Here is a 57,671-nt window from a genome sequence, read left to right as displayed (position 1 = left end):
GCACTTTGGTTAAAAGATAATATGACTTTGAGAGTGGATGGAGAAATTCTTGGTTCAGAAAACCCACAGGACTACATAAGTAGTAATCATCCTGTTGCAAAAGGCAGTCCTAATAACGCACTTATTAATGCAGTTGGTACTAGTTCAGTTCAAAGTCTTAGAATTATAGGAAATGGTACAATTGATGGAAGCGGATGGAAACAAGATACACCTGTAGATGGACTTCCTGTTTCTCTAAAAAGCTCAATAGCAACAGTTACTCAAAATGGCATTCTTGCAGCTAATCAGTATAATTTAGCCTTAAAAGAGGGACTTAGTAAAACAGCTGCATATTCTACAAGATCAAATTTACTTTCAATAAGTAAAGTAAATAATGTATATTTAGGAGATGGTCTTTCTTTTGAAAATCCTTCTAGACATACCATTGGGACAAGCAGTTGTAACAATATGGTTATAAATGGAGCTTTGGTTAAAACCTATGATTGTAATAATGCTGATGGTATAGATTTTACAGCACAAGGCTTAATTGTAATGAATAGTGTTTTTGATACTGGAGATGATGATGTTAATTTTGCAGCAGGAAGAGGCTTAGAAGGTGAAAAAAAATCTTCTCCTGTAAGTGATGTATGGATATTTAATAATTATTTTGCACATGGACATGGTGCCGTAGTTGCTGGAAGCTATACAGCAGCAGAGATAGAAAACATCTTGGCGGAGGACAATGTTTTAAATGGAACTGGTTCTGGTCTCCGTTGTAAATCAGCAAAGGGAGTAGGTGGTGGAGCACAAAACATTTATTTCCGTGACTCTGCACTAAAAAATATTACAGATGGAGAAGGTGAACCATTTATATTTACTTCTGACTACAGTGATTCAGGTTCAGTAGGTGGTTTCACACCTGCACCAGATTTGCCTATATTTAAACATATTTTTGTTAGTAATTGTAGTGTAAATGGTTCTAAAAATTATGGAATCTTTGTAGATGGTCTAGAAGGTGGAGAACATACGGATATACACTTTACAAATGTAGCTTTTTTAGATACCGAGGGAGCTAGTATAAATTATATGACTAATAGTTCATTTACCAATGTAACGTTTAATAGAAGTTCAGCACATAATGATCCTAAATCTCCTTGGAATATAACTAACTCTACTAATGTAAATGTAGACTCTTTAATAAATAATCAAGTAGTAGCTCCAGATAAAACTTGGACAATACATTTTGATCAAGAGGTAAACTTTGATGATACCACAAAACAAGCTATAGCGGTATTAGACAATAATGGGAATAAAGTTCCAGTTAATTTAAGTTTAGGACAAGACAGTAAATCAATTGTAGTTAGTGCACCACAAAATGGATATGAGGCTGGTGAAAAATATAAACTTATAGTTGGCAGTGGTGTGCATAGTAGTGCAAATAATGAGGATTTAAGTAAACCAGTTGAGCTTGATTTTTCCATAGAAGGGACGAATTAAGGTAAATGCAGCACTAACTATCCAAAATCTCGAAAGAACATAAAAAAGGGACTAACGCATAAAATTATTTTGTACACAAATTTTAAATATTGCGAAGCAACTAAATCAGAGTACAAAGTACAGAGTACAGTGAAGGATGATTTACCTTTCCTCACGTCAGGTAAATCTTAAACTTAACTGTTGTCAGCTTTGCTGACAACAGTAGTGACGCGATTGCGTAAGCAATCAAAAATAAGTTTTAAGATTTTCGGTAGCTTTGCTACAGAAAATCATCCTTCTTTGTACTCTGTACTTTATACTTTGTACTTTGGTTTAATGCTTCCCACAAACCATTTAAGTATGCTGCTCCAAGCGCTCTGTCATATAAACCATAGCCTGGTCTTGCTTTTTCTCCCCATATCATTCTTCCGTGGTCAGGTCTAATATAGCCTTTAAAGCCTATATCATGATATGCTTTCATTATTTCAAACATATCAAAATCTCCATCGCTTGAAAGGTGGGATACTTCATGGAAATGCCTTTCGCCTACAAATTTTATGTTTCTAACATGACCAAAATGTATTCTTCCCATAGCACCAAAATGTCTTATAATTTCAGGAATATTATTTTTTCTTTCGCACCCTAATGCACCGCTGCAGAGGCAAAGTCCATTGTAGGGGCTGTCAACAAGTTTAACTATTCTATCTAAGTTTTCTTTTGAATGAACGATTCTAGGGAGGTCGAAGATACTCCAGGCAGGATCGTCTGGATGAACTGCCATTTTTACATCATATTTTTCACAAGTGGGAATTATTCCTTCAAGGAAATATTTGTAGTTTTCAAATAATTTTTCTTCATCTATATCTTTATATAATTCAACAACTCTTTTTAATTCTTTAAGTCTTTCAGGTTCCCAACCGGGAAGCGTAAAGCCATTAGAATTTTTTGTTGTAGCTTCTACAAGTTTTACTGGATCCATTCCCTTTAATTTGGTGTCGTCATAATCCATAGTATGAGAGCCATCGGGGAGCTTCATTGAAAGGTCTGTTCTTAGCCAATCAAATACAGGCATGAAGTTGTAGCATATAACCTTTACTCCAGCTTTTGATAAATTCTTTATAGTTTCTTTGTAGTTTTCTATATATTTGTCTCTTGTTTGTAAACCAAGTTTTATATCTTCGTGTACATTTACGCTTTCTATAACTTCAAGCTCTAATCCGTGAGCTTCTATGTTTTTTTTGTATTCCATTATTCGATTAAGTGGCCACAATTCTCCAGCTGGAATATCTGATAGAAAACCCACAACTCCTGTGATCCCTGGTATTTGACGTATTTGTTCAAGTGTAACACTATCATCATTTTCACCAAACCATCTAAATGTCATTTTCATAAAAAACACCTCTTTCTTTATTTTAAGTATTTTATTAATGTATTTCTTACTGCCTTTGGTCCTGCAAGCATCTCTTCAAAGTAATTTTCGATTTTTTCACCAAGACCTATTTCATAAAGATCTGAACCAAAAATATTTTTATTTGAAAGTATTGGTTTTAAAGTACCTTTAATATATTTTTGTCCTAATTTTATTTCAGATAAATATTCCTTTAAAGTTCCTAAAAGAGGATCTGAACTAATTTCAAATTTTTTGCCTTCATCATCTACGCAAAGAAGGTATCTGCACCAACCTGCAATAACAAGAGGGATATATTTAAGAGAGGTTACATCTAAATCTGCTCTTTTTACATATTCTTTAATTGTTTCTCCAAATCTTATGCCAACCTTTTGTGATGTATCTGTTGCAATCCTTTGAGGAGTATCGGGAATAAATGGGTTTGGAAGTCTTACTTCTATAACTTCTTTTATGAAATCCATTGGATTAAGTATTTGAGGGTCGGTAACTACAGGCATGCCTTCTTCGTAGCCTATTTTATTTACAAGTGCTGATATGCATTCGTCTTCCATTTCGTCTGCAATAAGAGTGTAGCCAAGTATACATCCGAAAACTGCCATAGATGTATGGAGAGGATTAAGGCATGTACAAACTTTCATTCTTTCAACTCTTTCAACTGTTTCTCTATTTGTGAAATATACTCCAGCATCTTCAAGAGCTGGTCTACCATTTGGAAAATTATCTTCAATAACTAAATATTGAGGACCTTCAGCATTTACAAAAGGAGCGATATAAGTATGTTTGCCTGTTATAATAGGAGATAAGTTTTCAATACCAAGTTTAGTCAATTTTTTTTCTACTATAGCAGAAGGTCTTGGAGTAATTTTATCTATCATACTCCAAGGAAAAGTTACTTTAGTGGCATCGTTTACGTAAGCGACAAATTCTTTTTCAACAAGGTTATTTTCGGACCATTTAGTTGCAATTGTGTTTATTGCATTATATAACTTTTCACCATTGTGAGAGCAATTATCCATACTGACTACTGCAAGAGGAAGTTTTCCAGCTTTAAATCTAGTGTACAAAAGTGAAGTGACTTTTGACATAACGTTACTTGGGTTAGCTGGTCCATTTTTTATGTCCTGTTGAACTTCAGCTGAAAAATCTCCAGATAAGCTTTTTAAATTATAGCCTTTTTCAGTTATAGTAAAACTAATCATTTTAAGTGATGGCTTTGTAAATATTGAATTTAATCTTGTCCAGTTGTCTTTTCTTTCAGTATCTGCTGCAATGCTTTCTGCAATGCTCGCAATTACGGTATTCTTTAATTTACCATCAGGTTTCATAATTACTTGTAAGCTTAAATTATCAAATGGTGAATATATTTTGTCTATGATTTCATAGTCATAAGTTTCAACAGCAACAATTCCAGATTCTTCTTTACCTGAATTTAAAAGTGTTTGCTCCAATGCAGCTATGAAACCTCTAAAAATATTGCCAGAGCCAAAGTGTACCCAAGTTGGATTGTCTTTAGTGTTTTGAATCATTTCTTCATAAGAAAAGTTAGGGAGTTCTATGTTTTTATTTTTCCATGCTTCTTGGTTTTTAATACCTTTGCTACTTAAGTTTAACATAATAAAATTACCTCCATATTTTTGAATTTAATTATTTGAAATATTTAGGATAGGTTTCTTTTATTTTATTTAAATTGTAATTAATCATAGTTAGATGATTTTTCATAATTTCATCAGCAACATCAGTTTTTTTATTTTTTATAGCATCAATAAGTAATATGTGCTGTGAGGTTATATCATCAACTTTTAAATTAGAAGTTAAAGTAAGTACTCGGATACGCTGAAAATCCATTTCTAGCTGACAAATTGTGTTCCAAGTTCTTAATTTATTGCATCCCTCAAAAATTGTTTTGTGAAAGTTTTCATCAGCTTTAAAAGCTTCGATATAATCTTTTTTCTTTATACACATTTGTTGGATTTTTATATTCATTTCAAGGATTAGTAATTTTTCTTCTGGAAAATCTGTTGTACAAGCAAGCTTAATTATGGCTCTTTCCATATGTTCACGCAAAAATCTTGCCTCTTCTACTTTTGAAAGATCAATTAAAGCCACAAAGGTTCCTTTTTGCGGATAAATGTCAAGAAGTTCATCTTTAGAAAGAAGTAAAAATGCCTCTCTAACAGGAGTTCTGCTTACATTATATTTTTCTGAAATGCCTTTTTCTGAAATATTTAAACCAGGTTCAAGATGTAGTTGGATAATATCTTCTTTTAAAAGTTCATATAATTTTTTCCCTGTTAAATTTCTTCCCGTTTCAATATTCATAATTAAATTTTTCTCCTTTATTACCATTGTACCATACTTGTATGGTAGCTGCGAATTTATTATAACATATTTTACAAAAGTATACCAGTTAAGATTAACTTTTCTATACGTATCTGTACTATTGTTTTGCTATGGATAAATATAGTGAATTATATATGGAATATAAATAAATTGTTGTATAATATAAGCATACTATGAATGAGGATGGATCACAAAAACAAGTTATAGATTCAAGTGTTGCTGATAATTAAAACATAGGAGTGAAAAAATGAAGGGAACTATACAAAAAATTAAAGTAAGCTCTTATAATTGTGAAATATATCTTCCAGAAGAATATGAACTTTCAGAAGAAAAGTATCCTGTAGTGTATCTAAATGGTGAAGGTGAAATAGCTGAGTTTATGGATAAAATTGAGCCGCATTTTCATTGCGATTGTAAGAAGTTTATACTTTTGGGAATTGAACCTAAAGATTGGAAGGGTGATTATACACCTTGGTCAGCACCTGCTTTAACAAAGAAAGATAAAGATTTTGGGGGAGAGGCTGATAATTATATAGATAGACTTATTAATGAAATAAAGCCTTTTATAGATGAAAACTATAGAACAAAAACAGAACCTAATAATACTGTGCTTATAGGCTACTCTTTAGCAGGACTTGCAGCATTATATGCCATGTACAAAACTTCAGTTTTTGGAAAAATCGGTAGTATCTCAACGTCAATGTGGTACGATGGTTTTATAGAGTTTTTGGAAAAGAGTAAACCTGTAAGTAATGAGACAAAGGTGTATATGTCTCTTGGAAAATCAGAAGAAAAAAGTCGTAACCAGCGTATGGCAAAGGTTGGTGAATGTACAAGAAGGGCTTTTGATATACTTAAGGGGCAGCTTTCAGATAAAGAAAATTTAATTCTTCAGTGGAATGCTGGAGGTCATTTTAAGGAAATACCTGAGAGATTTGAAAGAGCTATAGTTTGGCTTTTAAAATAAACTTACGTAGTTTAGAAATAGAAATTATGTTATAATAAAATCAACATAAATCCACACAAAGTGTGTAGAAGGTTGGTGATATATTGCTAGCTCAGGAAAGACAAAAAGAAATTATGAATATAATTTATAAAGATAAATCAGTTAAGGTTTCTAAATTAATTGAAAAATTCAGTGTTTCAATAGAAACTATAAGAAGAGATTTGGAATTTCTTGAAAAGGAAGGGCTTTTAAAAAGAGTTTACGGCGGTGCCGTGCTTGAAAATGTAGATGGAAGTGAACTTACTGCAAATGATAGAAGGTCAAAGTTTGTAGAGGAAAAAAAAGAAATTGGGCAAATTGCAGCTAAGTATGTTAAAGAAGGACAGTCCATTTCATTGGATGTAAGTACAACAAATTTGGAATTTGCAAAGGCAGTTAAAAAGGTTGTGAAAAGACTTACGGTGCTTACAAACTCCTTAGAAATAGCTATTGAATTATCAAGCATGGATAATTACACTATAATTCTTGCTGGAGGGGTACTTAGAAATAAGGAACTGTGCATTGTAGGAGATATGTCTGAAGAATTCATAGATAGCTTTCATATAGATACTGCATTTGTAAGTATGAGTGGTATTTCTTTAAATTGTGGGCTTACGGATTATGGTATAGGTGAAGTTCAAGTTAAAAAGAAGATGATGAAAGTTGCTCAAAAAAAGATTGTTTTAGCTGATAGTTCTAAGTTTGATGTAGTGTCTTTACTTAAAGTATGTGAGTTAGATAAAGTAGATGCTATAATTACAGACTCCAATTTAAATAGCAATATACTAGAAAAGTATATAAGTGCTGGTGTAGACGTGATTAGTGGAGAAAAAACTAGCTAAACTTACTAAAGAAAGCTATATTTTAAATAAGTGTGAAAATCAACACTTATTTAAAATATAGCCATAAAAAAATAGCTTTAAAGAATTAAATTAGTTCTTTAAAGCTATTTTTTTATTGCTGCGCAATTACGCCATTGATGGTGCTCAGCGAAGCTGACAACATTAAGTTTAAGATTTACCTGAGAGAAGCGAAAGGTAAATCATCCTTCACTGTAATCTGTACTCTTCTCTACAAATTCTAATTTGATAGCATGAATTTGGTATTAGCAATTTTAATCTTTCAAATTGCGTATTTATAAAAAAAGTGTGGATTTGTGTGGAATTAGTTGCGTTTTTAACAAGATGTTTACCTTCACATAACATAAAGTGCAATTAAATAGTTTAAAATTATAAATGTAAATTAAATACTTAATGAAATGGAGGTGCATTTATGGAAGGTAAAATCAGAACTTCTAAATTTAAATTAAATAAGAAAGAATCTTTAATATGGATAATATTTATACTTCCAGCAGCAATACCACTTGTAGTATTTTGGATTTGGCCTATGTTTTATTCTGGCTATGTAAGTTTTACAAATTGGGATTTTATGAGTCCAACCTATAAAATTGTAGGACTATCAAATTATATAAAGCTGTTTCAGGATAAAGAATTTTATAGAGTACTTTTTAATACTTTTTATTTTACCTTGGGAAGTGTGATACCAACTATTATAGGAGGACTTGTTTTTGCTGTTTTATTAAATAAAAAAATGCGTGGAATTAAATTATATAGAACAATTTTGTTTTCACCATGGATAACACCAACAGTTGCGGTATCTATTGTATGGTCATGGATATTTGAGCCAAAGGTAGGTCTTGCAAATTTTATTTTAAGTAAAGTGCATATAGCGGCTCTTCCGTGGCTAGAAAGTGAAAAATGGGCAATGCCAGCAATATTAATAGTTACAATTTGGAAGGGTGTAGGCTGGGCAATGGTATTTTATCTAGAGGCACTTCAAAAAGTTCCGGAAGAACTTAATGAAGCAGCAGAAATAGATGGTGCAAATAGATTTCAAAATTTTATGAATGTAACTATTCCAATGATTTCACCAACAACATTCTTTTTGGTAATAATGACTAGTATAAATTCACTTCAAGCATACGACCAAATACAGGTATTGACACAAGGTGGACCAGCAGGCAGTACAAGAACCCTATTATATATGTATTATCAAGAGGCCTTTCAAAACTTTGATGTTGGCAAGGCAGCAGCTGTGGCAATGGTAATTGTTTTTATTACAATTGTACTTTCATTAATACAGTTTGTAGCATCAAAACGTTGGGTACACTATGAACAATAGAAAGAAGGAATAAGTTATATGGTAGAAGTGTCTTCCAAAAGTATGGAAAAGGTTGTTGTAACTAAAAAGAAAGATTCATTTGCTGTTATTTTAAAAAAGTTAATTAGGCATGCACTGCTTATAATATTTTGCTTTATCATGGCGTTTCCATTTTTGTGGATGTTTTTTAGTGCAATTAAAACAAAAAATGAAATATGGCAGTTTCCACCAACATTGCTGCCAGCAGTGCCACAGTGGGGAAATTTTGCAGATGCCTTTAAGTCTGCTCCTTTTGGCTTGTATATTTTTAACAGCACCTTTACGTCTTTAATAATAGTACTTATACAGGTTATTAATTCGGCGATGATAGCTTACGCACTTACAAATCTTAAATTTCCAGGTAAGAAAATATTATTTGGAATAATAATGGCAACCTATATGATGCCTGTTGCAGCTACATATCTTCCGAGTTATGTGATTTTATCGAAATTCAATATGATTGATACTTATAAAGGTATTATTATATCAAATTCTGTCAGCGTGTTTGGAATATTTTTAATCAGGCAAGCTTTTATGCAAATTAAGCGGGAAATGGTGGAAGCTGCATTAATTGATGGAGCAAGCCACTTTAGAATACTATGTCAAATTATGATACCGATAGCTAAATCTTCCTTTATAACTCTTGTACTTATGAATTTCATAGGAAATTATAATAATTATTTATGGCCATCACTTATAATAAAGGATCCCAATAAATATTTAGTTACCATGGGATTGAGACAATTCTTTATTGAAGGGGGAGCCTATGGTATAAAATGGCCTCAAATAATGGCAGCTAGTACTTTTACAATAGCTCCACTTTTAATAGTATTTTTCATAACACAAAAATGGTTCATGAGTGGAATTTCTGATACAGGGGTAAAAGGATAATAAAATAATATATTTTAGGAGGAAATTATGTTTAATTTTAAAAGTAAAAAAGTTATAGCTATTTTTTTAGCATCAATGTCATTAGTATCTGTATTATCAGGATGTGCAGGTTCAAGTGGAACCACAAAGAAGAATGGCCCAGTTCAAATAGAATTTTGGTATGGACTAGGTGGAAAACTTGGTCAAAATGTTCAAACTGCAATTAAGAAATTTAATGCTTCTCAAAAAGATGTAGTAGTAAAGGGAATTGCACAAGGAAGCTACGATGAAACCTATACTGCACTTCAAGCGGCAATTTCTGCAAAAAAGGCTCCTGATGTAGTACTTTTACAACCTGACCAAATGACTGCATTAGCAAATAAAAATGTACTTGCTCCTTTGGATAAATATATTTCTGATGATAAAAGCTTTAATTCTAGTGATTTCATATCTGCATTTTATAATGAAGGAAAAATTAAAGGAAAACAATATAGTATACCTATGTATGGTACAACTCAAGTTATGTATTATAGAAAAGACATGTTTCAGAAAGCTGGAGTTTCAGAGGATGTGTTAAATAATTGGGAAGATCTTACTGAAGCATTGCCAAAGCTTACACAAAAAAGTGGCGGTAATACATCTGTATATGGATGGGAACCTATGTATGGAGCGGACAATCTTGTAGACATGGCACTTAGCAAAGGTGGACAAATATTAAGTAAAGATGGTAAAAAGGTTACGATAGACACAAAAGAGTGGGTAGATACTTGGGATATGGTTAGAAAGGGAATTTTTCAAGATAAGAATATGAGAATTCATTCAGGTGGACAAGGCTGGCAGTATTGGTATGATACTATAGATGATGTTATGAAGGATAGAGCAGCAGGCTATATAGGTTCAAGTGGAGACCAAGGAGATTTAGATTTTAACAAAATAGCAGCTCATGTTCAACCAGGTTTTAAAGATCATAAGGCAGCACCAGTTGCATTAGCACAAGTTATGTGTGTGCCGGCAGTTACCTCTGGAGATAAGCAAGAAGCCGCATTTAAATGGATGGAGTTCTTTACTAATTCTAAAAATACTGCAGATTGGTCAATGAAAACAGGATATATAGCTGTAAGAAAATCAGCTAGAGATGATTCTACATTTAAAGAATTTGCAAAGACACATCCACAGATAAATGTTCCACTAAAACAAGCAGAAACAGCCTCAGCACCTTTTATTGATCCTACAGGCGGTAAAATAACAGATGCTTTAAAGAAAGCTGCCGATAAAGTTGAAATAGAAAATGTACCTGCTGATACAGCCTTAAAAGCGGCAGAAACAGAAGCACAGCAAGCTTTAGATGATGTAAGTAAATAAAAATAAACCACTTGAAACTTCAAAATTAATTTGTATCAAAATGACGGTTTCTGGGCATTATGATGCAAATTGATTTGGGTAGTTGAACTGGTTTATCTATAAGGAGATAAAAAATGGGACTTTCATATAGTATTATAGGATATTTAGAAAATGATAATATAGAAAATAGCTTTAATATTGATAAAGAATATAATTGGATGAAATTAAATATAAAACTTAGTAAAGCAGCTTGGGTTCAAATTTTACTTTGGGATTCAAATAATGTATTAAGACTTCAATATCTGTATGGAAAGTCCCCTCAAAATATTGTTATAAGCGATAATGAAAAATTTTGCAGCAGTTCAGTTGTACCAGGGATAATTAATGAGGGGAAATGGAAGCTAAAAGTAATAAGTGCAAATATAGATGAAGAAAATGAGTATAGCATTGATGTGTCTTTGGGTAATGAGGAATTGTTTTTAGAGAGAGATTTTGAGCCTATGGGAAAGTCATGGGTAAAGTACGATAGGAATATGGAACTTATTATTAATGATTATAATGAAGAGGCAAAGTGCAAACTAAAAAAATGGTATAAAGGGGATTTTCACACTCATACAAATGTATCTGATGGAAAATTATCACCTTCAGAACTAATGGAAGTAGCCAAAAAACAAAATTTAGATTTCTTTGTGATAACGGATCATAATATAATTCAGACAGGCTTTCCTGAAAGTGAAGTGCTTGTAATACCTGGTATTGAAATTACATCTTTTAAAGGACATTTTAATGCATTAGGTGCAAAAAAATGGGTGGATTTCACAAGAGAAGGGGCTATGACAACAGAAGGGGGAATGAATGGTCTTTTAAGTGAGTTTAAAGCTAGCGGAGCACTATGTTCTATGAATCATCCTGCGTTAACGCCTTGGGCATGGCTTTACAAAGATACTTTGCTTAGTAATTTCACCACAGTTGAGGTTTTAAATGATCCAACCTTTAAGGGCAATGCTCCTAAGGCTACAGAAGCAGCTCTTAAGCTTTGGAATACTATGTGGAATGATGGCTATAAAATATGGGGCATTGGTGGAAGTGATGCGCATAATCTTCCAACGGAAACATATGAAAATAGCAAAATGCCGTCAATAATCGGAGATCCTGCTACTTTTGTGCTTGCAGATTCTTTAAGGGCAGAAGATATTATGGAAGCTGTTAAAGGTGGAAGGGTTTACGTATCAAGGGGGCTAACTTTAAAAATAGATATAGAGGTGTGTGGCAGCAATTTTTGTCCAGGCAGTGATATGACAAAATTAGTTTCAACCGAAGAAAAGACTATAAAGTATAAATTGACCATAATGGAAGGCGATTCTAATTGTGAGGTATTGTGGATAAAGGATGGTACGGTACAGCATAAAGGCAAGCTAGTGAAAAATATAGTGAGCGAATACGAATTTTCTTGGAAAGGCGAAGAATATTCATGGTTTAGATTTGAGATTAGGGATTGTTATGGAAATTTACTAGCTTTTGCAAATCCAATTTATAAAGGCTTTAAAAATCATAAAATAAATACCTTTGGACAATTGTTAAAGGCTTCAGGAGGAGTAGAATTTGAATAAGATACGCGGCATAATATTTGACAAGGATGGAACTCTTTTGGATTTTAATTCGATATGGCTTCCGGCAGCGGAGTTTTTGGCTGAATATATAGCTACTGCATATGGAAATAGAAAATTAAAAAAACAGTTTCTTGAAAGTATAGGTGTAAAAGAAAATGAGATTGAAACTGATGGTATATTAGCTTCTGGTACTGTAGGGGATATGGCAAGTGCATTTTATGAGGTCCTAAGTATAAATAATGTAGCAGTTTCACTTCCTAAGTTAGAAGAAACTATTTCGCATAGGTTAAGTAAATTTGTTGAAGATAATGAAGTTAGCATAGTTGCAACGGGAAAACTTACAGAATTATTTAGTAAACTTAAAAGTAATAATATAATAATTGGACTTGTAACTTCAGATAATATGGTATCAACAGTACATTGTCTTAAAAATCTTCAAATAATGCAATATTTTGATTTTATACGAACGGGAGATGTAGAAAATTCCGCAAAACCAAATCCAACAGTTTTGCACCAATTTTATAAGCAATATGGACTAGAACCAGAAGAAGTTGCAGTAGTTGGTGATACTTTAGTAGATATGAAGTTTGGTAAAAATGGTAAAGCTGGCGTTACTATAGGAGTATTAAGTGGTGTTGGAACAGAAGCTGAACTTTCAGGAATGGCTGATTTTGTATATGAAAATGTAAATGAAATTTTAAATAATAGTGAATTGTTTATGGGTAATGGTAGCCTTGAGTGACAATTGGTATTGCTAAACATAAATTAAAAGTGTAATATATATTCATACAATTTGCAAGGAGGGAATATATTATGCGTTTATTTAACAAAAAAACAATTGCTAAGGTTGCGGTTATTTTTTCCTTATTTTTCATTGTAGGATGTTCAAGTCAGAACAAAACTTCTAACAAGGATGCAAATAATACTAAAAATCAGAGTGAAAATGTAGATTCAAATAAAAATACTTCAAGCAATACAACCCAAAACAGTGATTCTGAAAGTAATGTAGCGCAAGATACTACTTCACAAGACGAACTTCTTGAAAATATTAAAACACTTGCGGCAGATGGAAAGATTATTAATAGTGATTATGCTGTTAAGACTTCAAATATTTACACTATGGAGGATACTTTAGGAAAAGCAGATAGTTCAAATTGGGTAACAAGTGCAAAGGGAATGTATTCAACATACTCAAAACTTAATGTGGTTTTTGGTTCCAATAAGGGCGGGCGAGTTTTTGAAGTTAGATCCCTTGATAGCAGATTAAATAAAATATCTCTTTCAATGGTAAAGGAAAAGTTTGGAACTCCACAGCATGATGTAACTACTGGTGGGGAAGAAATAATAGGTTATGTTATAAGCAAGGAATTTAAAATTTTATTTGTGTTTCCAGAACCTACAAAAAGCACACCAAATCCATTTATGAGCCATTATTCTGTTTTATATCCAGCAGCTACTGCTAATTCTATGGCAAGTGATCCAGGAAGACAGTGGTAGTTCAGCAAAGATTTTTAAAAGAATGTTGATATGAGCTTATGACGTTAATGGACTCTAAGAATTGCTCGTTTATAATTTGCTACCCATTTAGATGCATCATCCTGATGCCTAAATGGCTTTGACCGTCCTAGTCAAAATTACGCAAATTATAAACGAGCAATCCTAAGAGTCCATAAAAGTCAACACATCATATCAACATTCTTTTAAAAATAGCCGAAATACTAAAGGAAGCTATGTCTTAAATAAGTGTGAAAACAACACTTATTTAAGACATAGCCTAAAAGAATTGTTTTAGGCGTAATTAAAAAATGCAAACCATTATTTAGAGTACAGAGTACAAAGTACAGTTAAGGAGGATTTTCTTTCGCTTTGCTGCAGAAAATCTTAAAACTTATTTTTGGGTGTTCATGTAATAGCACTATATACGGTGCTCAGCGGAGCTGACAATACCTAAGTTTTAAGATTTACCTGACGAGAGGAAGGTAAATCAACCTTAATTGTACTCTGTACTCTGTACTTTTGTTTAAAGTTTGGCATTAAATATTTTAACACCATTTTATCGGTATTTTCATAGTATATTATGGGTAACCAACTTGAAACTTCAAGAGGGTTATCTCTAAAAACAAAAGATGTAAAGTGAGGAATTGTAGTTATACCAATTGAACTATCAAAATAAATTGGTATATCTTTAATAAGGAGATGTTATTTATGGGGATTGTTAAATTTTTAATAATATTTTTTTCAATCCTTATCTTGGCATTAACACTGAGTGCTGATGATTTTTCGGTTGGTGTTGCCTATGGTCTTTTTAAGACGCGTCTACCTTTTAAGTCGCTTATGATAATGGTTTTGGGTTCTGCAACCTCCACTTACGGTATAATGCTTGTAGGAAAGTTCATATTTACTACTATGCCAGATTATGTAACTGCATGGATAAGTGCGATTATACTTGGAGCTGTAGGTTGTAAAATGCTTTATAATGGCTGGAAGCAGAAGGATGATTATTCTAAATTCTTAAAGAATCCACCTTTTTCTTCTGATAGTCAAAGAAAAATAGGGTTCTTTGAAAATTATGTAGTAGGTTTTGGATTAGGGGTCGATGATTTTGCCCAAGCCCTAGGTTTAGCTGTAGCAGGTTTTCCAATTGTTTTAACTGTATGTTTGTTGGAAGTAGCAGAAGTAATTGCTCTTTTAGGTGGTAATTTTTTGGCACTTAAAGGATTTTCAAAAAAAATTAATGGAAAGATATCTATGATACCAGGTATTGTTTTATTAGCAGTTGCTTTGTATCAAGTACTATCATAATACGAATTAGGTAGTATTACACCAATAATTAGCATAGAATAAAAATAATATATCAATGTTTAAGGAAAGCTAGAAATAGCTTTCCTTAATTCATATTTAAATTGAGATGATTATGTTATAATATAGTTTGTAGTTAAATTATAGAATAATTGTTTTTATATGGAGGAGGGTTAGACATGAGGGATTTAGAAGATATACTTAATTATTATAAGAATGAATTAAAATGGAATCCACCTTTTGCTGAGGCTTTATCTAAATATTCTAAGAATGGTTTAAAAGGTTATTTAGTAATGCGTGAGTCAATAGAAAATGGGCATTTGCCTAAAAAAACAAGAGAGTTAATTTTTACAATATTAGATAGTTTAGATGATGAAGTAAGTGGAGCAAAAGCACATGCTGTGGCAGCTATAGAAGCAGGCTTGACTATGGAAGAATTAGTAGAGGCTTTTATGATTGTTACTGTTGTTAAGGGGATTAATGTTTTGTGTAAAGTAGGAGTAGAAGTTATAGAGGAAGCAGAAAAGAAAGCGCAAGAAATTAAAAAATAGATTATCATAGCCCAAAATAAAATATAAAATTAGAATATGGGGTGTTGTTATGAAAAAGAGCAAAATAGTTTGTTTAATTTTGTGTTTGATGTGTGCAATTCTATTTATAGCTTGGAAAAATCAGAATCACTATGTTGATATTTATAATGTAGTAAAGGAGTCATTTACTACGGATAAGGGATATTCAAATAAATTGTCAGGGTATATATCAGAAGATGTGTTTAATCGCATAAATGTGTATAAGGTTTATAATGTGAATGATGAAAACTATAAAAAACCTTTTAAAGTAGATTTTAAGCTTAAGGAAAATTCTCAAAGTAAAACACTTGATACGGTGTATGTGAAAATGACTTATTCTGTAAGCATAAAAGATTCACAAAATAAGGAAGTTGGTGGCTCGTGGAATATACCAATAAAATTTACGGTTAAAAAGGTAAACGGTAAATGGTGTATTATAGATAAGTATGAAGAACCATAGAAAAGCAGTTGAAAGTTAAAATTTACATATGAAAGTTGGTAATTTTATATTATGATAAACTACGAAGGTACAATTTATAGACCACCAAGTGAAGCGTATAGTCTTATAATTCAAGTTACTGTAGGTTGTGCACATAACAAATGCAGTTTTTGCAGTATGTACAAGGATAAAAAATTTAGAATAAAAAATATTGAAGAAGTATATAAGGATTTGTATGAAGCAAGGAAGCTTTATAAATACGTAAATAAGATATTCTTAGCGGATGGTGATGCTTTTGTGCTTCCCTTCGAGCAGCTTAAGAGTATTTTAGAAAAAATAAAAGAATTATTTCCAGAATGTGAAAAGGTATCAGCTTACGCTGCTCCCAAGGATATTTTAAGAAAATCTAAAGAAGAGATTGCCATATTAAAGGAGCTTGGACTTAAAATGTTGTATATGGGAATAGAAAGTGGAAGTGATTCAATATTAAAGTCCATAAATAAGGGAGTTAAGTCTAGTGAGATAATTGAGGCTGGTAAAAAAGTTAAAGCAAGTGGAATTAAGCTATCAGCTACACTCATTTCAGGAATAGGTGGAAAAGGCAAATTGCTAGAAAATGCAGTTGAATCTGCAAAAGTTATAAATGCCATAGAGCCTGATTATTTGGGAACTTTAACATTGATGGTTGAACCTAATACTGAAATGTATGAAGCAGTAAGTTTAGGAAATTTTGAAGTTTTAAGTCCAGATGAAGCTATGCTTGAAATGAGAGAACTTATAAAAAATATAAATGTATCTAACTGTATTTTTAGGAGTAATCATGCTTCAAATTACGTTCCCATAGGCGGTACTTTGCCTGAAGATAAGGATAAAATAATTAGATTAATTGATGATGTGCTTAAAGGAAAGTACAACTATAAACCAGAAGATTTTAGAAGGTTATAAAAAATATGTTATAATAAAATGCATGTTAAATTTTTAAAAGGGAGATAGTCATATGACAATTTTATCTATAATATATGGTTTGTGACATTGACCACGACCTCCACCAAACTTTTTATATTTTAATATATTAAACTTAAAAAGTGATTTTGGGAGGCAATATTAATGAGAAATGAAAAACAGGTTATTTATGAAATTTTAAATTTTGCAGAAAATAATGATATGGTTAGAGCAGTAATTTGGAATGGTTCAAGGGTAAATTCCAATGCACCAAAGGACAAATATCGTGATTATGATGTTATATTTGCTGTAACAGATCCAGAGTATTTTTTAAGAAATCAAGCTTGGATTGAAAAATTGGGAGAACTTATAATAATGCAGCAAAATGATTTTTATGAAGAAAATGTGAAATCTTATATTTTTCTTATGCTTTTTAAAGATGGAGTGAGGATTGATCTTACTTTCTTTCCTGTAGAACATATTAGTCTTAAATATAAAGATAGCTTGAAGGTACTTCTTCTAGATAAGGATAACAAAATACCTAAATTTGATTCTTCAAATGAAAGTTATTATGTAACACGAAAGCCATCTAAAAAGCAATACGATGAAACAATAAATAATTTTTGGTGGTGTGCTACTAATGTTGCTAAGGGAATTTGCCGTAAAGAATTAAGTTATACAAAATATATGTTTGATGCAGTAGTGAGAGAAGAGATTATTACAGTGGTAGCTTGGTATATTGGTGCAAACAATAATTGGAGTGTAAATCCGGGTAAACTTGGCAAATGGTTCGAGAAATATTTGCCTAGTGAGTTATGGTCTCTAATGGAAAAGACATATTCAAGCTGTGATTATGAGGAAACGTGGAGGTCACTTTTGGCAGCTTGCAAGTTAATTAGTATTGTTGGCCCAAAAGTTGCAGAAAACTTAGGATATGATTATCCAGTAGAAGATGATAAAAATGTAACTAAATACTTAAAAAAATTGCAGGAGCTTTCTTAACGTAGGAAAATATGCTGTGTTAATAATTATTTAATATATAATTTTTAAATATTACGAACCATTTTCCAAAGTACAAAGTATAAGGTACAGAGTACAAAGAAGGATGATTTTCCTCCGTTTCACTACGAAAAATCTTACAACTTATTTTTATTGTTTATACAATTGCAACAGTTTCTGTTTTTATTCCAAAATTTCGTAGGCACACTAATATTTTTGATTAATTTATATATTTGAAATGTAGCACTAGAGATTAATAATATAGGTTCAAGAATCTTAATGGGCTTACGCCCAAGCCTCTGGTATGTGTTCTTTCCTTAAACCACTGTAATTGGGAAGTAAGAGCGTTTTGAAACGATTTAAATAACAGCTTATTACTCTTAGATTTATTGCTGCTATTTAATGTTCCAGAATGCTCTTACTTCGCAATAATTTAACAGCCAAATTTCCTTACTAAAAATTACTTTCTTATAAAGAATTTTCTTTTTGATAGAGCAACGAAGGCTGCACCGGTTATAGCCATAAGCGTTCCAAATACAGTAGCTACAAATCCATCAATAGGTGAACCTGTTTTTGGCAATACGTCTGCTTTTGCTGTAGTTGTAGTTGAGGCAGCAGCTGGTGAAGTATTGCTAGTACTTACTTTAGTGGAAGTAGTTGTTCCATTATTTTGAGTTGAACTATTACCTTTAGTTGCGTTCTCGTTTTGACCAGTAGTAGTTCCAGTTGTATTTGAGGCATCCTTAGTATTTACTGCTTTAATATCATCAAAATACATTGTAGAAGTTACTTTAATATCTTTACTACCTTGAGGAACTATAGTATTGCACCATAAGCCAATACTTGTTATTTTTGAAGGATCAAACGTACCTTTATTTTTTCCTACAAATTGACTGAAGGGTAAAGTTAAAAGCTGTGCTTTAGTTGTAGCAGCAAATTCAGGAAGATGTACTTCAAAATCTTCTCCGTTTGAAGTAATTTGAATTACTAATTTTTGACCTTTCCCATCTGGTTTAATCCATAATTGTAGGGCATCATATTTAGACCAATCTACATTTTCTTTTTTAGTAATACCAGCCCAGCCTTCAGAAGATGAAGTGCCAGAAATAGTATAGTTAAAAGCAAGACCATACTTGCCGTTATTATGCTGTGAAGGGTCTGTACTTAAAGCTGGAGAAATACTGCAGTTTGGACCAGCATTAGTTGTCCAATTTGTTTTTAATAAATCATTATTTCCATAATAAGTTTCAAAGTTATCTACGGCTGCTGGATCAACTTTTTCTTCTGGTATATTAATCAAGGCATTAATTGTATCGTAAGTCTGTCCTCCTATATTTAATTCAATAGTACCATAGGTTGGATCAATAGTTTTTAATATACTGTCTGTAAGTTGTGCAATATAAGTATTACCATCACCTTTTTGAGCTTTTATAGTACTCTTTACGTTTCCATTGCTATCTTTTATGACGAAATTTACATCCTTATTATCATTATTTTCAATGCTTGCTGTTAAGGTTGAAGCGTTAAGTAATCTTGAACCTGACGTAGGCGAAGTAATATATCCTGTTGTAGTAGCTTTTGCATTTGTTACTGATATTTTGCTGTAATTGCCTATACCATCAGCAAATACTGAATTTTCTTTATTATAGAAGTCAATAAAATTGTTAATCATTTCTTGACCTTTAGTGTCGCTTACCATGTAAGGCTCAAAGAAACCATCTTTTTCACTAAAGTTTGCCCAAGTCATGAAATAGGACATATTAGTTCCAGATATTGAGTTAAGTATGTCATTAAACCAATCAGGTGTTGAGTTGCCAGAAACCTTCATTCCATTCATAGTAGGGGTATCACGTATACCTACCTCTGATACAGCAGAAAGTTTATTGTGCTTTTTAGCTATGTTATCTATTACACCCATAGTACTTTTAAAGGAGTTAAGCCAAGTATTGTCACCGGCTGTAGGATTGTCATCATACATATCAAAACCAAGAATATCTACATAATTATCACCAGGATAACGATCTAAATAAGAAGCTTCATCTTGGAAAGGTCCATTTGGTGAATATACATATAGAAAGTTGTGAATATTTTTTATATCACGTAAGTATTCTACAGTATATCTATATAAATCTTTATAAGCTGAAGCGTCGCAATAGGCAGCACCCCACCAGAACCAGCTTCCGTTGTTTTCATGGAAAGGCCTGAATAAAACCGAGACACCTTGATCTTGAAGCTTGCTGCCGTAATTTGCAATCATATCGAGATATCCAGTGTAAACTTTATTTAAATCTCCACCAGGTAAAATCCTTTGAACCACATTTCCGCTAGTTACATTTGGAGAGTAGCCAGAATAATCATATTTTCCATTAACTAATCCTTTTTTTGCAACTAAATCAAAGTTAGGCATATGAGCAGATAAAGTTACAAGTGCTCCTTCCTTTGCTGCGTTTATTGAAACGTTTGCAGCGGCGGAAACTAAATCGGTTTGTCCCTGTGGAAGAGAAAGTTCTGCACCGGTAAGTGAAAGACCATCTATACCGCAAACTCCAGCAATAGAGCCTGTCATATCTTTTGTGTCAGAATCAGTTCCGCTATTTTGCAAAAATGCTTTATGATGTGTGTCATTTTGATGACCATATATAACATAATTTGAATCACCAATGCCTTTTAAGTAAGCATAAAGTGAAGCTGTTTTACTTGTAGCATTTGAATCTACTAAATCAACTGTTGAAGGAATATTTAATAAACTAGGATCAACCTTTGTCTGTTTTGCAGGTTGAACAGTTTTATCTACATAAGTATTAACATTAGTAGCTTCTGCACCATCAATTAATTCTACATTATCAATATAAAGTTTACCACTATAATTACATTGATATCCCGCAAGTTTAAAAATTATTTGATGCAAACCTGTGTTAGTGGTAATTTCATCTCCAAAAGGAATTTCTACAGTTTTAACTAAATAACCATTGCTTGGGGTAAAATCACCTATTTTTACTTCTGGTATTGTATTGCTTTGAGTCCAAGTCCAACCAGAACCCATTTTAGTTATACCGGCAACCTTAATTGAACCAGTATAGGTGCTGTTTGCAGGGAGTATTAAATCCATTTTCAATTTTGCTCCGGGATTTATAGGCTTTGTGTATTCATAATTCAAATCCATTTCAACTTTATCATCCCAAGTTGAGCTAGAATTAAACTTAACATCATAGCCTACTGCTGTGCTAACGTTTACATTTTTAACAAGATCATTTGCTGATTTTCCTACAGGCAAATTTGAAGAACTCTCAAAATCATTGTCGTAAATGACAGTTTCTGTGTTGTCTGCTGCTTTAACTAGAAGGTTTAAATTTGGACTTATAGTTGTAAGTACAAATGCGCAGGTTACAGTTAAAGAAAGTAATTTTTTCCTATTCATATTATCCCCCATTTCAATATATAAATATAGTTAGAGTATATATACCATAAAATACATGGTGTGCCATAATTACACTAACAAGCAAATTATAAATTGATATTGATTTTATTGATATAACACTTTTTAGTATTTCTTAACATATTTTCAGAAGTTAAAACTTTACATAAAACCACTGCTAGTATAACTTGTTTAGAATGTTAAGCTATAATATGAAAAATATTCAATTGCTTCAATTTTAAAATTTTGTGGAATACTAATACATTTATACTGAATTGAAAATAATACAATATGAAAGGAGGAATGGTTATGGAAAACGATAGATTAAAAGACAAGTTTCAGGAAATACCAATAGAAAAACATGATACTGCAGCATGGGCAAATATTGAAAAAGAAAAGCCAGTTTCAAAGGTATCTATACCAAGTGAATTTGAAACAAAAAATGCAAAAGACTATGTAGATTCTAATGAAAAATAATTGGGAAGTAAGAGCATTCTGGAACATTAAATAGCAGCAATAAATCTAAGAGGAATATTCTCAAAATCCTAAGAACTTTCAATAACTCACTATCGTTCAGACAAATTGAAAGTTCTAAGCCTTTTGAGAATATTCCTCTAAGATTTATAAGCTGTTATTTAAATCGTTCCAAAACGCTCTTACTTCCCAATTACAGTGGTTTAAGGCAGAGGTTTGGGCGTAAGCCCATTAAGATTCTTGAACCTATATTATTAATTTCCTAGAGTTCCATTTCAAAGACATAAATTAATCAAGAATATTAGTGTGCCTACGAAATTTTGGGATAGTAGATAAGCTTTAAATTTTTACTGGAAAATGTGCTAAAAGATGATAATTGATATATTAGCTGATCAACTTATTTAAACATTGAACAGAAATAAAGATGTAGTGAAATTATCAAAATAACATTGGATAGGTACATAAAAAAAATGATGTGGTATACGAGTGTCGAAGAAATATTTTAAATAAAATTGTATAAAACTTAGTGGGGAATTTTTTGAAAACTTGCCACTTAGTTTTATTAATTTTATTTAAGATTTCAAGATATTTGTATACCACATTATTTTAATGCATCTGCCCTATGTTATTGATTTTGCACTACACTTACTTCGCATTGATTTGTATTTCTGATAGTTTTTTGTATAAATCATACCTTTCCTTAGCATTAATTTCAGAATTCTTAAAGGCTTCATCAGCTGCTTCTGGGAATAATGTCTTTAATGAAGAGTAACGAATTTCTCCATTGATGAAATCAGTATATGAGCTAGAAGGTTCTTTAGAATCAAGTACAAATGGATTTTTGCCTTCTAATTTTAATAGAGGATTATATCTATACAAATGCCAATATCCAGCTTCTACTGCTTTCTTTTCCTCGGCTATACTAGTTCCCATTCCAGTTTTAATACCATGACTTATGCAAGGGGCATAGGCAATTATAAGAGATGGACCTTTATAAGCTTCTGCTTCTGTTATAGCTTTAACAGCGTGATTCATATTTGAACCTAAGGATATTTGAGCTACATAAACATTTCCATAAGTCATAGCCATTAAGCCAAGTTTTTTCTTTCCTGTTTTTTTACCAGCTGAAGCAAATTTTGCAACTGCTCCTGTAGGAGTTGATTTTGAAGATTGACCTCCAGTATTTGAGTAAATTTCTGTATCCATAACAAATATGTTTACATCATCACCCAAAGAAAGAACTTGATCTAATCCGCCAAAGCCTATATCGTATGCCCAACCATCACCACCGATTAACCAGTGAGATTTTTTAACTAAATAATCCTTTTTAGTGAATATTTCATTTAAAATATTGTTTTGAGCATAATTTTCCTTTTGCAATAATTCGAGTATTCGTGCTGAAGCTTTTTTAGAAGCATCTGCATCATCAAATCCATCTAACCATTCTTTAAAGGCTTCTTTAAGCTCTGGTTTAATATCGGCAGCATTTAGTCCTTGAGTCATTAACTCATAAAGTTTTTCTCTCATTTGTTTTACAGCTAAAAACATTCCATAGCCATATTCAGCATTATCTTCAAAGAGTGAATTACCCCAAGCAGGACCTTTGCCACAGTTGTTTGTAGTATATGCTATTGCAGGTGCACTTCCTCCCCAAATTGATGAACAGCCTGTAGCATTAGCTATCATCATCCTATCACCATAAAGTTGCGTTAATAATTTTATATAAGGAGTTTCACCACAGCCAGGGCAAGCACCGTTGAATTCTAGTAAAGGTCTTGCAAATTGGCTGCCCTTTACGGTATGAAGACTCATAAGTCCTTCTTTAGGTATTATTTTTAATGCATATTCAAAGTTTTCTGCTTGCTCCTCAATTTCCTCTTGAGCGGGTTTCATTATTAAAGCTTTGCCAGGAGCAGGACATATATCAGCACAGTTTCCACATCCAGTGCAGTCAAGTGGACTTATTTGAATACGATAGTGGTAACTAGTAAGTTCTTTACCTACAGGTGTTTTAGTCATAAACTTTTCTGGAGCCTTTTCTTTTTCTTTTTCATTTAATAGACAAGCTCTTATTACACCGTGAGGACAAACAAAAGAACATTGGTTACATTGAATACATTTATCAATTTGCCATTCAGGAATATTAACTGCAATTCCACGTTTTTCATAAGCAGTTACACCAAGAGGGAATCTTCCATCTTCCATACCATTAAATGCGCTAACAGGAAGTTCGTCACCTTCATGTCTTGCCATAGGTCTCTCAATTCTTTTAATAAAATCAGGAAGTTCTTTAACTTGAGTATATTCATCTTTGGCGTTTTTCCAAGCTTCTGGAATTGTAACCTTATGAGCCGAATTTACACCAGCATCTATGGCAGCTTTGTTTGCATTTACTATCTTTTCACCTTTTTTACCATAGGTGTATTCTACTGAGTCTTTTAGATATTGGACAGCTTTATCTACGGGTATTATATTTGCTAGTTTAAAGAAGGCAGATTGCATTATCATATTTATTCTAGAGCCGAGACCTAGCTGCTGCGCTATTGAAATTGCATCTACTGTATAAAATTCAATGTTGTTTTCAGCTATATATTTTTTCATTGCTGCAGGAAGTTTTTCTTCCAATTCTTGATCGCTCCAAGGACAGTTTAGTACAAAAGTTCCATTTTTCTTTAATCCTTTTAAAACATTTATATTGTAAATAAAGGTTTTGTTGTGGCAAGCAATGTAGTCTGCTTCAGTAATTAGGTAAGGAGATTTTATTAATTTATCGCCAAATCTTAAATGTGATACTGTACTTCCACCTGATTTCTTGCTGTCATAGGAGAAATAAGCCTGACAGTACATATTTGTATTATCACCTATTATTTTAACAGCACTTTTATTGGCACCAACTGTACCGTCAGAGCCTAAGCCATAAAATTTACATCTCTTTGTTCCTGCTGGTGAAGTGTCGACTATAGCTTCTTCAGGTAAAGAGGTATTTGTAACATCATCAACAATTCCGATGGTGAATCTATTTTTCGGATTATCATTTTTAAGATTTTTGAATACTGCGAGGATTTGTGATGGTGTTGTATCTTTTGAACCTAAACCGTATCTACCACCAACTATAATAGGTTTGTTTGAATTATTATAAAATACATTGACTACATCCAAGTAAAGCGGCTCTCCTACAGAACCTGGTTCCTTTGTTCTATCTAATACGGCAATTTTTTTAACAGTAGTAGGAAGGTATTTAAAGAAATAGTCAGGAGAAAATGGTCTATATAAATGTACTTTTAGAACTCCTACCTTTTCACCTTTTTGCCTTAAATAATCTACAGTTTCTTCAATAGTATCGCAAACAGAGCCCATAGCAACTATTATTTCCTCTGCATTAGAATCTCCAATATAATCAAATGGATGATATACTCTTCCAGTGATTTTTTCTATTTCTCTCATGTAATTTTCTACAATGTTTGGAATGGCATCATAGAATTTATTTGAACCTTCTTTTTGTTGGAAGTATATATCTGGGTTTTGAGCAGTACCTCTAACAGAAGGGTGTTCAGGATTAAGAGCTCTATCCCTAAATTTTCGTATTGCTTCATAATCAACTAATTTTGCTACATCAGCATAATCAATAACTTCAATTTTTTGATATTCATGAGATGTTCTAAAACCATCGAAAAAATGCAAAAATGGCAATTGAGCTTTAATAGCGGATAAATGAGCCACATTTGCTAAATCCATAACTTCTTGAACACTTGAAGAAGCTAAAAGTGCAAAACCAGTCTGCCTTGTAGCCATAACATCTTGATGATCACCAAAGATTGATAGTGCATGAGTTGCAATAGCACGGGCAGTTACATGAAGTACACCTGGGAGCATTTCACCTGCTATTTTATACATATTAGGTATCATAAGAAGTAAACCTTGAGATGCAGTATATGTAGTTGTAAGTGCACCTGCAACAAGAGAACCGTGAACAGTTCCAGCGGCACCAGCTTCAGATTGCATTTCAACAATTTTAACTGGCTGACCAAATATATTTTTTTTACCATGAGAAGACCAGCTATCCACAAGCTCAGCCATTGGAGTAGATGGTGTTATAGGATAAATTGCTGCCACATCTGTAAACGCATATGAAGCGTATGCAGCAGCTTCATTTCCATCCATTGTTTTTAATTTTTTTGCCATACTTTATAATTCCTCCTTAAATTTAGCTCAAACCTAGTTTTTGTCTTTTACTCATAATATGAGCTTCAATATTATTTGCAACTTCTACTGGATCATCCCCTAAAGCTATTTTTCCACCAGTTACATCTTCAGCTTTATTGGTTAAAAGATCAACAAGCTGCGGTGCACCTGTCATAAAAGGGGTAGGGGAAAGATGAGTATAGGTTCCATAAGCAAGAGCAAATATACCATCAATTGTGGCTTTTTGCTCCATCCATTCTGGTGCAGTAACAGCTATAGGAAGATCAGGAACATCTACTTTTAAGTGTTCAGCAAGAGCTGTGACAAGCATAGAAATTCTTCCTGTATCAGTACAGGTTCCAAAGCTGAGTACTGGTGGAATTTTAAGGGCGTTACATATTTCTTTTAGACCTTCACCAGCCATAGTATTTGCGGCATCAATTGTACAAAGACCAGCAACTTCAAGAGCATGGTTTCCACATCCTCCAGCAACAACTAAAATGTCTTTTTTTATAAGTTCTTTTGTTAGATTTATTGTTACCCAGTCTTGAGGACCATTTCTTAAAGTTGAGCAATTGGCAAGTGCTACAACACCTTTAATTTTACCTTGTGATATTACATCCACTAGGGGATCAAGTTTATTTCCAAGTGCTCCAAGGACTGCTTCTGTGGAAAAACCAGCTACCGCCTTTTGAATTTTCTTTGGAACTACAGCTTCAATATTTCGTTCTTTTCGTTTCTTAAAGTTTTCAATGCCAAGATCAATAAGTTTATCTGCTGTAAAATCAACGTCACTTGGATTATATGGAAATTTGTATTTAATCCCAGGCAAATCAATTATTGTGCTTACAGAAACTAAAGTAACTTGATATTTTTCTGCATACATATCAATAGCTGGAGGCGAACAGTTCTCTTCCATAGCAAAGACATCTACTGTTCCAGTTGCAAGCAATGGTTCTATGGATAGCCAATTACCCATGTGACCCACAAAAACATCGTCAATTGGAAATCTTTGTAGAAGTTCTTGACCTGTTTCTATTGAACCTACAATTCGGATACCCTTAGCCCCTGCCTTTTTTGCCTTATCTTGAATTTCAGCTTTCTTTGCCTTTAATATTGTTGCAACTCCTACCCAAGGTTGGTGTCCATTAAATACTATATTTACATAGTTTGGATCCATGATTCCAAGGTCCATATTAACTTCATGTGGTGTTGGAGTTCCAAAAAGTATATCTTGAACCATTTCAAGACCTATTTGAGTGTTGTATATTGTAGCAATTCCAAGCCTTAGGGCTTTCATTGCCAAGGATACATGGCTTCCATCTACATTTGTAAGGCAGCTTGCAACACAGTTTTGTTCTTCATGTACAGTTCCAGCAGGATATATATTTAATTTTTTCCAAGCTTCTTTTCTTTTTGTTGGGGCAAAAGCTTCTACCATTACATTGTCTTTCTCATTATCAATTTTCTGTTGATCTTCAAGAAACATGGCAAGTTCAACTGCCATATCGTTAATTTCCTGATTGGTGTCTATGCCAACTTTCTCGCACATCCATTTAAGTTTATTTGAATCTGTAATTGTAAATGGGGTTTTACCTTCAGCTGTTGCTTTTAGTGTTCTGAAGGCTTCGTAAGCATGATGGCTATAGGTACCAGCACCCATTATGTTTTTAAGAAGGAAGTTTCTCATTGCCATAGCATCTGGACCTATTCCACAAACTCCTTTTTCCTGACCTGTTTTTTCGCTTATTCTACAAGGCCCGTTTGAGCAAAGCTGGCAGCTTAAACCTTCAAGGCAAAATTTACATCTTATTTTGTCTTGAGAAACATATCTATCAAAGGCGTTTGACATTCCGTCAGCTCTTATTCTTTTTAGCATTTCTTCTACAGAATCGTGATAGCTTACCCTCCCTTTAAATTTTTCTAATGTACTTTCACTCATAAGAAAACTCACTCCTTAATTTTGTTAATTATTATTCATATATAGATATACCGGCTCAACTATTAAAATTCATGTGCACCAAAATGCCCAGAAGACGGCATTTTGTTACACATGAATTTTAAGTTTCACAATGGTATATCTTTAATAAGTTTTCCAATTAATTATTTAATTATGTATAATATATAGTAGGAACTCGATAAATTAACGAAGGAGGAGAAGGTTATGAAGATTATTGGGCTTAGGACTATAAAAACGGCTTTTGGAGCTGCACTTGCTATTTTTATTGCAGAATTTCTTGGCTTGAAGTATGCGTCGGCAGCCGGAATTATAACAATACTTAGCATTCAAAATACTAAGAAGACATCTTTAGTTATAGCTTTTCAACGTATGGCTTCAACTGTGTTAGCCCTTTTTATAAGTTGCGTTTTGTTTGAAATTTTAGGGTATAATCCAATTGTATTTGGACTGTATCTCATTGTGTTTATACCTCTTGCAGTTAGATTCAGGCTTACGGAAGGTATTGTTGTTAGTTCGGTACTTGTTACACATATTTTAGTAGAAAAATCTGTTTCTGTGTTTTGGATAAAAAACGAACTGTTGCTTATGATAGTGGGAGCTGGAATAGCTATTATTTTAAACAGCTATATGCCTAAAATTAATAAAAAAATAAAAGAAAACCAAAAATTAATAGAAGAAGATATGAGAAAAATTTTATTTAATATGGCAAGTAACCTTAGAAATAAATCTACTGATATTAAAGAAAATGAATTTTTTTTAAGCTTAGAGGCTTCAATAAAAAAGGGCAGTGATATGGCATATAGAAATTTAAATAATTACATAATTAATGAAGATAAATACTATGTTATGTATATGGAAATGAGAACCATACAGTTTCAAATTTTGAAATATATGAGAAATCACTTTACGAGGTTTTATATGACTTATGAGCAAACAGAGATGGTAGCTAAGCTTACAGATAAAATAGCCTTACAATTAGAAGAAGAGAATCCAGTTGATACTTTGACAAGTGAACTAAAAAGATTATATGATGAATTGAAAAAACAAAAGCTTCCAGAAACAAGAGAGGAATTTGAAAATAGGGCAATGCTTTTTCAGTTTTTAAATGATTTGGAATACTTTTTAGAGGTTAAAAGAAAATTTATTCTTAATAGAAAAGAAAATAATATGTATTAGAATAATTTGTATTATAGATAGACAAATTGAAAACATTAGCATAAGGATACATTTGGTATTTATAATTTCAATGTTTCAGGTTGTCTATCTATAGTATATCTATATAGATAAACCAGCTCAACTATTAAAATTCATGTGCACCATAATGCCCAGAAGACGGCATTTTGGTACAAATGAATTTTAAGTTTCACAATGGTTTATCTTTAATTAAATGTTAAATTTTTAACTCCAACTTTATTTATAAGTAAATTATTTATAATCTGAAGCGTAGCAGCATCAACATTACCAGTTTGAGTAAGAGAATTTTGAGCTTGAATTAATGTTACTACACCTCGGGTTTGTGTGCCGTAATACCCAGTGGCACTTGATATACTATAACCCAAAGAAATCAAAGCGTTTTGCAAATTAACTACATCTTGACTAGTTGTACCATATTTAAGTGGTAGGGTAGCTATAGTTAAAGGTGTTTTATTAATGGTTATAGAAAAATCTTTTTCATTGTCAAAGGTATTTAAAGTTAAACTATCTTTTGCAAATACTTTAATATTATAATTACCATAAGTACTAGGTGTAAAAGAGTAGTTTGCAGAAGGAGAATAATTGTTTGAGGTAATTAAAGTTCCATTTTTATATATTTCAAATTTATAACTAATTCCAGAAGTACTTCCACCAGTAATATTTGAAGTTAAATTAATTTGTTTTCCTTCATACATATAACCATTTGCAGTTACGCTTGATATAGTAACTGGATTGAATACGTTTAATAAAGTATTTGCTGTAATACTGTAAGAATTAGTTTCTAAGCTATCTTTTTCGTATACATAAATCTGATAAGTGCCTGAATTTTTTGGAATATATGAAAAAGTATTGCTTAAATTATATAAGCTATCAGTTATTAAATTGCCATTAGTATATACCATAAATCTGTACTGAGGGTTATCTGAACCACCAGTAATTCCAGCATTAAAGTTTACTGTATCTCCTAATATAATAGAGGTTTTATCGCTAGCGAAATTTGTTAAAGTTGGTGTAGAATAAACTTTAAAAGCTATTGTTTCAGTATCATCATAACTGTTAGTAGAGGCGGCGTCTTTAATATATGCTTTAATCGAATAATCTCCATATGAAGCTGGAGAATATGAAAAGTTATTAACACTAGAAAAATCTCGTGTACTAACAATGACACCATCTTTTGAAATTTCATACTTATATAAATAGCTACCAGAACCATCTTTACCTTGGGCTGAAATATTAACACCTTGTCCTTGAAGTAATTCTGTTTTATCTACTGTAAAATTTGATAAAGAAGGAACATTATAAATATTAAAAGCTAAAGTTTGTTTTGAATCATAGTTAGCCTTTGAGAGAGCATCTTTTACATAAAGTGTAGCGCTATAATTTCCAACGGCTGATGGCACGAAATTAAATGTACTATTTGTATTATAATCTGCCGCGCCAATCACTGTTCCATCCTTAGAAATTTCATATTTATATAGGAAGCCAAGTCCAGTTCCTCCAGAAACAGAGTTTGCAAAATTTATTGTCTGCTGACCTATTAGTGCATTAATTGTATTTGCATTAAAATTATTAATACTAACTGCTGGTATAGCTTGTACATTTAACGCTGAAGTAATAGTATCATCATAATCTTTATCGGAATATATATCTTTAATTTTTACATATAATTGATAGTTTCCGGCACTAGAAGGAATAAAATTGAACTTGTTATTTGAAGTATAGTCTGTTTCGCTTACTAATTGGCCATTGCAAATAACTCCAAACTTATATAAATAGTTCCCTGAACCATCGCTGCCAGAAGCAGTATAGTTAACAGCTTGTCCTAAAAATATTTGGTTATTAGTAGAATCATTTGAATATGAGGCTAACTTTGCATAATGTAATAAGTTGTTAATAGTTGTGCTATCATAATAAAAAGTTAATATTTTATCATAAGTTTGTCCAAGAGAAGCTCTTTGAGAAGCCCCAAGTTGGCTCATTCCAACACCATGACCATAACCTTTCCCACTAAAAGTATAAATGCCATTCGTGCTGTTGTAAGTTACATTCCACATAGAACTTTGTAAATTTAAGAAGGTCCTGCATTTATCACCTGTTATAAATTTAGTTTTAGTAGTTCCAAGTAGATCTTTGTAAATTATAGCAACGCTTGATACTCTGCCACTTACATATCTTGTTATAGAGTTTAAATCTAATTTCACAAAGGTATCTGTTGAAGCTAGATATCCTTTAGCTTTTAGTGTAGCTTCTATATTTGCATTTGTAAGAACTTTATTTCCTAGTGACCAAGAGGAATTATCAACAATTTGTCCATTATATATATCTGATTTAGATATTAGGTAAGGGACAGCATATCCCCAAACATTTTTAACATCTTCTGTATATCCACCATGAGAGGCAGAAAATACAGAATCTATTAGTGCATCGTTATAAGTAACTACTTGTCCTTTAGTTGAATCAACTGCTTGCATTACATGAATATCAGCTGGTACATATCCGTGATAAGCTTGATAATTAATTGTGTCATCAAAGTCATAGCCCAAAGTTGCTTTAGCAGCTAAATTTTTAAGAGCATAAGTTCTAGAAGCAACAGCTTGAGCCTTTAAAGCTTCAATAGGAAAATAATCGGACATTTCAAGGCCAACCACGCCTTTTAAATAATTTTCCATTGAGGTAGAATCTATAGGAAGTATTTTACCTGTATTAATTTGAAAAATAAAACTTCCAGTATAGCTATTTGTTTGTGTACCACTAGAGATAGATACTAAATTTGAAGCAGCCTTAGGAGTTAAAGTGATAATTTGATAGGGGCTGCCATTAACTAGTATAGTATTATTAGATACCGATAGATTTAGTATAGTACCAGAAGAAAGCAAAGTGCCATTTAACAAATAGTCGCCATTAAGTTTAAGTGTCATAACTTGATTAGCCATTGAAACCAAACCTATTTTTAGGTTGCTAAAGTAAGCTGTGTTTTCATAAGCTTTAACACTGCTAGGATAAAAAAGTGTTAAATAAGAAAAGGTACATGCTCCTGCTGCAATAATGGAAATAAGGCTTAATTTTTTTGTGTGCATTTTTTTCACCCCTTATTGATATAATTTGTATGTTGCTACAATTATCGACACTTTTCAACGATAATTTCCAAGTAAATAATGGTATAGTAGGAATTAAGGGGAAGTTAAAAAATGATTGGAGTGATTTTGAATGACTGTGTTCAAGCCACTTACAAAATGATAAAGGAGTATGAAGAAAATGAGGATAGGAAGTGTACTCTTAGAAGTTCCATTTGGAAATATAGAGATGGGAAGTGGAAAATGATTTTTCATCAAGGCACTTTAGTTCCTAGGGAAAATTTGGATAAAGGGAAGCAATAATATTGCAGGACATTATTGCTTCCCTAAACCGTGGGTTTAAAGAAAAAATTCCGTAGGCACTAAAATTTTTTTCTTAATGTTTTTACTTCCAAATAATTTTAAATTCATCCGTTTCATGTCCGAAAATTATCTTTAAGAAAGGATAGTTTTCAAAAAAAGTTTTCAGCTTTAAAAAACTTTTTCGACCTTCTTCTATATTTGATGAATATTTTCCTGGTTCAACACCGAGTTCAAATCCCTTTTTTGAAATGCAAGCATCTCCGGTAATTATGACTTTAGCATCTTTCCCATTAACTATATAGGAAGTATGGCCTTTTGTGTGCCCTGAAGTGGAAACGGCCCAAAATGAACCATCACCAAAAATATCTATACAGTTTCCTAGTATAGGCATGTTTTGACCAACTGAGAAATCTAATTTCTTTAAGTTAAATTTATTCTTTAAGAAGGTTGAATAAATTAATGGAAAAAAGTTTGTTTCATGTTCACCATCACCACACATATAGGGTATTTCATCTGGTAATGAAGGCGAACCTGATGCGTGCTCATGAATATGCGTTAGAAAAACACCATTTAAACTTATAGATTTTTCTTCTAGCTGTTTTTCAATTCCTTGTGAACTTTTTTCTTGAATGTAATGGTTCTTAAAATAAGCTTTTTTCAAGATACCTTTAAAATTTCCGCCAATTTTATTTGTAAAGGAACTATCAAATCCAGTATCTATTAAGTAATTACCATATTTCTCATGCTGTAATATATGTGCTAATACTGGAAGATTAACAATGCCATCTTTTAATTGAAAAGCCTTTGCATTATTAAGATTTATTATTCCTGATATTTTACTGACAATTGTTCCGGTATTTAAAGTTTCTATTTTTATAGATTTAGGGTTTGCAAACACAGCTTCCCAATTATCAAATTTTGAATATACCATATTATGCACCGACTTCATCACTAAATGAATTATCATTTTTCTTCTTGGAAATATTTTTTATTCCACTTGGTAATGCAATTAATGCCGGTAAAAATAAAGGTAATAGTATAATTGAAAGAGCTATTAAGCCTATTACTACAGCTATAGCAAGTTCTGTTAGAAGCTTAACATTTGCTGGTACCAATGTGATAAAAGTACCTCCAAGTATTAAGGCAGCAGACATAACTACGCCTCCTATATTTTTGCAAGCTAAAACTATTGCTTCTGTTTGAGGTATATTCTTATATTCTTTAAATCTCATCATCAAGAATATACTATAGTCAACGCCTAAGGCAACAATCATTACAAAAGAGAAAAATGGTACATTCCAGGATACGCCTTCATATTTAAATATATTAAATACTACAAAATTTAAAACACAAGATGATATATAATAAGCTGCCATTAATGATGCGGATATATAAAGTGAAATTAGTGGTGATTTTATAACTAATAAAAGTACTATAAATACGCAGACTAAAACAATAACTGACATTTTATTTAAATCATCTGTAGCCACTTTATTTAAATCATAATCATAAGCACTTGTTCCTGATATTCCAAATTTGGCATTTTTAAGAGAAGTGCCTTTAATTGCACTAGGTATCATATCGTTAATTTCTTTTACTGTATTCATAGCTTTCGTTGAATATGGATCATCATCTAAAACAACTGTCATTTTAGTTATCTTTCTATCTTTGCTCATATACATATCCATAGCTTCTTTGATAGAAGAATTGCTGAAGAATTCTTTTGGTGCAAAAAATTCGTTAGAGTTATTTAATTGATACATGTAATTGTTTGTTTTAGAAAGTCCACTTGAAATTTCGGATAGACCATTACCACTTTTGCTTAGCGCATCTTTTAATTGAGGAACACTTGAACCAAGTTTATTTAGCATAGTGTTAAGTTGTACCTGACCGTTTTTAACCTCTGTTAAACCAGAGTTAAGTTTAGCCATGTTTTCAATTACTGTGCTTTGACCAGCAGCACCTTTTTTTAATCCATCAGATAAAGCTGAAGATGCAGTTTCAAGTTGTGAAAGTCCGTTTAATGTTTGGTTTTGTGCGGCATATACTTGGGTTAAAGTTGAATTTGCATTTCCAAGGCCAGCTGTAAGTTTATCATAATTTCCTTTAAAAGTATTAAGACCATCACTTAATGCGGAAAGTCCTTTTAATATACTATCATAATATGTTTCAACACCCTTAAATCTAAGATCATTTGAAAATTTGTAATCATTTGATAATGCAACAACATAACCATTCATATTTGTTACAGCAGCTTGAAGTTGACCTATGTTAGCTGTTATAGTTTCATAAGCATTTCCAAGGCTTTCATAGTTGCTTTGAATTGATGATAATCCATCTGATATTTGTTTAGTGTAACCTGTTATGCTAGTCATTCCATTTTTAGCAGCAGTTATGCCAGAATGTATTTTATCAGCACCATCTGCCGCAGAGGAAATACCGTTATTTATTTGTTGAAGTCCATCAGTAACTGCATTCAGTCCGTTTTGAACTTGACCAGTGCCATTAACTAAAGCGTCTGTTTTTGACAAATCATTCAAATTAATAGAATTTAGATTGCTGTTTATTTGTCCAAGACCATTGTCAATTGTGTTAAGACCGTTTTGCGATTTTGAAAGTCCATCAGTCACAAGTTTGGTTTGATTTCCTATATAAAGTGAGTCAATAGGATCAGATAGTGGCTGAGTAATACTTGAGACACTTTTAACTCCTTTTATAGTTTTTAACTTATCTGTCAAATTATCAATAGCTGTGAGAGAATCATTATTGTCCATGGCTTTATTATTTTCAAAGACAACAGTAGTAGTAAGTGCTTCACCTTTTCCAAAGTTGTCGGTAATTAGGTTAAAGCCTTTTACTGAATCTACAGAATTACTAAGTTCGTTTACTGTATCATAAGAAGCTTTTTGAGTATTAAAATAAATTATTGGTATTAATATAAGTATTATTATGCTTGAAACCATAATCGGTCTTTTTACAGAAAATGAAGATGCCTTTTTCCAAAATTTGTTTTCACCGTGGCTAGTAATTTTCTTTGTTGGCCAAAAGAGTTTTGCACCAAGAGTTCTCATTACAAAAGGCGTAAAGGTTAGTATTTCAAGTAAAAGAACAATAACTCCAATGGCTATGCAATTACCTGAACGGTATAAACCAAATTTTGCAAGAGTTAAACTTAAAAATGCTATAAAAACAGTAGCAATACTGTAAGCTACAGTTTTTCCAGCTGTCCCATAAGTATTTACAATTGCATCATCTATAGAAGTGGTATGAGACATTTCTTCTTTGAACCTGTTAAATAAAAGCAAATTGTAGTCTGTACCAATTCCAAAAAGTATAAGAACTAGTACCAATTGAGTAAGAGAAGAAATAGGATAATCAAATTTATAAACTAATTGTCCAACAATTGCATATGAAACCAAGTAAGTCATACCTACTGAAAATAGTGATACAATGGGTGTCACTACAGACCTAAACATGATTATGAGTACTATTAAAATAAAAAATACTGTTAAAAGTGCACTTTTATCTACACCAGCTGAAACAGTTCTCGTATAATCATCGCTTATAAAATCTTCTCCTGTAAGATAGTGTTTTACATTTACATTTTTTAGCTTGTTGTCAATCATATCTTTAATATCTTTTACTTCTCTACCTTTTTTATCGAGCTTAAAAGTAACCATTAAAGTTTTTTGGTTTTCAGATATAAGTTTAGATTTTATAGAGGGGGTATCAAAAGAATCAAGTAAGTTACTAATTCCAAGGTAGTTTTTACTATTTTTTATTTTAGTTATTCCATCTTTTATGCTATCCATTTCGTTAGAAGTAAGTTTATTTTTGCTATTAAATACTATTATATCTGTATTTCCTGAAGTTTTCTCCAGCTTTTTTAAAATGTTGTCAGATTTAACAGAAGGATTATCGCTGCTTAAATATTGTTGCCCTTTAGCTCTAAGTACCTTGTTTAAATCTGGTGAATAAATTATTGATAGTACTAGTGCAACCATCCATATGGCAAATATAGCCCATCTCATTTTTAGTATTTTTCTCATTTTATTGCCTCCTTTAAAATTTTATTATAGGGTTTAGTGAACGTGAGTTCATTATTTATGTAAAATAAATACAGATATACCGGTTCTAATAGCGAAATTGCAAATTTTAACATATCCTATAAAATTAAAATTTGTAATTCCTACATGTTAAGTTGTACTTGTGAACGACTGTTCATTATTACTTTAAAAAAATATAATATGTTTATTATTGAAAAAAACAGAAGATAAACATATTATAATTTTTTAAATCTTTTATCTATATCAGTAATATAAAAATATACAAGTTTATCAATAAGAATTTTAATTTTATTTCCGTCATATTCTTGATTTAATATAAATGCGATGCCTTCAATTAAATCATGTGAGATAGTGTGTACTACAATTTTAGTATCATCATCTTCTCTTAAATTGCTGTCAATAGATTTTATATATATATCGTAAACTAAGGACGTTAATTCATTTTTAAAGTTTTCAAATTTTGATCCTTTGCTTTTATTAAATATAATTACTAGTTCAGAACTTGATTCCTCTACAAATTCCAGTATTTTATTTAGCAAATTCATTATGTAAGCTGGAACTTCAGTGCAATTTTCACCTGTGCAGGTATTTACTTGTACCTGTATTTTAACAAGATATAAAAGCAATTTATCATATACCGGCTCTATTAAAGTATTAAAAAGAGACTCTTTATTTTCGAAATATCTATATGTACTTCCTAAGGCAATTCCTGATTTAGATGCAATAATTCTCATCGAGGCATCTAAATATCCCTTATCTTTAAACTCTATTAAAGCAGAAGAAAGTATCTTTTTTCTTATGTCATCTTTTAAGTACTGCATTTATGAACCTCCGTTCATTTTTAATTAATTATATATCATTTCTATAAAAATGTAAATAGTTTTTATATACAATTTCAATGTTTCAGGTTGGGGGTGTGGCACTAATTGTATTTAATATGTAATTCAAAATTATTGCGAAGCAACTTAATCAATTCACAATTCACAGTTCACAATGCACAATGAAGGATGATTTGCCTTCCTCTCGTCAGGTAAATCTTAAATTTAAATATTATAAGCTTCGCTTAGCACCATAAATGGTGCTATTGCGTAAGCAATAAAAAAATAAGTTTTAAGATTTTCTGTAGCTTTGCTACAGAAAATCCACCTTCATTGTGAATTGTGCATCGTGAATTGTGAATTGATTTAATTCGCAATATTTAAGATTTGTGCATAAAATAATTTTGTGCAACAGTCCCAAGTTCAACTATTTATAAATTTATTAAGTATATCTATATTTTTAGTGTATACTATAAAGTAAGAGGTGATTAATATGGCACGTAAAAACATTAGCAGAGGAAAGAATAGGCAGTTAACTGATTTTAGTTATTTACTTGATAAATCTGAAGAAAATAAGGAATGCCAAGAGGGCAATGTTGATAAAGGAGAAAACAATGATATAGAGAAGGATGAATAGTCCTTACCTTATTAGATAAAAAGTTAAAAAATAATGAGAAATATCTTATCAATACTTCTCATTATTTTTTATTATTTTCCTAAAAGTTTACCAAATTCCTTTGCTTTTGCTAATTCTTCATTATCTGGAGCTTCATTAACTGCAAGCTCTCCAACGACGTTAAAACCATAATCTGTAATCAAATCCTTGAATTTTTCCATGAACTCTCCATTATCCCATCCATAAGAACCAAAAAGAACAACTGGTTTATTATTATTAAGAGTAAGTTTAAATTCTTTTAGAAAAGGTGCCATTTCTTCTTGATCAATGTTATTATTATTTTTTGATGGACTTCCAAAAGCTACTGCATCAGCAGAAAGGACATCTTCCTTTGTAGCTTCTGAAACCATTTTTATAGTTACATCTGCACCAGCTTCCTTTGCTCCTTCAAATATTTCATTTGCTAAAACTTCAACATTACCGCCTCTGCTTGCATAAATTATAGAAACTTTTTTCATAGTTAAAACCTCCAATATATAATTATTTATTATCTCCAATATATAAAATTCTTTGCATTGAGTTTAAAGTTATATTTTGTACTTTTTAGAAATGTCTATATATATAAAATACAACGAAATTAAATAATAGTCAATGTTATTTAATAAATATTATTAAATACAGATGAATAACTTGAAAATTAAAAATTACAAATTCTAAGTTTATGCTGACAAATTACAATTTATCGAGGAGAAGCCAAAGTACAAAGTACAGAGTACAAAGTACAATGAAGGACGATTTTTCTCCGTTAACACTACGAAAAAATCTGAAAACTTATTTTTTTATTGCTGCGCAATTGCGCCATAGATGGCGCTCAGCGAAGCTGACACCATTTAAGTTTAAGATTTGCCTGAGTAAAACGAAAGGTAAATCATCCTTCTTTGTACTCTGTACTTTGTACTTTGTACTCTGCTCGACAAATTGTAATTTAGATTTATTATTTTTGGTTCTATGTTTTTAAATTACTAATATGCAATTGTGGTAATACATGATATAATTAACTAAATTTAGACAAGGAAAATATAGACAAGCTGTATTTAAATATTAAGCTAAAATAGGGGGAAATATGAAGGTAAATAAAAAAATTATAATAGGTTTTGCAGTAATTTTATTAGTTATTTGGATAGGAAATATTATTTATTACAAAAGGCATATACTTAAAGCACCCTTGTTTGTAAAAAATTACTGCGAATTGGGGAAGGATGGAGGTAACTTTGAGTTAGACTATATAGAAGATATAAAATCTAATGATAAAATTGAGAAAATAGACTTTCCAGAAATAAAAAAGTATAATGCAGCTTTTTCAGAATTATGTGGTAATACATATGAAAGATTTTATGCCTTAAAAACCATTGAAATTACCTTCACTAATGATGAGGTAAATGAATATAAAAATAAAATTATTACGAAAGCTATTGTTAAATTTTCTAGTGGTAAAACCATGAAGGTCAATTTGGGAAAAATATATTTTGGCGATGATGTGCAGGTTCCAAATGGATTAAAATTGTGGAATTCCTCTGGAGATTGTTATTCATTTACTGTAAACAAGGATACTAGCATTACTGGTATAAAATCTAGATTTAAAAGCTATGTAAAGGATGCATTAAAAATAAGTATAAATGGCAAAAAAATTTCTGATAAAAATTTCCCGATAGAATTAAAAAATGGTGATGATTTTTATATGACTTATGAAATTAATTTTAGTAAAAATGACATAAGAAGATACAATTCGTACAATATTGATTTTGATGTTATAACAGAGGATAAAAATGGACATAAGGGGAGTATACCATGCTTTGTAAATTCAAATTTTTCATTTACGGATGATATAGATATTAATAGTATGAAAAGAAACAGTGAGGTGAAGTAAATGGATTATCCTGGCTATAAAAAACTATTTTGGGCAATGATAATTATTAGCTTTCACATAAACATAGGATATATAAAGATATTACCAGAGGCTATTGGCTATATGCTTATTTATTTTGGCTTAAAAAATTTATCAGAACAAAATGAAAACTACGAGAAAGGGAAAATACCTGCGATTATACTTACAATACTCACCTTGAAGGATGCGTGGAATAATCCTAATGATAATATTTTAGCTGGTGGAGCTTATAATATAGGATTAACAAATACTGTGATTTCATCAGTAGTTATGATAATTAAAATTTATCTAATCTATATTATAATTAGTTCAATGGTTGAGGTTTATGATAAGCAAGGCGAAGATACATTTGTAGATAATATAAAAGCTGCATGGAGGTTTTTTCTTGGAGTATATTTAGTTTATTTATTCTGCATGCCATTTTTAATGAATTTAAATGAAGATTTTAAAATTACAATCATTATTAGTATGGGAATTATGCAGATTGTGGCGAATCTCATCGTTGCTTTTGTATTTAGAAAAGTTAAAGAATTTTGAAGTTTTAGGTTTTAGGTATAGCTTAGGGGGAAGTTATGAAACTAAATAGAAAATTAATAGTAGGATTTATTAAGAAGATACAATGCATATTATTTTGATTTTTATGTTTTAACAGAAGATTTAAGTGGCAATAAGGGAAGCATTTCATGTGGTGTTAATACAAATCCACAAGCTACAGAAGATTTTGATATTAATGCTATTGAAAAGTAAGACGTGGTAAGGGCTCCTTCAAATGGAGCGTAGCATACGTAACTTAAAATTATTGCGAAGCAACTAAACAAGAGTACAGAGTACAGATGACAGAGTACAGTTAAGTTTGATTTACCTTCCTTGCGTCAGGTAAATCTTAAACTTAAATGTTGCTCAGCTTAGCTGACAACAGTAATGATGCGATTGCGTAAGCAATCAAGAAATAAGTTTTAAGATTTTTCAAAGCGTAGCGGAGAAGAATCATCCTTCACTGTATTCTGTACTCCGTCATCTGTACTCTGATTTAAAGTTTTACATTTTTTTTACATTAATTTTCTTCGAATTTTGGTTACGCAGAGCATGAAAATTCCAAAGGCTGAGGCTATTATTAAAAGTGTTTTTGCAATAAAAAAAGTGTTTGGAATTAGATTATTCATTGTTCCCAAAATAAAATATAAGAAAATGCTTAAAAGTAGGTCTATAAAAATATTACCAACATTAAATTTCACTTCACAAAATTTTCTTATATCATGCATATTTAAAACGTAAGCAGTTATAGCTGTTATTATAAGTGTTATTCCGTAGCCATATATATTTATAAAGCTTACACCTGTGAGAACGTAAAGCAGTATAAGTTCCTCAATAGAAATTATTACAGAGTTTATTAAAATTTTAGTTTGCTTTCCTATACCGCTTAATATTGCAAAGGTTGCCCCAGATACATAGGAAAGGGGCATTGAAATGGCAGAAACCATTATATAGCTTCCAAGGTCATCTCTATTATAAAATAGCTTGCCTAAGTTTTCAGGGATGCTTAAGCATATTATTAAGGTGGCTAGTCCAAGAAAAAAAGACAATTTTAAAACTTCACTTATTCTTTTTTCTACAGCATAGTAATTTTTTTGTTCTACATTTTGTGAAATCTCTGGAACAAGTACTGTTGCCATTGACATTATGATTATCATTGGAAAAAAGGTTATTGATAATGCCATGCCAGAAAACTTACCTATCATTGAAAGTGCATCTTTATATACAAAGCCAGCTGCTACAAGTCTTCTAGGAAGTATAAGAGTTGATGCAGCAGAAAGAATAGAAGAAACAAATCCATTTATGCAAAGAGGCACAGAAACTATTAGCACATCAAAAAGAAGTTGTCCTCTTCCCTCGGCCTCTGAAGAACGAAAATTAGATTTCCTTATAGAGATTACATATGCTGCATAAAGCATAAGTAAACTTATTAACTCACCTAGAGCCAATGCTGCATAAACAGCGGTTACAGTTTTAGTAATTGTTTTAAGTGCTAATACATCAATTATTGCTAGAACAACCATGACTCTAATTGCCTTTTCAAAAATGTCTATGTATGCAGGTATTTTAGCTTGTGATACTCCATAAAAATATCCTTTATATACAGATGAAAGTGCTACAAAGAGTATAGCAGGGCAAAGAACTTCAAGTGAATATATTGTCCTAGCATCTTTTATTATATTTGACGTAAAGAAGTTTAGATTGAAAAAGAAAATTACACATACAAATAATGACCAAACAAATGTAAAAAGCAGCGAAGTTTTAACTAAAATTTTTATGTTTCTGTAATCTTTACTTCCAACTAGTATAGCAGCTTTTCTTGATATGGCAACACTTAATCCGCCACATACAAGGCAGCAAAACAAATCATAAATAGGCATTATAAGTTGATAAAGTCCAACACCCTCAGCACCAAGTTTTTGAGAGAGTATTATAGAAAAAATAAATCTTAAAATTCCTGTGGCAAAATTTGATATTGTCAAAATAACTGTATCCTTATAAAATTTATCGAATTTCATATACCATCCTCAATAAAATTAGTATTAATAAATAACTATGATAAGAAGCGTTGATTTATTATTCCTGTAAATATATAATTTTTATTAAAAGGTATTTAGAGGTGAGTTTGAAATGCAGAAATTAAAATGTTTACTATGTGGAATGAATTTAAATGAAAATAATTATGAGGTCAATAAATATGCGTTAATAAGCAGTAACATGAAAAATGATATAATATATTGCCCATTTTGTGGGGCTAGCAGCATATACTTTTCAGAAACTGAAGAAGTTTATACAGTGAATCCAAAAGAACTTAGTGAAAATGTGCTTACTATATTAGATCATGCTGTAAAGTTGGAAGTTTTCAATGGAGATTTTTATTCAGAAGCTTCAAAGCTTGCTAAGAATTTTGAAGTTAAGAATATGTTTAGAGATTTAAGTAAAATAGAATATGTTCATGCTAAAATACATAAAAGGCTAGGTGGATTTAAGGACTTTCCTACTCTTACAAAAATTAATTATGGAAGCTATAATAGTGATGAAAAACTTTTAAAATTGGCATCACAAAGGGAAGAACATGCAGTAGCGTATTATAGCAAATACATGAAAGCAGTAAATAATGAGGTGCTTTCAAAGATATTCAAGGCACTAAGTGAGGTTGAAAAAACCCATATAAAATTAACTTTAAGCTCTATATAATGAATATCCCCTTATCTTGTTAATATAATTAAGATAAGAGGATTTTTGTTTTAGGAGGAAAAATTGAAAAAGGTAATTAAAATTGTATTTACGGTTCTATGTGTTATATTATTATCATACATTATAGTTAAAAAAATATATACAACTTACGAGGTTAAATGTGCGGATAAAGCTGTAAGTTATTCTATAAAATATAAAGGTCTTGATAAAGCGGTAAGCTTTGATAAGGATGAAAATGGTGATTTTTATATTGCATTTAAGAATAGGATACAAGTTATCCAGGCAAATGGGAAAAGTTTTAATGTTATAAAGGACAATAATGCAGATATTATGTCAATTGCATATAATAAAGGCAAACTATATTTTTCTTCTAAGCATAGCATATATGTTTATGACATAAAGGATAAAACTTTAAAACAACTTATAAAAGATATACCTAATTTTGGTGATTATAAAAATGTACTTGTGAAAATTAATGGTGATTATTTGTATGCTTCAATAGGTTCCGTGACTAATAGTGGTGTTGTTGGAAATGATAATAAATGGCTAAGTGAAAATCCATATGGTTTTGATATAACGCCTAATACTATAACGTTAAAGGGAATTAATTTTGGCGATGATAAAACAGGAGCTTTTGTTCCATATAAGACGTCTAATATAAATGGACAAATAATTCCAAATCATTTTCCGGGAAATAGTTCAATAATAATAGTAAATACGAATACGAAAGCAGCAGAAACTTTTGCTTGGGGAATAAGAAATGTTACAGGAATGGATTTTTCTAGTGATAATAAAATAGTAGCAGCAGTAGGTGGAATGGAAAATAGAGGAGTAAGACCAGTTAAGGGGGATGATGATTACATATATACCATAGAGAAGGGAAAATGGTATGGATGGCCTGATTATAGTGGAGGTGATCCAGTTGATTCTCCTAAATTTAAAAATAAAAGTAAAAAAATACTAGATAAGGTACCAAATATAAATCCGCCAGCACCAATGTATGAATATAATTCGCTTGGAAGCCTTGGAACACTTTCAGTGGATAAATTTGGAGCCTTAGCAAATAAAAATTCTATTTTTATTTATGATAATAAAGCTAATAATATTATTAATATAAATGGCAATAGTATAAATAAATATATTGAATTGCCAGCTAATAAGACATATGTTCAAGAAATTAAAATTTATAATGATGGAATGTATGTACTTGATTCAAAGGAGGGGTGTCTTTTATGCTTTTATAAACATGGGAAAAATTCTTTGCTTGCTCAAGATAAAAACGTGCTTTATTATATAGTAGCTGCAATTGGAGCATCTGTATTTGTAATACTTATATATGGGTTAAAAATAAACAGTGGGAGGAATAAAAATGAGTAAAACTTTAGAAAAAACTTATGGAGGTGCTGTAAGAGGTATATATTTCTTAGCCAATCCAATTAAAAAAATTATTATAAAAACTACGTGTGTTGTTCATAAATATATAAATTCAATTGCAATTGAAATATTAAAAAAGAATGAATTTGATGAACAATATAAATTCTTTAGTAAAAATATTGATGCAATAAATGAAGGAACTGTGTGGGCAGACCAAAATTTTAAATCCTCTAATCACTTTTTTCACCATGAAACAGGAAGAGGGCTGTATGGTTTTTCTGACGCGCTTAGTGAGTGTAAGAAATACTATAAGATGTCTTTAGGGTTTTTAAGAGCAGGAGATAAAAAAAAGTCTTTATTTTATTTTGGAGCAGCATGCCATGTTATGCAAGACTCCACCGTACCACAGCATGTACACAAAAAGCTCTTAGACAATCATAGAGGATTTGAAGTTTGGATTATTGCAAAACTTAAATTAGGTTATAAATTTGAAAAGGGAAGCAAAATTATTCGTGAAGAAAATTTAGAAAAATATGTTAAGGGTAATGCAAAATTTACAAATATTGTATATAATAAGTATAGGAGGATTGAAGATGAAAATATAAAAAATACTAGAATATCAAATAGCATAATACCAAGAGCTGAAATGACTACCGCCGGGTTTATGCTTGATTATTATGAAAAATATATACAGATTCAGGGAATATTTCGAAGTTGATTGAAAATTGCAAAAATTTTTGAAATATTTAAAGGAATTATCTAATTAGTGAAGAATATATATATGTGGTATATTAAAATCACGAGTAAAGGATGGGGTATTATGGAAAATGTGTTTATTAATTTTGAAAAAGAAATTTTCAAGGGGAATGTATTAGATGTTGGACTTAAAAATTACGGTATAGTTTATGATTTATGTAAAAATAATGATGAGGCAATGGATGTAGAATACGTTGAGGGAAAAGAAGAAAAGAAATTTATAGCTAAGAACAGCTATGATAGCTGTGTTGCATTTTTTGCATTAAAGGATTTAATACTGGACAGTGATAAAAAAAATTTTTTTAAAGATATGTTTGAATTTATGAAGAATAATGCAATTATATATTTATGGGATATAGATAAGTCAGTGTTTAGAACTTTTAGGGGTAGATTTAAGGTTGCACTTCCAGATAGCAAAGTTAAGGAAATAGAGGTAAAAGATTTTAATATACTGTCAGATAATTCTTGCAATAAAATTTGCAATATGATGAAACCATATTTTAAACTAATTGATGTTAAATGTTCAAACAACGTGTATTACATTAAAGCCCAAAAGAAGGGAAGTCAAGAAAATGGAGAAAGTGCTGCTTACTGCGGTTAACTCACAGTACATTCACAGTAATTTAGCGGTAAGATATTTAAAAGCTTACACGAAGGATATTGATTTTGATATAAGAATAAAGGAATTTTCGATTAATGATAGACTTGAGAAAGTCTTTGATGCAATAATGAATGAAAAACCTAATTTAGTTGCCTTTTCATGCTACATATGGAATATTGAATATGTAGAAAAACTTAGTAATTTAATTAAAAGGGTGGATCCTAATATACAAATACTTTATGGAGGACCAGAAGTAACATATGATAGTAGAAAGTTTCTTCTTGAAAGCGTAGGCGATTTTGTTATAGAGGGTGAAGGCGAAGAAACCTTTCGTGAATTTTTACTTTGGAAATTAAAGTATGGTTTTCAAAACAAGGATTGCAAAATAGAAGGTCTTTATAGCAGAAGTCATAAGGAAATTATATATGGTGGCAAAAGAGAACTTATGAATATGAATTCACTAGTTTTTCCATATGCGGAAAGTGATGATCTTTCAAATAAGATAGTTTATTATGAATTTTCACGAGGATGTCCTTTTAAATGTAAGTATTGTTTATCCTCAACCATAAGAGGAGTGAGGTTTTTAGATATAGAAAGGACCAAAAGGGAACTAAAATTTTTATCTGATAAAAAAGTAAAACTTGTTAAATTTGTAGATAGAACTTTCAATGCTAACCCTAAATATGCCATAGAATTATGGAAGTTTATTTCTAATTTAGATACGGAAACTTTGTTTCATTTTGAAATTTCAGCGGATATATTAACAGATGAAGAAATAGAAACTTTAAAAAATGTGCCTAAGGGGAGAATTCAGTTTGAAGTAGGTGTACAGACCACTAACAACGAGGTACTTTACAATGTAAATAGATTTGTTAATTTTGAAGATATAAAAGAAAAAGTTACTGAAATTGAAAAGATTAAAAATATAAAACAGCATTTAGATCTTATAGCAGGACTTCCTGGGGAAGATTACAAGTCCTTCATAAAATCTTTTAATGATGTTTATTTAGTCATTCCTGATGAACTACAATTAGGATTTTTAAAGCTTTTAAAGGGTTCACCTATGAGGATGGAAGCTGACATGTGGGGAATGGTTTATTCTCCATATCCTCCTTATGAAATTTTAAAGACTAAGGATATTAGTTTTGATGAAATAATGAAATTAAAAAGGGTAGAAGCTGTAGTAGACAAATACTATAATTCTGGAAAGTTTTCAAACATAGTAAATTATTTAATTAAAAAATATGAGACTCCTTATGATTTTTATTATGAACTTGGACAGTTTTATTATAAAAAAGGTTATTACAATAGAAATGTATCTGGAAGCGGATATTATGGAGTGTTTCTTGAGTTTAATTCTGAGGTTTTAAAGGAAGATGACAGCATACTTAAGGAAATAATAAAATATGATTATTTAAAGTACAATAAGAGAAGCTGGCTTCCTGCATTTTTGGATAGGTATAATCAGAAGTCTGAGGAAAATGAAATAAAAGATATGCTTAAGGAACGAAATGAATATGATAAAGATATGCATTTGGAAAAGTTTGCTGTTGATATAAGGGAATACATAAATGAAACTCCAACAGTGCTTCATGGAAATTATGTTTTGTTTAAGTAATGTGGTTTAAAAGAAAGAGTACAAAGTACAGAGTACAGAGTACAATGAAGGTTGATTTACCTTACTTACGTCAAGTAAATCTTAAACTTAACTGTTGTCAGCTTTGCTGACAACAGTAATGATGCGATTGCGTAAGCAATCAAAAATAAGTTTTAAGATTTTCTGTAGCAAAGCGGAAGAAAATCATCATTCACTGTACTTTGTACTCTGTACTCCGTACTCTGATATTTTACTCTCTACTCTGTTTCTAAGGTTTTTCATGCTCAAGTCAAGTGCCTTGTAGGAGTGGGTTATCATACCACAAGATATATAGTCTACCCCTTTTATTGCCTTAGTTTTTATATTATCCATAGTTATATTTCCAGAAACTTCAATTATTGCTCTTCCAGCTATAAGGTTAACTGCTTTTTTTATATTAAGAGAATCCATATTGTCAAGCATTATTATGTCTGTCTTCGCTTCTATTGCGTCTTCTACCTCGGAAAGAGTTTCAGTTTCAACTTCTATTTTTCTTACAAAAGAGCAATTAGCTTTTGCAATTTCTACAGCTTTTTTTATACTTCCAGCAGCGGCTATATGGTTATCTTTTATCAAAATACCATCAGATAAGCCAAATCTGTGATTGTGCCCACCACCAATTCTAACTGCATATTTTTCCATAGCGCGCATTCCTGGCGTTGTTTTTCGTGTATCAAGAAGTTTAACTCCAGTATTTTCTAGCATTGCTGAGAGCTTATGAGTTATTGTTGCCACGCCGCTAAGCCTTTGCAAGAGATTAAGTGCTGTTCTTTCACCTGAAAGTATTGAAGTTGTATAACCTTGTACACTTCCTATAATATCACCAGCGCTTACTTTATCGCCATCTTTTACTAAGAAGCTTGCTTCTGCACCACCAAATACTAAAAATACTCTTTTAAACAATTCTGTTCCAGCTATAATTCCGTCTTCTTTTGAAATTATATCCACATTGCTTTTGCTATCTTGTGAAATAATTGAATTAACAGTTATATCATCATAGGCACCATCTTCTATTAAAGTGTTTTTTATAAAATCATCATACAGTGACCAGTTCATCCTTTTTAACCCCCAAAGCTTTTTTGAAATTTTGAGCAGCGATATTTTTGTTTTTGACTACTTCTCTTAATGCACTTTCAAAGGAAAAATCTTTCTTAATATCTTTTGCAGTTACATTTAAAATTGTATTGTTAATATATCGTGCAGCTCTACGTGAGAATACAAGGCCTTCAAGAAGGGAATTGCTTGCAAGCCTATTAGCACCATGAACACCAGTATTACTAACTTCACCTGCGGCATAAAGGCTATTCATTGAGGTTTTGCTGTTGTGATCAACTGCAATACCGCCCATGAAGTAATGCTGTGCAGGGGTTACTGGTATTTTTTCCTTTGTAATATCAAGACCTCTATCTAGGCAGCCAGTATATATTCCAGGAAATCTATTTTTTATAAAAGGGCTGCTCATTGAAGATAAATCAAGATATACGTGGCTACTATTAGTTTTACGTTCCTCTGCGTATATTGCGGCAGCAACAACGTCCCTTGGAAGAAGCTCATTTACAAATCTTTCACTTCTAATATTTAAAAGCTTGGCTCCTTCACCTCTAACAGATTCTGATATTAAGAAACGTCTGTCTTTTTTATTCTTTTCATATAATGAAGTAGGGTGAAATTGAATGTATTGAATGTCTTTAAGCCTTATGTGGTTTTTTATAGCCATGGAAATTCCATCAGCTGTAAGTGTTCTTTGGTTAGTAGAGTTTTTAAATAAGCCTCCAATGCCACCGCTGGCTAAAACTGTTGCTTTTGAGTGAAAGTTGTATACATTGCTATTATAAATGCCAACAGCCCCAAAACACTGATTTCCATCACATATTAAATCAAATACACAGGTGTTTTCAAGTATACTTATATTTTTTCTCTTTTTCACCTCAGCATAAAGTGTTTCAAATACAACCTTTCCAGTTTTATCTGTACTATGAACTATTCTATTCACGCTGTGAGCACCTTCTCTTGTATAATCGAAATTTCCATCTTTAGTATCAAATTTCATTCCAAAATCAATGAGTTTTGAAATATTTGAAATAGATTCATCAGCAAGTATTTCTACAGATTTTTTGTTGTTTTTAAAGTGACCCGCCTTTAAGGTATCTAAAACGAATAATTCTTTATCAGCTTCATTTAGTGCTGTTGAAATTCCGCCTTGAGCAAGGTAAGTGTTGCATTCGTCAATGCTAGATTTTGATAACATTACAATGTTAAGATTCTTTGAAAGGTTAAGGGCAGAATACATTCCAGCAACCCCTGTACCAATAATCAATACATCTGTATATATATCCACAAAATCATCTCCCAAGTATGAGCATATTTTCTAAGGAAGCAAGAGCTTTTTTTCTAAGGCTTTCTTCGATAATTATTTCATTTTTCATTTCTAATAAACTTTTATATACATCCTCTAATTTTGTCATTTTCATATTTACACAAACCATATTATCTAGAGTGTGAAATTTTTTATTAGGATTTTTTTCTTTCATTTTGTGCATTATACCTGTTTCTGTTACAATCAAGTATTCAGCATTATCTTTATCTTCAGTTACATAATTTATCATGGCACCTGTGCTTCCAATGAAATCTGCCATATCACGTACAGGTTTCCAACATTCAGGGTGAACAAGCACCTTTAAATTTTCAGATTTTTTCTTAGCTTCAATTATATCCTCGCGTACAATCATGTTGTGGACTTTGCAAAATCCATTCCATAGTATGATGTTTTTTTCTGGAACTTGTTCTTGAACATAGGAACCAAGATTTTTATCCGGAAGGAATATAATGTTATCTGAAGCTATATTTTTAACAATTTTTACTGCATTAGAAGATGTACAGCAAACATCTGATAAGGCCTTAACTTCCACAGAGGAATTTATATAACAAACAACTTTAGCATCCTTATGCTTATTTTTTAAATCAGCTAATGCATCGGCAGTTGCCATATCAGCCATTGGACATCCAGCTTTTTCAGCAGGAAGAAGAACTGTTTTATTTGGTGAAAGTACTTTTGCGCTTTCTGCCATAAATTTTACACCGCAAAAAACTATTATATCTGCCGAATTTTCTTTGGCAATTTTACTTAATTGATATGAGTCGCCTATAAAATCAGCTATTTCTTGAACTTCTGGAGTTTGATAATAATGAGCTAATATTATGGCATTCTTTTTATTTTTTAATTCTAGTATTTTTTCTTTTAAGCTTTCAGTCATAAGTACACTCCTTTTTTATTTTAGTATACAGGTGTATATACATTAAGAATAATATACAACTTTATAGGTTATTTATCAAGAAAAATATTGACTTATTACACTAAAATATTTATATTTAGTAATAGTGTAAAAGGGGTGGTGCGCAACATGGCAATAGAAAAAAGCGAATTTGAATTTGAAAAAAATAAATTAGCTGAAAACGAAAAATGGATAGACGAGCAAATAGAAGTTGCCAGAAAAAATGATAAAAATCTTCAAAATAAAATTGCTGGATTAAAAAAGCAGGCAAAAGGAAGATATAATGAGGAGCTTGAAATAAGTGAAAAACTTTATGATATAACACATAAAAACCTAGAAAAGTATGTAGAGGCAAAGCCAAACCCGTATTTTGCTAGAATTGATTTTAGAGAAAAAAGAAGTGTTGAAGTAGAAAACTATTATATAGGAAAGTTTGGACTTGGGGACAATAAAAATGGTGACGAAAGAGTTATAGATTGGAGAGCACCAATAGCTGATGTTTATTATAGTGGAACTCAAGGTGAAGTAACCTACAGAATACCTGATGGTTATGTTGATGGTGAATTATCATTAAAAAGAAAATTTATAATACGGGATGAAAAAATTGAAGATGCCTTTGATGAAGGGATTAATGAAATAATATTAAAAGGTGCATCAAATTCCGAAGAAAATGTTTTAACTGATGAATTTTTAAAGATTAATTTGGAGCATAATATTAGTGGAAGGTTAAAAGATATAGTCGCAACTATACAAAAGGAACAAAATGATATTATAAGAAGTGATAAAAATTGTGCACTTATCGTTCAAGGATCGGCAGGTTCTGGAAAGACAACAATAGCACTTCATAGACTTGCATATTTATTGTATAAGCATAGTAAAAGTCTTCAAGGTAAAGATGTTCTTGTTATAGCTCCAAACAAACTTTTTTTAGATTATATTTCTGATGTGCTGCCAAGTCTTGGTACAAATAAAGTTAAGCAAATTACTTTTGAAGAGATAGCTATGCAAATTCTGAATATAAAGGCTAAGGTAAATTCAAAAGATAAAAAATTAGGTGAGGTAATAGAAGAAAAAGATGAAAAAAAGAGAAAATTAATTACTGAGGCTAGCAAACTTAAGGGATCAATTTTATTTAAGGAAATAGTAGATGGATATATAAGTTATATAGAAAAACAGGATGCAGAAATTGAAGACATTAAAATTGAAAACTATGTCCTTTTCGAAAAAGATGAAATTAAGAGATTGTTTACAGAGGATATGGCTCATCTTCCGTTAGATAAGAGAAAAGATGAAATTAGAAAATATTTTGAACTTAAAATAAATGATAAAATAGTTAGTATTTGCGAAAAGGTAGCTTTTAACTACGAATACAACATAGCTAGAATAAAGAAGGTCATGGAAGATGGCCCAGAAAGAAGAAAAAAGTTAATTGAACTTTACGATGAGAGAGATAATAGAAAAAAATATATAATAAATGGTTCAAAGGTAGCTATGAATGAGTACTTTGAAAACTGGAAGCATACTGATACTGAAAAGCTATTTGGTGAATTTTTAAATGATAAAAAAATATTAGCAGAATTAACTAATGGTAAAATTCCAAGTAGACTTTTAAATTATATAGTTAATGAATTTAATGAAAATAGGGAAAATGGAGTAGTAGATGCTGATGATTTAGCAATTATGCTTTATTTTAAGTTTAATATTGAGCAAGTTAGTGATAAATATATGTATAAACACATAGTAATTGATGAGGCACAGGACTATAGCGTTTTCCAATTTATAGCTATTAAAAAGTTAAGTTCAAATAATTCATTTACAATAGTTGGAGATATCGGTCAGGGAATTTATTTTTATAAAGGCATAGGCAGCTGGGAGGAGGTTAATAAATATATATTTAGAGAGAACTTTAAATATATTGCATTAACTCAAAGTTATCGTTCCACAGTAGAAATCATAAATTTTGCAAACAAGGTGTTGGAAAAGCAAAATAATGGATTAAAACCTGCAACCCCTGTTTTAAGGCATGGAAAAGAGCCCGAAGTAACGGAGTTTAAGACAAATAAAGAGTTCTCAGAAAAAGTAGATGAAATAGTAAAGGCTATGGAAAGACAAGGCAAAAAAACTATAGCTGTCATAGGAAAGAATCATGAAGAATGTAAAAAAGTAAAAGATTATCTTAGAAGATATGGAAATTATGACTGGAAGCTTATTAAAGATAATGAAAAAAATTATGATTTGACTAGAATAGTGATACCCGCATATATGACAAAGGGATTAGAGTTTGATTGTACGATAATATACAACTGTGATGATAAAAATTATGGTGATAATGAAATTGATAAAAAAATATTGTATGTTGCATTAACAAGGGCATTACATTTTCAATATGTATTTTATTTTGGAGAAAAATCAACACTTATTTAAAACAAAACTATAGAAAATTATTACTTAATAATAATTATTATATAATAATTATTATTAATAGTTATTGATTTTTACCAAATAAGTGATATAATACAATTATAGGTAAAGATAAAACAGTTTTATTAGCTGAAACAGTTTATTTATATTTGGGAGGTAATAGTGATGAGTGCAGAAAAAATTAATGGTAATGTTTATTGGGTTGGTGTAAAGGATGAAAAATTAAGAGTCTTTGATATAATAATGGAAACAAAAAAAGGCTCAACATATAATTCATATTTAGTTAATGATGATAAAATCGCAATTATTGATAGTGTAAAAGATGGTTTTTATGATGAATTTTTAAGTAATATTAAGAGCGTAATTGGTGATAAAAAAGTTGATTATATAGTAGTTCAACATACAGAATTAGACCACAGTGGCTCTATTTTTAAATTGATTAAAGAATATCCAGAAGCAAAAATTGTTGCTTCAAAAGCAGCTATAACATACTTAAAAGAAATTGTTAATGATGAATTTGAAAGTATAGATGCTGTTGGACTTAAGGAACTTAATTTAGGAAAAACTACATTGAAATTTATATCGGTACCAAACTTACATTGGCCAGATACTATATTTACTTATCATGAAGAAGAGAAGATTCTATTTACTTGCGATGTAATGGGCTGCCATTATTGTCCAGAAGGTTCTATAACTGATGATGGTGTTGAAGGCTACTATGATGAAATGAAATATTATTTTGAAGTTATTATGGGACCATTTAAGAAATTTGTAAATATGGCTTTAGATAAAATTAAGGATATGGAAATTAAAGTTGTAGCACCAAGTCACGGCCCAATACATGTTAGTACTGTAAAAAAGGATATGGAGCTTTATAGGGAGTGGGCAGCTGCTGAAGAAGTAAGTGAAAAGAATGTTCAAATCTTATATATTACTGCTTATGGAAACACTGGTAAAATGGCTAAGTATCTTGCAGACAAAATAAAAGAAAAAGGAATAAAGGCAGAAGCTCATGAAATTACAAAAATGGATATGTCTGAAGCTGTAGATAAAATATCTAAGGCAACTGGAATTTTAGTTGGTTCACCAACAATAAACCAGGATGCTGTAAAACCAGCATGGGATCTTCTTTCATCAGTATGCCCTATAATAAATAGGGGGAAAATTGCTTCAGCATTTGGTTCATATGGTTGGAGTGGTGAAGGCGTTCCTATGATGATGGATAGACTTAAAGCATTAAAGTTTAAGACAACAGATGGAGGACTAAGATTTAAATTTGTTCCAGGCGATAAAGACTATAAAGAAGCAGATGAATTTGTAGATAAGTATGTAAGCTTATTATAAAGATAAGCAATTTCAATGTTCCAAGTTGTACATCTATAAAGATAAACCACTTGAAACTTCAAAATTAATTTGTATCAAAATGCCGTCTTCTGGGAATTATGATGCAAATTGATTTTGGTAGTTGAAATGGTTTATCTATAAATAAAAACTCTGATATTTTAAAATAATGGGTTTACTTTAAGGGTGCAAAACTCAAAATTGTGGGTACTTTTGCTTACAGTTTTACAATGATTTTGCACCCGTTTATTTCGGTTTAAATCAGAGCATTAACGTTATTTTTAGAGATAAAATACTTATGTTTTTGAATATATTGGAATTATTCTTGCAATTAAGGTACAATAGCAATAAATACTTGTAGAATATTGTGTAAATAATTAATAACTACAAAATATATTTTGTGGTATCAAAGGGAGGTATCAATAATGAAAATAGTTTTTATGGGAACTCCTGATTTTGCAGTTCCATCATTGAAGAAAATGATAGAGAGATATAATGTAAGTGCGATTGTAACACAACCTGATAAACCAAGTGGAAGAGGGAAAAAGGTAGCAATTTCACCAATTAAAGAGGTTGGACTATCGAATCAAATTCAAATTTTTCAGCCCGAAAAAATAAGAACAGACTCTGTAATTATTGATAAATTAAAAGAAATAAATCCTGATTTTATTATTGTTGTGGCATATGGTCAAATCTTAACTAAGCAAATACTTGACATACCAAGACTCGGATGTATTTGTCTACATGCATCTCTCCTACCAATGTATAGGGGGCCAGCACCAATAAATTGGAGTTTAATAAATGGTGAAACAAAGACTGGAAATACAACTATATTAATGGATACTGGTATAGATACGGGTGATATGCTTATGAGAAGTGAGTTTGACATACCTGAATCTATGACGGCAGGAGAATTGTACAATTTATTAAAAATAAACGGTGCTGAACTGTTAGAGGAAACAATAAATGGAATTGTCACAGGTAAAATTTGCAAAGTAAAACAACCGAGTGATGGAAGTTCTTATGTACAGATGTTAAACAAGCAAATGGCAAAGATTAATTGGAATGACAGTAGCATTAACATACATAATTTAATAAGAGGATTGAGTTCTTGGCCATATAAAAATATAAGTTCATGGCCAACTGCTCATACTTATTATAAAGATATTCCAATTAAAATATTTAAATCCAGATCATTAGAGGCAAGCATTATTAAACCACCTGGTTATATCATAGACGCAAATAATGAAGGAATTAAAGTAGCTACCAGTAACGGTATTCTGATTATAGAAATATTACAGTTTCCAGGTGGGAAACCTCTTGAGGTAAAAGAATTTTTAAAAGGAAACAAAATAGAAAAAGGCATTGTATTATCATAACGATATGTAAAAAAGCATGTTGATTTCATCTAATTATCATGCTTTCCTGTTGCAAAAGCTACTGTAAATTTAGATGATAATTCATCAGTTGATATTTTAGGCAGAAAAATAGAACATACAAAGTGAGGTTATGATTTTGAATTATATTGGAGACAAGCAGTACTGGGATGAAAAGTTTTTAAACAGAGGTGATAAAATTTTAAGTCCTGAAAGTTCATTAGTGGAAAATATTAAATACTTAAAATTAGGCTCGGTGCTTGATGTTGCCTGTGGTGATGGTAGAAATTCAATATTTCTTCTTAGAAATGGTTTTTTTGTAACTGGAGTTGATTTCAGTCTTAAAGCAATTGAAAGGCTTGAAAGCTTTGCAACAAAAGAAAATTTAAAAGTTTCAACAAAACAAGTTGACTTAACTTTAAAAGATGCTTTAAAAGATTTAGATGTATTTGATAATATAGTGATTAATCATTATAAATTGAGTATAGAAAATATTTCAAAATTAGAAAATCACCTGCGTGATGATGGGATTTTATTTGTTTGTGGGTTTGGACATAAACATAAGGTTGATTCTAAAATTAAGGAAGAAGATTTAATAAAGCCTGAGGATTTTAAAGTTTTAAAGAAATCTTTTGAATTAGTACGGTATATTGAAAATGAGGATGAAAGAGGATTTTTTGTTACATATATTTTTAAAAAGAAGGCTGTGCTTTAAAACATACTCAAATAATTAAAAAAGTTAGTATAGGGATTTGTTTTCGGATGCCTTATACTAATTTTTTTATATTTAGGTGACATTTAGGATACATTTATGAGACATTGCTATGCTACTATTTTATTATAGGTTATTGTTAAAAATGTAAAGTTTTATATTTGATTACAAATTGGAGTGATAATATGAAAAAGAAAATAGCTATTATAATAACATTAGTAGTTGCTTTGTTTGCCCTTCCTACGATTTTTTATGTAGGATTAAAGCATGAAAAAGCACCAGTAAAATCAGTGTCAGTGTCAACCGTACATAAAAAAAAGATACAGCAAGTATTGGAAAGAACACAATACGATATGAATTTAGCTTTAAATGATGACAATAAAACCATAACTGGATATGAAGTAGTTAAATTGAAAAATAATTATGGAGTAGACCTTAAACAAATAGTATTTCATTTATATGCAGATTCCTATAATTCAGCAGATACTATGCCCGACGTAGGAAAGAAAAAATCGGCATTGACGAAGGAAGAGCTTGGAGATATAAATATAAGTTCAGTAAAGATAAGTGAAGGAGTAAAAAAGTATACACAGGACAAAGAAGTTTTAAAAATAACTTTGAAAAAGCCGTTAAAAAAGGATGAAGAAACAGAAGTTAATATAGCCTTTACGCTTAAGATACCAGAAGGAAAACAAAGATTAGGTTATTTTCAAAATGCAATTTCGGTAACTAACTGGTATCCAATATTGTCAATTTACGATAAGAAAAGTGGAACCTTTGATGAAAATCCTTTTTGTCCAGTAGGTGAATCAAACTATAGTGAAAGTTCAGATTATAAGGTTAATATAACAGTTCCTAAGGGTATGGTTTTGGCTACTACAGGTGTGAAAACTTCAGAAGATACATCTGGTACTCAGGATAAATACTGTTTTGAAGCAAAAAATAAT

The 57,671-nt window shown here is 31.1% G+C and carries 45 protein-coding genes (2 of these 45 running past the window's edge); 30 read left to right on the top strand and 15 right to left on the bottom strand.

The window, feature by feature from the left end; translation table 11 throughout:
- A protein-coding gene (locus CUEA01_RS10490; RefSeq protein ID WP_234121584.1) for a glycosyl hydrolase family 28 protein crosses the window boundary here: on the top strand, positions 1-1,476 show its 3' portion. It extends 648 nt beyond the left edge of the window; the window shows 1,476 of its 2,124 coding nt (coding positions 649-2,124); its start codon lies off the left edge, out of view; the stop codon is at positions 1,474-1,476.
- A gap of 259 nt (positions 1,477-1,735) precedes the next feature.
- Here the strand turns inward: CUEA01_RS10490 and uxuA are convergent, their stop codons facing one another.
- The 3 genes from uxuA to CUEA01_RS10475 are packed head-to-tail and all read right to left on the bottom strand — an operon-like array spanning position 1,736 to position 5,182.
- Positions 1,736-2,845 (bottom strand): mannonate dehydratase, encoded by a 1,110-nt coding sequence (uxuA, locus tag CUEA01_RS10485; RefSeq protein ID WP_234121583.1) that lies wholly within the window; start codon positions 2,843-2,845, stop codon positions 1,736-1,738.
- Between the two features lie 17 nt (positions 2,846-2,862).
- Positions 2,863-4,476 carry a mannitol dehydrogenase family protein gene (locus CUEA01_RS10480; RefSeq protein WP_234121582.1) on the bottom strand — a complete coding sequence of 538 codons (1,614 nt, stop codon included), beginning with the start codon at positions 4,474-4,476 and terminating at the stop codon, positions 2,863-2,865.
- A 31-nt stretch (positions 4,477-4,507) separates the two neighbouring features.
- Positions 4,508-5,182 (bottom strand): GntR family transcriptional regulator, encoded by a 675-nt coding sequence (locus CUEA01_RS10475; RefSeq protein ID WP_234121581.1) that lies wholly within the window; start codon positions 5,180-5,182, stop codon positions 4,508-4,510.
- A 268-nt stretch (positions 5,183-5,450) separates the two neighbouring features.
- Between CUEA01_RS10475 and CUEA01_RS10470 the strand changes: the two genes are divergently transcribed.
- From CUEA01_RS10470 to CUEA01_RS10410, 13 genes are all read left to right on the top strand, one after another.
- Positions 5,451-6,170, top strand: coding sequence for an alpha/beta hydrolase (locus CUEA01_RS10470; protein ID WP_234121580.1), 720 nt, complete (start codon positions 5,451-5,453; stop codon positions 6,168-6,170).
- 83 nt (positions 6,171-6,253) lie between these two features.
- The gene (locus CUEA01_RS10465; protein ID WP_268906152.1) at positions 6,254-7,030 is read left to right on the top strand and encodes a DeoR/GlpR family DNA-binding transcription regulator; all 777 of its coding nucleotides are present in this window, start codon (positions 6,254-6,256) and stop codon (positions 7,028-7,030) included.
- A gap of 430 nt (positions 7,031-7,460) precedes the next feature.
- Positions 7,461-8,369 carry a carbohydrate ABC transporter permease gene (locus CUEA01_RS10460; RefSeq protein ID WP_234121578.1) on the top strand — a complete coding sequence of 303 codons (909 nt, stop codon included), beginning with the start codon at positions 7,461-7,463 and terminating at the stop codon, positions 8,367-8,369.
- Between the two features lie 42 nt (positions 8,370-8,411).
- Positions 8,412-9,278 (top strand): carbohydrate ABC transporter permease, encoded by an 867-nt coding sequence (locus CUEA01_RS10455; RefSeq protein WP_234121577.1) that lies wholly within the window; start codon positions 8,412-8,414, stop codon positions 9,276-9,278.
- 27 nt (positions 9,279-9,305) lie between these two features.
- On the top strand, positions 9,306-10,619 hold the full coding sequence (locus CUEA01_RS10450; protein ID WP_234121576.1) for an ABC transporter substrate-binding protein: 1,314 nt from the start codon (positions 9,306-9,308) through the stop codon (positions 10,617-10,619).
- A gap of 113 nt (positions 10,620-10,732) precedes the next feature.
- Complete coding sequence (locus tag CUEA01_RS10445; RefSeq protein ID WP_234121575.1) at positions 10,733-12,208, top strand: CehA/McbA family metallohydrolase; 1,476 nt, start codon at positions 10,733-10,735, stop codon at positions 12,206-12,208.
- Positions 12,201-12,950, top strand: a complete 750-nt coding sequence (locus CUEA01_RS10440; protein ID WP_234121574.1) for an HAD family hydrolase — start codon at positions 12,201-12,203, stop codon at positions 12,948-12,950. Before CUEA01_RS10445 ends, CUEA01_RS10440 begins: the two co-directional genes overlap by 8 nt.
- A 71-nt stretch (positions 12,951-13,021) precedes the next feature.
- Positions 13,022-13,705, top strand: a complete 684-nt coding sequence (locus tag CUEA01_RS10435; RefSeq protein WP_234121573.1) for a YjgB family protein — start codon at positions 13,022-13,024, stop codon at positions 13,703-13,705.
- A gap of 708 nt (positions 13,706-14,413) precedes the next feature.
- Positions 14,414-15,010, top strand: coding sequence for a manganese efflux pump (locus tag CUEA01_RS10430; protein ID WP_234121572.1), 597 nt, complete (start codon positions 14,414-14,416; stop codon positions 15,008-15,010).
- A gap of 176 nt (positions 15,011-15,186) precedes the next feature.
- A complete protein-coding gene (locus CUEA01_RS10425; protein WP_234121571.1) occupies positions 15,187-15,558 on the top strand; it encodes a carboxymuconolactone decarboxylase family protein in 372 nt (123 codons plus the stop codon).
- A gap of 49 nt (positions 15,559-15,607) precedes the next feature.
- Positions 15,608-16,036 (top strand): hypothetical protein, encoded by a 429-nt coding sequence (locus CUEA01_RS10420; RefSeq protein WP_234121570.1) that lies wholly within the window; start codon positions 15,608-15,610, stop codon positions 16,034-16,036.
- Positions 16,037-16,090: 54 nt separating this feature from the next.
- Entirely contained in the window at positions 16,091-16,960 is an 870-nt protein-coding gene (locus tag CUEA01_RS10415; RefSeq protein ID WP_234122165.1) for a radical SAM protein, read from the top strand.
- 162 nt (positions 16,961-17,122) lie between these two features.
- Positions 17,123-17,959, top strand: coding sequence for an aminoglycoside 6-adenylyltransferase (locus tag CUEA01_RS10410; RefSeq protein WP_234121569.1), 837 nt, complete (start codon positions 17,123-17,125; stop codon positions 17,957-17,959).
- A gap of 457 nt (positions 17,960-18,416) precedes the next feature.
- Here the strand turns inward: CUEA01_RS10410 and CUEA01_RS10405 are convergent, their stop codons facing one another.
- A complete protein-coding gene (locus CUEA01_RS10405) occupies positions 18,417-21,374 on the bottom strand; it encodes a CIA30 family protein (RefSeq protein ID WP_234121568.1) in 2,958 nt (985 codons plus the stop codon).
- A gap of 306 nt (positions 21,375-21,680) precedes the next feature.
- Between CUEA01_RS10405 and CUEA01_RS10400 the strand changes: the two genes are divergently transcribed.
- Positions 21,681-21,848: a CDIF630_02480 family spore surface protein gene (locus CUEA01_RS10400; protein ID WP_234121567.1), complete on the top strand. Its 168-nt coding sequence runs from the start codon at positions 21,681-21,683 to the stop codon at positions 21,846-21,848.
- Between the two features lie 642 nt (positions 21,849-22,490).
- On the opposite strand, the gene nifJ is transcribed toward CUEA01_RS10400, so the two are convergent.
- Both nifJ and cooS read right to left on the bottom strand, forming a co-directional pair.
- Positions 22,491-26,027 carry a pyruvate:ferredoxin (flavodoxin) oxidoreductase gene (nifJ, locus tag CUEA01_RS10395; RefSeq protein WP_234121566.1) on the bottom strand — a complete coding sequence of 1,179 codons (3,537 nt, stop codon included), beginning with the start codon at positions 26,025-26,027 and terminating at the stop codon, positions 22,491-22,493.
- A gap of 22 nt (positions 26,028-26,049) precedes the next feature.
- Positions 26,050-27,969, bottom strand: coding sequence for an anaerobic carbon-monoxide dehydrogenase catalytic subunit (gene cooS / locus CUEA01_RS10390; RefSeq protein WP_234121565.1), 1,920 nt, complete (start codon positions 27,967-27,969; stop codon positions 26,050-26,052).
- Positions 27,970-28,191: 222 nt separating this feature from the next.
- Here cooS and CUEA01_RS10385 point away from each other — a divergent pair, with 222 nt between their 5' ends.
- Positions 28,192-29,163 carry an aromatic acid exporter family protein gene (locus CUEA01_RS10385; RefSeq protein ID WP_234121564.1) on the top strand — a complete coding sequence of 324 codons (972 nt, stop codon included), beginning with the start codon at positions 28,192-28,194 and terminating at the stop codon, positions 29,161-29,163.
- 203 nt (positions 29,164-29,366) lie between these two features.
- On the opposite strand, the gene CUEA01_RS10380 is transcribed toward CUEA01_RS10385, so the two are convergent.
- Positions 29,367-32,258 (bottom strand): SpoIID/LytB domain-containing protein, encoded by a 2,892-nt coding sequence (locus CUEA01_RS10380; protein ID WP_234121563.1) that lies wholly within the window; start codon positions 32,256-32,258, stop codon positions 29,367-29,369.
- Positions 32,259-32,369: 111 nt separating this feature from the next.
- On the opposite strand from CUEA01_RS10380, the gene CUEA01_RS10375 reads away from it, so the two are divergent.
- On the top strand, positions 32,370-32,558 hold the full coding sequence (locus CUEA01_RS10375) for a hypothetical protein (RefSeq protein ID WP_234122172.1): 189 nt from the start codon (positions 32,370-32,372) through the stop codon (positions 32,556-32,558).
- Positions 32,559-32,640: 82 nt separating this feature from the next.
- Here CUEA01_RS10375 and CUEA01_RS10370 read toward each other — a convergent pair whose 3' ends face one another.
- The 3 genes from CUEA01_RS10370 to CUEA01_RS10360 all read right to left on the bottom strand — a co-directional run bounded on the left by CUEA01_RS10370 (position 32,641) and on the right by CUEA01_RS10360 (position 37,446).
- Positions 32,641-33,489 (bottom strand): MBL fold metallo-hydrolase, encoded by an 849-nt coding sequence (locus CUEA01_RS10370; protein ID WP_234121562.1) that lies wholly within the window; start codon positions 33,487-33,489, stop codon positions 32,641-32,643.
- 1 nt (position 33,490) lies between these two features.
- A complete protein-coding gene (locus tag CUEA01_RS10365) occupies positions 33,491-36,607 on the bottom strand; it encodes an MMPL family transporter (RefSeq protein ID WP_234121561.1) in 3,117 nt (1,038 codons plus the stop codon).
- A 233-nt stretch (positions 36,608-36,840) separates the two neighbouring features.
- Positions 36,841-37,446 carry a TetR/AcrR family transcriptional regulator gene (locus CUEA01_RS10360; RefSeq protein WP_234121560.1) on the bottom strand — a complete coding sequence of 202 codons (606 nt, stop codon included), beginning with the start codon at positions 37,444-37,446 and terminating at the stop codon, positions 36,841-36,843.
- A gap of 490 nt (positions 37,447-37,936) precedes the next feature.
- Here CUEA01_RS10360 and CUEA01_RS10355 point away from each other — a divergent pair, with 490 nt between their 5' ends.
- Positions 37,937-38,080, top strand: coding sequence for a hypothetical protein (locus CUEA01_RS10355; protein ID WP_234121559.1), 144 nt, complete (start codon positions 37,937-37,939; stop codon positions 38,078-38,080).
- A gap of 71 nt (positions 38,081-38,151) precedes the next feature.
- On the opposite strand, the gene CUEA01_RS10350 is transcribed toward CUEA01_RS10355, so the two are convergent.
- The gene (locus CUEA01_RS10350; protein WP_234121558.1) at positions 38,152-38,577 is read right to left on the bottom strand and encodes a flavodoxin; all 426 of its coding nucleotides are present in this window, start codon (positions 38,575-38,577) and stop codon (positions 38,152-38,154) included.
- Positions 38,578-39,182: 605 nt separating this feature from the next.
- On the opposite strand from CUEA01_RS10350, the gene CUEA01_RS10345 reads away from it, so the two are divergent.
- Entirely contained in the window at positions 39,183-39,986 is an 804-nt protein-coding gene (locus CUEA01_RS10345) for a hypothetical protein (RefSeq protein ID WP_234121557.1), read from the top strand.
- Entirely contained in the window at positions 39,987-40,541 is a 555-nt protein-coding gene (locus CUEA01_RS10340) for a hypothetical protein (protein ID WP_234121556.1), read from the top strand.
- Positions 40,542-41,053: 512 nt separating this feature from the next.
- Here CUEA01_RS10340 and spoVB read toward each other — a convergent pair.
- The gene (gene spoVB, locus CUEA01_RS10335) at positions 41,054-42,556 is read right to left on the bottom strand and encodes a stage V sporulation protein B (protein ID WP_234121555.1); all 1,503 of its coding nucleotides are present in this window, start codon (positions 42,554-42,556) and stop codon (positions 41,054-41,056) included.
- Positions 42,557-42,668: 112 nt separating this feature from the next.
- Between spoVB and CUEA01_RS10330 the strand changes: the two genes are divergently transcribed.
- From CUEA01_RS10330 to CUEA01_RS10310, 5 genes are all read left to right on the top strand, one after another.
- On the top strand, positions 42,669-43,235 hold the full coding sequence (locus tag CUEA01_RS10330; protein WP_234121554.1) for a ferritin-like domain-containing protein: 567 nt from the start codon (positions 42,669-42,671) through the stop codon (positions 43,233-43,235).
- Between the two features lie 63 nt (positions 43,236-43,298).
- Complete coding sequence (locus CUEA01_RS10325; RefSeq protein ID WP_234121553.1) at positions 43,299-44,612, top strand: PQQ-dependent sugar dehydrogenase; 1,314 nt, start codon at positions 43,299-43,301, stop codon at positions 44,610-44,612.
- The gene (locus CUEA01_RS10320) at positions 44,605-45,327 is read left to right on the top strand and encodes a zinc dependent phospholipase C family protein (protein ID WP_234121552.1); all 723 of its coding nucleotides are present in this window, start codon (positions 44,605-44,607) and stop codon (positions 45,325-45,327) included. Before CUEA01_RS10325 ends, CUEA01_RS10320 begins: the two co-directional genes overlap by 8 nt.
- Positions 45,328-45,429: 102 nt before the next feature.
- Positions 45,430-45,966: a hypothetical protein gene (locus tag CUEA01_RS10315; protein WP_234121551.1), complete on the top strand. Its 537-nt coding sequence runs from the start codon at positions 45,430-45,432 to the stop codon at positions 45,964-45,966.
- On the top strand, positions 45,938-47,584 hold the full coding sequence (locus tag CUEA01_RS10310; protein WP_234121550.1) for a B12-binding domain-containing radical SAM protein: 1,647 nt from the start codon (positions 45,938-45,940) through the stop codon (positions 47,582-47,584). The genes CUEA01_RS10315 and CUEA01_RS10310 overlap by 29 nt, the downstream gene beginning before the upstream one ends.
- A 186-nt stretch (positions 47,585-47,770) precedes the next feature.
- On the opposite strand, the gene nadC is transcribed toward CUEA01_RS10310, so the two are convergent.
- From nadC to nadA, 3 genes are read right to left on the bottom strand one after another with little or no spacing between them, the layout of a single operon-like run.
- Positions 47,771-48,658 (bottom strand): carboxylating nicotinate-nucleotide diphosphorylase, encoded by an 888-nt coding sequence (gene nadC, locus CUEA01_RS10305; protein ID WP_234121549.1) that lies wholly within the window; start codon positions 48,656-48,658, stop codon positions 47,771-47,773.
- Positions 48,639-49,940: an L-aspartate oxidase gene (locus tag CUEA01_RS10300; protein WP_234121548.1), complete on the bottom strand. Its 1,302-nt coding sequence runs from the start codon at positions 49,938-49,940 to the stop codon at positions 48,639-48,641. Before CUEA01_RS10300 ends, nadC begins: the two co-directional genes overlap by 20 nt.
- Positions 49,941-49,944: 4 nt before the next feature.
- Positions 49,945-50,856: a quinolinate synthase NadA gene (gene nadA / locus CUEA01_RS10295; RefSeq protein ID WP_234121547.1), complete on the bottom strand. Its 912-nt coding sequence runs from the start codon at positions 50,854-50,856 to the stop codon at positions 49,945-49,947.
- 147 nt (positions 50,857-51,003) lie between these two features.
- Here nadA and helD point away from each other — a divergent pair, with 147 nt between their 5' ends.
- From helD to CUEA01_RS10270, 5 genes are all read left to right on the top strand, one after another.
- On the top strand, positions 51,004-53,298 hold the full coding sequence (gene helD, locus CUEA01_RS10290) for an RNA polymerase recycling motor HelD (RefSeq protein ID WP_234121546.1): 2,295 nt from the start codon (positions 51,004-51,006) through the stop codon (positions 53,296-53,298).
- 162 nt (positions 53,299-53,460) lie between these two features.
- Positions 53,461-54,639 carry an FprA family A-type flavoprotein gene (locus tag CUEA01_RS10285; RefSeq protein WP_234121545.1) on the top strand — a complete coding sequence of 393 codons (1,179 nt, stop codon included), beginning with the start codon at positions 53,461-53,463 and terminating at the stop codon, positions 54,637-54,639.
- Positions 54,640-55,061: 422 nt separating this feature from the next.
- Positions 55,062-56,015, top strand: coding sequence for a methionyl-tRNA formyltransferase (fmt, locus tag CUEA01_RS10280; RefSeq protein WP_234121544.1), 954 nt, complete (start codon positions 55,062-55,064; stop codon positions 56,013-56,015).
- A gap of 136 nt (positions 56,016-56,151) precedes the next feature.
- Positions 56,152-56,727, top strand: coding sequence for a class I SAM-dependent methyltransferase (locus CUEA01_RS10275; protein ID WP_234121543.1), 576 nt, complete (start codon positions 56,152-56,154; stop codon positions 56,725-56,727).
- A gap of 182 nt (positions 56,728-56,909) precedes the next feature.
- On the top strand, positions 56,910-57,671 hold the beginning of the coding sequence (locus CUEA01_RS10270) for a M1 family metallopeptidase (protein WP_234121542.1). It continues 762 nt past the right edge of the window; the window shows 762 of its 1,524 coding nt (coding positions 1-762); its start codon is at positions 56,910-56,912; the stop codon falls past the right edge of the window.

Origin of the sequence: Clostridium hydrogenum, assembly GCF_021432385.1 — a bacterium.
Lineage (GTDB): Bacteria > Bacillota > Clostridia > Clostridiales > Clostridiaceae > Clostridium_S > Clostridium_S hydrogenum.
Note: the sequence above shows the minus strand (reverse complement) of the source record. Positions and strands in the feature narration are given on the sequence as shown.

What these genes read in the sequence shown, in the direction of transcription:
- CUEA01_RS10360 (WP_234121560.1), bottom strand. Translation starts at nt 37,446, where the DNA reads ATGCAGTACTTAAAAGATGACATAAGAAAAAAGATACTTTCTTCTGCT.
- spoVB (WP_234121555.1), bottom strand. Translation starts at nt 42,556, where the DNA reads ATGAAATTCGATAAATTTTATAAGGATACAGTTATTTTGACAATATCA.
- CUEA01_RS10400 (WP_234121567.1), top strand. Translation starts at nt 21,681, where the DNA reads ATGGAAAACGATAGATTAAAAGACAAGTTTCAGGAAATACCAATAGAA.
- CUEA01_RS10330 (WP_234121554.1), top strand. Translation starts at nt 42,669, where the DNA reads ATGCAGAAATTAAAATGTTTACTATGTGGAATGAATTTAAATGAAAAT.
- CUEA01_RS10450 (WP_234121576.1), top strand. Translation starts at nt 9,306, where the DNA reads ATGTTTAATTTTAAAAGTAAAAAAGTTATAGCTATTTTTTTAGCATCA.
- CUEA01_RS10455 (WP_234121577.1), top strand. Translation starts at nt 8,412, where the DNA reads ATGGAAAAGGTTGTTGTAACTAAAAAGAAAGATTCATTTGCTGTTATT.
- CUEA01_RS10310 (WP_234121550.1), top strand. Translation starts at nt 45,938, where the DNA reads ATGGAGAAAGTGCTGCTTACTGCGGTTAACTCACAGTACATTCACAGT.
- CUEA01_RS10340 (WP_234121556.1), top strand. Translation starts at nt 39,987, where the DNA reads ATGGATTATCCTGGCTATAAAAAACTATTTTGGGCAATGATAATTATT.
- CUEA01_RS10410 (WP_234121569.1), top strand. Translation starts at nt 17,123, where the DNA reads ATGAGAAATGAAAAACAGGTTATTTATGAAATTTTAAATTTTGCAGAA.
- CUEA01_RS10355 (WP_234121559.1), top strand. Translation starts at nt 37,937, where the DNA reads ATGGCACGTAAAAACATTAGCAGAGGAAAGAATAGGCAGTTAACTGAT.
- CUEA01_RS10320 (WP_234121552.1), top strand. Translation starts at nt 44,605, where the DNA reads ATGAGTAAAACTTTAGAAAAAACTTATGGAGGTGCTGTAAGAGGTATA.
- CUEA01_RS10350 (WP_234121558.1), bottom strand. Translation starts at nt 38,577, where the DNA reads ATGAAAAAAGTTTCTATAATTTATGCAAGCAGAGGCGGTAATGTTGAA.
- CUEA01_RS10345 (WP_234121557.1), top strand. Translation starts at nt 39,183, where the DNA reads ATGAAGGTAAATAAAAAAATTATAATAGGTTTTGCAGTAATTTTATTA.
- nadC (WP_234121549.1), bottom strand. Translation starts at nt 48,658, where the DNA reads ATGAACTGGTCACTGTATGATGATTTTATAAAAAACACTTTAATAGAA.
- nifJ (WP_234121566.1), bottom strand. Translation starts at nt 26,027, where the DNA reads ATGGCAAAAAAATTAAAAACAATGGATGGAAATGAAGCTGCTGCATAC.
- CUEA01_RS10425 (WP_234121571.1), top strand. Translation starts at nt 15,187, where the DNA reads ATGAGGGATTTAGAAGATATACTTAATTATTATAAGAATGAATTAAAA.
- CUEA01_RS10380 (WP_234121563.1), bottom strand. Translation starts at nt 32,258, where the DNA reads ATGCACACAAAAAAATTAAGCCTTATTTCCATTATTGCAGCAGGAGCA.
- CUEA01_RS10435 (WP_234121573.1), top strand. Translation starts at nt 13,022, where the DNA reads ATGCGTTTATTTAACAAAAAAACAATTGCTAAGGTTGCGGTTATTTTT.
- uxuA (WP_234121583.1), bottom strand. Translation starts at nt 2,845, where the DNA reads ATGAAAATGACATTTAGATGGTTTGGTGAAAATGATGATAGTGTTACA.
- CUEA01_RS10475 (WP_234121581.1), bottom strand. Translation starts at nt 5,182, where the DNA reads ATGAATATTGAAACGGGAAGAAATTTAACAGGGAAAAAATTATATGAA.
- CUEA01_RS10445 (WP_234121575.1), top strand. Translation starts at nt 10,733, where the DNA reads ATGGGACTTTCATATAGTATTATAGGATATTTAGAAAATGATAATATA.
- CUEA01_RS10420 (WP_234121570.1), top strand. Translation starts at nt 15,608, where the DNA reads ATGAAAAAGAGCAAAATAGTTTGTTTAATTTTGTGTTTGATGTGTGCA.
- nadA (WP_234121547.1), bottom strand. Translation starts at nt 50,856, where the DNA reads ATGACTGAAAGCTTAAAAGAAAAAATACTAGAATTAAAAAATAAAAAG.
- CUEA01_RS10370 (WP_234121562.1), bottom strand. Translation starts at nt 33,489, where the DNA reads ATGGTATATTCAAAATTTGATAATTGGGAAGCTGTGTTTGCAAACCCT.
- CUEA01_RS10365 (WP_234121561.1), bottom strand. Translation starts at nt 36,607, where the DNA reads ATGAGAAAAATACTAAAAATGAGATGGGCTATATTTGCCATATGGATG.
- CUEA01_RS10375 (WP_234122172.1), top strand. Translation starts at nt 32,370, where the DNA reads ATGATTGGAGTGATTTTGAATGACTGTGTTCAAGCCACTTACAAAATG.
- CUEA01_RS10470 (WP_234121580.1), top strand. Translation starts at nt 5,451, where the DNA reads ATGAAGGGAACTATACAAAAAATTAAAGTAAGCTCTTATAATTGTGAA.
- CUEA01_RS10405 (WP_234121568.1), bottom strand. Translation starts at nt 21,374, where the DNA reads ATGAATAGGAAAAAATTACTTTCTTTAACTGTAACCTGCGCATTTGTA.
- CUEA01_RS10430 (WP_234121572.1), top strand. Translation starts at nt 14,414, where the DNA reads ATGGGGATTGTTAAATTTTTAATAATATTTTTTTCAATCCTTATCTTG.
- CUEA01_RS10460 (WP_234121578.1), top strand. Translation starts at nt 7,461, where the DNA reads ATGGAAGGTAAAATCAGAACTTCTAAATTTAAATTAAATAAGAAAGAA.
- CUEA01_RS10285 (WP_234121545.1), top strand. Translation starts at nt 53,461, where the DNA reads ATGAGTGCAGAAAAAATTAATGGTAATGTTTATTGGGTTGGTGTAAAG.
- fmt (WP_234121544.1), top strand. Translation starts at nt 55,062, where the DNA reads ATGAAAATAGTTTTTATGGGAACTCCTGATTTTGCAGTTCCATCATTG.
- CUEA01_RS10480 (WP_234121582.1), bottom strand. Translation starts at nt 4,476, where the DNA reads ATGTTAAACTTAAGTAGCAAAGGTATTAAAAACCAAGAAGCATGGAAA.
- CUEA01_RS10315 (WP_234121551.1), top strand. Translation starts at nt 45,430, where the DNA reads ATGGAAAATGTGTTTATTAATTTTGAAAAAGAAATTTTCAAGGGGAAT.
- cooS (WP_234121565.1), bottom strand. Translation starts at nt 27,969, where the DNA reads ATGAGTGAAAGTACATTAGAAAAATTTAAAGGGAGGGTAAGCTATCAC.
- helD (WP_234121546.1), top strand. Translation starts at nt 51,004, where the DNA reads ATGGCAATAGAAAAAAGCGAATTTGAATTTGAAAAAAATAAATTAGCT.
- CUEA01_RS10385 (WP_234121564.1), top strand. Translation starts at nt 28,192, where the DNA reads ATGAAGATTATTGGGCTTAGGACTATAAAAACGGCTTTTGGAGCTGCA.